Here is a 56,675-nt window from a genome sequence, read left to right as displayed (position 1 = left end):
ACCGGGTACTTCGCCTCGGCCGGTACCGTCCACACGGGACTGACGTCGCAGCCGGGCAGTGTCAGTGCGTCGAAATCGGTGTTCTCCAGTACGAACAGGAACTCGGGCGGGGCCGCGACGTCGAGCACGTCGGCCAGTGCGACGTCCTGCCGGTCGAGCACCGTCCGGCTCACCGCCGCCAGCTGCTCCAGCTGCGTGCGCAGGTCCTGCTCCGGATCGACGGACAGCGGCAGCAGCACGGTGTTCGCGAACATACCCACGCTGTCGCCGAACTCCCGCACGGGCCGGTTCGTGACGGGTGCGCCGACGCCCGGATCGGTCCGCCCCGTGACGGCGTAGAGGCTCCACGCGAACACCGCCAGCAGCAGCTGGAACCGGGTCAGGCCCAGCTCGGCGCACAACTCGTCCACACGCCCACGGGGGAGTGCCCGGTGCAGCAACCGGGCGGGCGGGAAGGTGCGGGACGGCGGCACGGGCTCGCGTTTCGCACCGCCGTGGAAGGCGCGGAGTTCGTCCCGCTGACGGCGGTAGCCGGACGTGGCGAACCACTGCTGCTGCCAGGGAGCGAAATCGAGGGGAGTGTGCGGCGGATCGGGCAGCGTTTCGCCGGCGTACGCGGCGGACAACTCACGCAGCAGCACGTTGACCGACCAGCCGTCGACGGCGATGTGGTGGAGGCGCAGCAGCAGGAACCCACCGTTCTCGTCGGGTAGGAAGCAGGCCGCGAACATCCGCGGCTCGGCCAGGTCGAACGGCTTCGCGAAGAAGTGCTCCGAGGAAGCGCTTTCCTCCCACGGGTCGTACGGCTCGCCCACCACCTGCCGCAGGCCCTCGGGCTTGGCGGCGAAACCGGTGCGCAGGGCGACATGCCGCCCCACGAGCGTGCGTACCGCCTGCCGAAGTGCCGGGACATCGACCTCGCCGTCGAGGCGGAACGTGAACGCCACGTCGTAGGCGCGGGAGCCCCTCTGCTGGAGCAACCACAGCCGTTGCTGCTCGCTGGTCGCGGGCGCGGACAACGCGGCCGAGGGGGCGGGCATGGCGGGGTGTTCCGGCTCGCGGGACCGGGCGGCCGCGATCGCGACAGCCAACCCGGCGAAATCCTGGTCGAGCACGGTGGACAGCGGGACGTCGCAGCCCCAGCGCCGCTGGATCGCGAACCGCAGCGCGAGCGCCTTGAGCGAGTCGCCCCCGGCGGCGACCCACCGGTCGGCGAGCCGCGGCGGTACCCCCAGCACCTCCTCGGCGAGATCGAGCACCTCGCGCTGCCAGTCCGTCGCTTCCTGCCCGCCAGCGGCCGGGCGCCAAGGCTCGCCGTCGTGGCGCAGCAGGGCGGCTTCGTCGATCTTCCCGTTGCGAGTGCGGGGAAAGGTGCCCACCACGTACACGTGGTGCGGCCGCAGGTAGCCGGGCAGCGTCGCGGACAGGTGTTCCTCGAACGCCTCGAAGGACAACGCCTCCCCGAGCACGAGGTACGCCAGCAGTTCGAGCGGACCGTCCTCGGCGGCGCGGTGGGCGACGACGTGTGCCTGCCGGATGGCCGGGTGCGCCAGCAGCCGATGCTCGATCTCGCCGGGCTCGACGCGGAAACCCCGCACCTTCACCTGCCGGTCGGTCCGTCCGATGTAGACGATCGTGCCGTCGCGTTCGGCACGCACGAGGTCGCCGGTCCGGTACAGCCGGTCGTCGCCCCGCCACGGCAGGCGCACGAACTTCGCGGCCGTCTCGTCCGGGAGGTTGCGGTACCCGGCAGCCAGGCCGTCGCCCGCGAGGTACAGCTCGGCCGTCTCCCCGGGCTCGGCGAGCCGGTCCTCACCGGGCGCGACCAAGACCGCTTCCGTGCCGGGCAGCGGGTGCCCGATCGGCACGACGTCCCCGGCGAAGTCGCGGGGGATGGCTTGGCAGACGGCGAAAGTGGTGGTCTCCGTCGGGCCGTAGATGTTGTACAGCTTGGTGGCGCTCGTGGAGTTGTGCCGGTACCAGTGCTGCATCATCCGCGCGCTGAGCTGCTCACCGCCGACGAGAACCTGCCGTGTCGTCGCGAAGCACCCCGGTACCACAGCGGCGACGGCGTTGAACAACGCGGTGGTCACGAACACGGTGTCCACGCGCTGCCGGACGAGTGCCGCCGCGAACGCCCCGGGGTCCCGTGCGGTCGCGGCGTCGAGGACCACGCACGTGCCGCCGGTGAGCAGCGGCACCCACACCTCGAAGCTCACCGCGTCGAACGCGGGGTTGGCCAGGCAGGCGTAGCGTGCGCCGTCCTTGATCTCGATGTAGCCGGGCCGGGCGAGCCGCAGGATGCCGGCCTCTCGGACCTCGACGCCCTTGGGCTGACCTGTCGTGCCCGAGGTGTAGAAGAGGAAGGACACGGCGGCGGGCGGGGCGGGTGGCTCCATGACGGGCGGGGCCGCCAGCAGTTCGTCCGCGCTGAGCGCGGGCCCGGTGTCCGACACGAGCACCACGCTGCCGGAGTCGGCGAGGATGTGCTGTCGCCGGTCGGGCGGGCTGTCGACGTCCAGCGGGACGACCCGTGCGCCGAGCCGGAGGATCCCCAGCATCGTGCAGATCAGCTGCCACGAGCGCGGCAGTGCGACGGCCACCGCCTGCCCCGGCCGGACCCCGGCGCGGAGCAGTCCATTCGCGACGGACGCGGCGGCGTTGTCGAGGGTTCGGTAGTCCAGCTCGCGGTCGCCGTCGACCACGGCGATCGCGGAGGGCGTGCGCTGGGCCCGTTCGTGCACCGCCTGGGCGATCGCCATCACACCTCCACCGCGACGGCCGCGAGCCGGGTCAGCTCGTGCGTGATCGCCCCGGCCACGACGGGCAGCCCGGCGCTTTCCAGCAGGTCCCAGTGCCCGCAGCCGACCGGCACCACCCGCAGCCCGCCGTGTGCGCGCTGCCGCCAGAACGCCTCGCCGGGCGGGGTGTCGTCGGCCGTGGCCTCCACGAACACCAGCGGGGCCGAGGTCGGTGGCGGCTCGTACGCCCCGGCGGTGCGCCGGTTGTGGTTGTAGATCCGGAAGTAGCGCTCCACCTGGTCGTCCTCGATGCCCGGGTACATGCCGTTGAAGCGGATCAGCTTGTCCCGGAACTCCGCCATCGACACCGGTTCGGCCTCCGCTCCCTCATTGGGCCGCGTGTCGAGCAGGACCACACTCACTCGCTCGTGCCCGGACGACGCGAGCCGTCGTCCCATCTCGTGCGCGACGAGACCGCCGTAGGACAGTCCACTCAGGACGATCGTTTCGTCCGGCCGTGGCCCGACGAGCCGCAGGTATTCCTCGGCCATGGCCTCGACCGTGGGAAGCGGCGTCTCACCGGGTTCGATGCCGGGTGCCTGGAGACCCAGCACACCCGCCGACGGCGGCAGCGCGGCGCTGAGGGGCAGGTAGCAGAACGCCGTCCCGCCGGCGGGGTGCACGCACACGACCCGGCTCCGCCCGTCGCCGGGCCGGAACTCGATGAGGCTGCCGGTCCCGCCGGGCGGGACTTCGCGCCGGACCCGGGCAGCGAGTGCTTCGATCGTGCGGTACAGCAGGATGTCGCGGATCGGCAGCGGCACGCCGAACTCCGCGGCCGCCGCGTGAGAGACCTTCACCGCCGAGACCGACGTCCCGCCCAGGTCGAAGAAATCGTCGGTGATGCCGAACGCCGGATGCCGCAGCACGCGGGACCAGATGCGGTGCAGGGTCAGTTCGACGTGGTCACGGGGGCTGGCGGTGTTGACCTGGGACGGCACGGCGTCGCGGGCCGCCGCCAGCAGGGCCGCGCGGTCGAGCTTCCCGTTGGGCGCCAGGGGAAGGCGGGGGAGTTCGACGAAGACCGAGGGCAGCATGTAGCCGGGCAGGTGTCCGGAAAGCGCTTCCCGCCACTGCGCGGCGCTCCACCCGGTGCCGCCCGCGACACCCGCCACCAGCCGCGCGTCACCGTCTTCGCGGTCGGCGAGCACGGCGGCCTCGCGGACGCCGGGCAGCGCCAGCAACGCGGCCTCGACCTCGCCCGGCTCGATGCGGAAACCCCGCACCTTCAGCTGGTCGTCACGGCGGCCCGCGAACTCGGCGTTGCCGTCGGACCGCCACCGGGCGAGGTCACCGGTGCGGTACACGCGCTCACCCGGCACGAACGGGTCGGGCACGAACCGTTCGGCGGTCAGGTCGGGCCTGCCCAGGTAGCCGCTCGCCAGGCACGCCCCGGCGAGGAACACCTCACCGGTGACGCCGGGCGGCACCGGTCGGAGGTGCTCATCGAGCAGGTAGAGGCGCGTGCCGGCAAGCGGCCTGCCGATCGGCGCGGGCCGCTCCACGGCATCGAAGCGGGTGCAGGAGGTCGCGTAGACCGTGGCCTCGGTGGGGCCGTAGCCGAAACAGATCTCCAGCCCCGGCAGGACTTCCCGCATGCGGGCGAGCGCGGACTCCGGAAGGGACTCCACCCCCGTCAACACGCGGCGCAACGACAGCCCGGCCAACCGCACGTGCGGGTCCTCGTCGATCCAGCGGACGAACGACGGCGGCAGGAACGCGTGCACCACGCGGGATTCCCGCATCCAGGCCAGCACCTCGGCGGGGTCGCGCCGGATCTCCTCCGGGACGAGGTGCAGTTCGGCGGCGGTGGTGAGCGGCACCAGCAACTCGTGCACCGACGCGTCGAACCCCGTGTTGGACCACGCCGAAACCGCTTCGCCCGGCGTGGTGCCGAACCGCTCCGCCCAGTCGTCGAGGAGGTTGAGCACCGCCCGGTGCGGTACCGCGACACCCTTGGGGCGGCCGGTGGACCCCGATGTGTAGATGACGTAGGCGATCCGTTCCGGGTCGTCGTCCACGGTCGGCGCGATGTCCACAGTGGACGGCGGGTCCGCCAGGTCCGCCTCGTCCAGCACGAGCGCGGCGTCGGCGGCCATCGCGGCCAGCCGGGCAGGTGGTTGCGCGGGGTCCAGCGGCAGGTACGCGGCCCCCGCCTTGAGCACCCCGAGCAGCCCCACCAGCAGCTCGGGCGACCGGGCGGCGGGCACTGCGACGACCTGACCAGGCCGCACCCCGCGGTCAAGAAGCGTGTGCGCAAGCCGGTTCGCCCGCCGGTCCAGTTCGGCGTAACTGAGCCGGGAACCGCCGCTGACGACCGCGGTCCGGTCGCCGTCCTGCCGGGCGTGGGCCTCGAAGCGGGCGACGAGTCCGCCGGGGCGGGGTTCCGGCGTGGGGCCGGTGCTCCAGGTGGCGAGCAGTTCCCGCCGTTCCGCGTCGTCGAGCAGCTGGATGTCGTCCACGGCTTCCCGCGCGACCAGCCGGGTGAGCACGCGGAGGTAGTAGCGGACGTACCGTTCGGCGGTCGCGCGGTCGAACAACGCCGTGGCGTAGTCGAGGTAGCCGACCAGCTGCTCGCCTTCTTCGGCCAGCGCGAGTGTGAGGTCGCACTTGGCGGGCGCTTCGGTCAGGTCCAGCGGCGTCACGTCGAGGCCGGGCACCTCCAGCACGCCGCGCAACGACGGGATCCAGGCGACCATCGTCTGGTACAGCGGGTTGTACGCGGGGCTGCGTGGTGGGTTGACCAGCTCCACGACACGCTCGAACGGCAGCCCGGAGTGGTCCAGACCGGCACGCACGGTCGCCCTGGTCCGCGCGAGCAGCCCGGCGGTCGTGGGGGAGCCGGACAGGTCTAGGCGCACCGCGAGGGTGTTGACGAGGTGACCCAGCAGGTTCGCCGCCCGGGCATCACGGTTGGCGGTCGGGACGCCGATCACCAGATCGTCCTGTCCGGACAGCCGGGCCAGGAGGACCGCCCAGCCCGCGAGCAGGACTGAGTACGGCGTGACGGCGGTGTCCCGCGCAAGCGCCCGCAGGCCTGCGTTGAGGTTCGCGTTGACGACCACGGGCACGCGTCCGCCGCGGTGGTCCTGTTCTGGCGGACGCGGGCGGTCGGTGGGCAGGTCCAGCACGGGAGGGGCACCGGCGAGCTGCCGGGCCCAGTAGGTGCCCTGGCGGGCCGGTTCGTCCCCGGCCAGCCACTCGTCCTGCCGGCGCGAGTGGTCGGAGTACTGCCACGTCAACGGCGGCAGCGTCTCCCCGCGGTAGCACGCGGCGAGTTCGCGCAGCAGGAGGCTCTGGGACCAGCCGTCGAACACGACGTGGTGCGCGGTCAGGACCAGCACGAATTCGTCGGGACCGAGGATGGTCAGGCAGCCACGGGCGAGCGGCCCGCTTTCGACGTCGAACGGCGCGCTGGCCGTCTCCCGCACCAGTTCTCCGGCGCGCGCCTGAGGTGTGGGGTGGCCCGTCAGGTTCACCACACGCAGCGGGAAACCGCTTCCCGGCGGCTCGATCACCTGTCGCGGCTCGCCGTCGATGGTCAGCAGACGTGTGCGCAGTACCTGGTGGCGCGCGGCGAGTGTGTCCAGTGCCGCCGCGAGTGCGCCGACGTCGAGCGGGCCGCGGAGGCGGAACGGCATCACCTCGTTGTAGGCGGCCTTCGCCGCGTCCAGCTGCGCCAGAGCCCACAACCGCCGCTGCGCCGGGGACAGCGGGGCGGTTTCCTGGGCGGGGACAGGGCTGTGGGACATGCGCGTGAACCGTCCTTCCGGCACCTTCTCGGACCGCCGGAACGTCGTCGGTTCGGCCGCGGTTCGCCGGATGCCTTCGCGTTCGGTGAGAGTTCAACCGGCTGACTGCTGAAGGTAACCGGCCGTGTCGGAAAAGTGGCCCCCGTGCCCGGGATCACTGCCCGATGACCCCGGCACGCCCGCCCGGACACCCCTGGCGCGGGCCGGGGAATTAGGCCGTGCGGGCGATCGCCGCCACGACCGCGCCGGTGAACTCGCGGGTCCCCGCGGAGCCGCCGAGGTCGGCCGTCGCGACGCCCGCGCGGAAGGTCTCCGCCACCGCCGTCTCGATCAGCCGGGCGGCGGCGCGCGGCATGGCGTCGTCGTGCCGCGCGGCGAGCCAGCCGAGCAACATCGCGGCCGAGAGGATCATCGCCGCCGGGTTGGCGGCGTCCGTTCCGGCGAGGTCCGGGGCCGACCCGTGGGTCGCCTGCGCCATCGCGCGCTCGGCGGAGGCGTTGATCGACGGGGCGATGCCCAGCGAGCCCGCGAGCTCCGCGGTGAGGTCGGAAAGGATGTCGCCGAACATGTTCTCCGTGACGAGCACGTCGAACTCCGGGGCGCGGCGCAGCAGGTGCACCGTCATGGCGTCGATGTGCTCGTCGTCCACCGCCACGTCGGGGTACTGCCCGGCGACCTCACGGCACACCCGCAGGAACAGCCCGCTCGTCAGCTGCAGCACGTTGGCCTTGTGGACGATCGTGACGCGGCGCCGGCGGGTCCGCGCCAGCCGGAACGCCTCGTGCGCGATGCGCTCGACGGCCGCACGCGTGAAGATGCCGTGGGCGATCGCCACGTCGGGCGTCGGCATGAACTCGCCCGCGCCCGCGTAGGTGTTGCGGTCGGCGTAGAAGCCTTCGGTGTTCTCCCGGACCACGACGAGGTCGGTGCCCGCGACGCGCGCGTGCGTGCCCTCGAACGCCTTCGCGGGGCGGATGTTGGCGAACAGGCCGAAGTGCTTGCGGATGGTGCCGCTGGGGTTGAGCCGTGAGCGGTGCGGCTCGGGGTACGCGGCGTTGTCGTGCGGCCCGAGCAGCCAGCCGTCGAGCCCGGCCAGCGCCGTCAGCGTGTCCTCGGGCAGCGGCGTGCCGTGCCGTTCGATCGCCGCGAAACCGACCGGCAGCGGCACCCACTCGACGGGCTCACCGCCGGCGGCCGCGACCGCGGCGTCCACGACCCGCACCGCCGCGGGCACGATCTCGGGCCCGATCCCGTCCCCGTCGAGGACTCCCAGCCGGAGCACGTGTCAGAACTCGTCGGAGCCGGCGCCGAGCTCGTGCTCCAGGGCGTCGGCCCTGGCCACGACCGAGCGCAGCGGCCGCCCGAACTCCTCCTCCAGGTGCAGCGACGCCAGCGGCACGGTGTGCTTGACCAGGGCCACCCCGTCGACGACGGCGGCGCCCCCCACCGGCGACGTGCCGGCCAGCTCCAGCAGGCGGCGCAGGTCGATCTTGTCGGCCCAGCCGACCGGGGACGAGATCTCGGCGCACGGCGCGCCCTCGACGTCGGGCAGGTAGTGCACCGCGACCTGCTGCGTCCGGCCGCCCCCGGTGTCGACGCGGAACCGCAGCCAGTGCTCCGTCTCCTCCAGCACCTCGTACCGGACACGCACGTAGTTGATCACGTCGGCCCAGACCGTCACCTTCGCCGCCTTTCGCCTGCCGGTTCGCGGCCGTCAGCTTAACCGCCGCCGGGCGCCCCGGCCGGGACGACGAGGCGCGTCCCCCGCCCGGGGGCCGAGAGCTTCGACTGTGGCTGCCGTCTTCACCTATGGTGAGTGCCATGCCGGACGAGATCCTGATGACCATCGCCACCACGCTCGCCACCAAGGCGGCGACGGGGCTGTACGACCTGGTGAAGAACAGGTTCTCGCGGCACCCGGAGGCCGCCGGCGCGCTCGAGGCGGCCGATCCCGCGGACGAGGGCAGCGTGCGGGCCCTCGCCGAGCGGCTCGACGCGGAAGCGCAGGCCGACCCGGAGTTCGCCGCCGCGCTGCGGGGCCAGTGGCAGCAGACGGCGAACGGCGGGGTGAACAACCAGATCACCGGAACCGTGCACGGCAAGGTCGTGCAGGCCGGGGACATCCACGGCAACATCAGCTTCTGAGCGGTTTCGCGCGTCCAGCCGGGAGAACGGCTCACGCCGACGGTGGCACGGCCGGGCCGGTGCCGACGTTGCGCGTGAACCAGTCCGCCGCGAGGCGGGCCGCCTGGTCGAGCGTGCCCGGTTCCTCGAACAGGTGGCCGGCGCCGGGCACCACTTCCAGGTGCTTGCCCGACCGGAGGCGGTCCAGCGCCTGCCGGTTGAGGTCGAGCACCGTCTCGTCGCGCTCGCCGACGATGAGCAGCGTGGGCGCCTGGACCCGGGTGAGCGCGTCTCCGGCGAGGTCGGGCCGTCCGCCGCGGGACACGACCGCGCGCACGGCGGCGGGCCGCTCGGCGGCGGCGAGCAACGCGGCGCCCGCGCCGGTGCTGGCGCCGAACAGGCCCACCGCGGAATGCGCCGTCGCGGGCTGGTCGGCGAGCCAGTCGACGATCGCCGCCACCCGCCCCGCGAGCACCGGGATGTCGAAGCGCAGCTCGTCGGCGCGTTCCTCCTCGGCGGTCAGCAGGTCGACCAGCAGGGTGCCGAGTCGCGCCTGCCGGAGCACTTCCGCGACCCGCCGGTTGCGCGGGCTGTGCCTGCTGCTGCCGGAGCCGTGGGCGAACACGACCACCCCGCTCTCCCGGCTGGGCAGCGCGAGGTGTGCCTCCAGTTCCAGGTCGCCGAGCGGGAGCCGCACGTCGTCGTCGAAGAACACCGGTCCCTCCTGCCTCCGCGACGGGTCCTACCCGTCGACCTCAATCGTGAAACACACGGGAACCGTTGGTCCTGTCCCGTCAGGACTTCCGGCCCGCGTTCCGGGGCCGGGAGGCCCTGTCGCACGCTGCCCGGCCGGGGCCAGCATCGAAAGAGGTCATCCGGCGGCGGAAGGAGCGCGTCGTGAAGGTGCTGGTGACGGTCGGGAGCAGGCACGGGGCGACGCTGGAGATCGCGGACGAGATCGGCCGCAGGCTGCGCGAGGCGCTGACGCTGCTCGGTGAGCTGCCGGAGGTGGACGTGCGCCCGGCGGTGTTCGTGGCCGAGGTCGACGAGTACCACGCCGTCGTGCTGGGCAGCTCGGTCTACCACGGCCGGTGGGTCGAGTCCGCGCGGGAGCTGGCCGAGCGCGAGCACGAGGCGCTGGTGGCGCGGCCGGTGTGGCTGTTTTCCAGCGGTGCCTGCGGTTCCCCGCCCGCGGTGCGGCTGGACGGCGAAGAGCTGACCAGGCTGCGCGAGCTGACGGGGGCCCACCAGCACCGCGCGTTCATCGGGGCGCTCGACTGGCGCAGGCTCGACCCGGGCGAGCTGTCGGAGGCGTCGGCGGTGGCCTCCAGCGGCGGGTTCGGCGACTACCGCAACTGGCCCGAGTTCCGCCACTGGGCGGACACGATCGCCACGACGCTGTGGGCCGCGACCGCGCTCGACCCGCACCTCGTCGGCTGAAAAAGCGCTGCTTGTTGGCGGCTCGCCAGAAGAGCGACCGGACAAAAAGGTGCATACCGTGTAACGCATGTGGGTGACAAACGATAGGGATGACATGCGTTTGGCGCTCGTGATTCCGTGCTTCAACGAAGAAGGCACACTTCCGCGGTTGCTCGAACGGCTGCGTGCGGTACTGCCCGGGATCACCAGCGAGTTCGAGGTCGTGTTCGTCGACGACGGCAGCACCGACGGCACGCTCGGGGAGCTGCGCGCGATCCACGCCACCGACCCCCGGTTCCGCTACCTGGCGCTGAGCCGCAACTTCGGCAAGGAATCCGCGATGCTGGCGGGGCTCTCCCACGCCAGGGGGGACGCGGTGGCGATACTCGACGCGGATCTGCAGCATCCCCCCGAACTGCTGCGGGACATGATCCAGCTGCTGGAGCAGGGCTACGAACAGGTCGTGGCCCGGCGCCGCAACCGCACCGGCGACCCCGTTCTGCGCAAGGCGTTCACCCGGTTGTTCTACCGCCTGCTCAACCGCATGGTGGACGTGGAGATCCCCGACGGGCTGGGCGACTTCCGGCTGCTGAGCCGCAAAGCGGTCGACGCGCTGCTCGCGCTCGGCGAGTACAACCGGTTTTCGAAGGGGCTGTTCTCCTGGATCGGCTTCGACACCGCGGTCGTCGATTTCGACGTCGCGCGCCGCGAGGGTGGCGGGGGCAGCCGCTGGACCTTCCGGCGCCTGCTCGACTACGGCATCGACGGGGTGGTGTCGTTCAACAACCGGCCGCTGCGGCTGGCGATCCACGTGGGCGCGCTGAGCACGCTGTTCGCGTTCGGTTACGCCGCGTGGGTGCTGATCTCCGCGCTGGTGCAAGGAAATCCGGTACCCGGGTACGTCACGACGGTGTGCGGGGTGCTCGTCTTCGGCGGGCTCCAGCTGCTCGTGCTGGGCGTGATCGGCGAGTACCTCGGCCGCATCTACTACGAGACGAAACGCCGGCCGCACTTCCTCGTCAAGGAGCTGAGCCCGGTGCCCGAGGCCGCCCCCGTCCCCGCCGAAAGCCGGCGCGCCGCCTCATGACCTGGTCACGGCTGGTCCGGTTCGGACTCGTGGGCGTGCTCAACACGGCCACCTACTACGTGCTCTACCTGCTGCTGCACCGTTTCCTGCCCTACCTCGCGGCACACGTGTGCGCGTTCCTGATCAGCATGGTCGGCTCGTACTTCCTCAACTGCGCCTTCACCTTCCGCACGCGGCCGACGCTGCGGAAGTTCCTGCTGTTCCCGCTGTCCAACGTGACGAACCTGGTCGTCAGCTCGGCGGGGCTGTACCTGCTGGTCGACGTCCTGCACTGGAACCAGGTGGTCTCCCCGCTCGTCGCGGCCGCGCTCGCCGTGCCGGTGACGTTCGTCGTCGCCAAGCTCGTGCTGGTCGGGCGTGAGCACGAGGGGAGCGGCCGCGCGCGTCGCGAGCTGGAAGGGAACGCTCCCTGAGCCGACCCCGGCCTCAGGCGTCCCGGCCCGGGACAACTGCCGGTGGCACGTGTCCCTGTCCGGCAAGGTCGTCATAGCCGGTCCCGGGGTGCGGTTGTGCGAACGTGACCCGGTCGCGTTACGCTCGCTCGCCCGGCGGGGCACCCTCGTCGCGGCCCGGTGCCCGAGCTGAGCGGGCGCGCCCACTGGCCCCGGCTGCTCGGCAGCCGGTGAGAGGAGGTCCGGTGCTGGAGCGGATCCGTCATCGCCTGCGTGCGTCCTTGGTGCGCATCGCCGAGGAAGCCGCCGACCGCCACCTGGCGGAGACCGCCGCGCTGGTGGAGCGGCTGCGTGAGGACGTCCGCCGGGAGGCGGACCGCGTCGTGGACAACGTGCGGGACGTCGAGTTCCGGTCCCGGCGGGACATCTTCGCCGCGGCGGAGCGGGCCGCGGTGGCCAGCACCGAGCGCTTCGTCCGGCAGCACCTGCCCGCGGTGCCGACGTTCCCGCACCCCGCGGAGACGCTGCGGCACGTGCTGACCGAGGTGCCCGACGAGGGACTGGTGCTGGAGTTCGGCGTCTACACCGGAAGCACCCTCAAGACCATCGCCACGACGCTGCCCGGGCGCGAGATCTACGGGTTCGACTCGTTCCAGGGCCTGCCGGAGACGTGGCGCACGGGCTTTGCCGAGGGTGCCTTCGGCGAAGCCGAGGTGCCCGACATCGACGGCGCGCGGCTCGTCGTCGGCTGGTTCGCCGACACGCTGCCCGGCTTCGCCGCCGAACACCCCGGCCCGGTCGCGTTCCTGCACCTGGACGCCGACCTGTACTCCTCGACCGCGACCGTGCTGGAGCACCTTGGCGACCGGCTCCGGCCCGGCAGCGTCGTGCTGTTCGACGAGTACTTCAACTACCCGGGCTGGGAGGAGCACGAACACCGCGCGTGGCAGGAGTTCGTCGCCCGGTCCGGCGTGACCTTCGAATACCTCTGCTACACCTCGAACAACGAGCAGCTCGCCGTCCGCATCACCTGAACGTCCGAAGTGGACCCGCCCTGGTCCCTCCGCATCCACCTCCGGGTGGAGGAGATCTCCACCCGGATCTCCACCCTCGGCTCGAAGACGGGGGTCCTCGTCCCGCCGTAGCTTCACCGGAGACGGCAAGCGGAACGGGAAAGGGACCATGAGCGGACCTGTGGAGATCGTGCTCGTCATCGCGGTCATCGGCTACGTGCTGGTGCGCCGCCTGCTCGGTGAACCGGCGGAGGCCAAGCGGCTACTGGTGCTGCCGGCGATACTGGTGGTCGTCGGGATCACCGACCTCGCGAAGGAGGTGCATTCGCCGGCGGTGTGGGCGTTCACCGTCGCGAGCGGACTGCTCAGCGTCGCGATCGGGGTGGCGCGGGGTGCGAGCATCCGGGTGTTCCAACGCGACGGCATCGCCTTCCTGCGCTACACCGCGGTCACCGTCGTCCTGCTCGTGGCCACGGTCGTGGCGAAGTTCGGGGCGAACGTCCTCTTCGGTCTGGTCGACCGGCAGGCCGCCGGTGCCGTGCCCGGCAACTCACTGATGCTGACGCTGGGGCTGAGCCTCCTCGCGGAAGGCGTGATCGTGCTCGCCAAGGCGGTGCGCGGCGAAGGCCGGATCATCTGGCAGCGGGGGCGTAATGGAGCCGGGCACCGCACCGCGCCGTGGCTCGACGACCTCCAGCGCCGGTACTCCGGGCGGGACGCTCGCTAAGCTGAACACCGCCCACCGACCGAGGACCCGAAGGCATGGACGAAGAAGCGCGGCTGTACTGGTACACCGACCGCCTGCTGCGCCCGTTCGCCATCGCCGCACTGGTCCTCGTCGCGGCGCTCCAGTTCGCGGCCCACCCCGTCACCTGGCGGCCGCTCGCGATCGCCTTGCTGGCCTGCTGTGCGGCAGGGGAGGCCGCGGGGCTGGTGCCGGGTGACCGCCTCGCGCCGGGTGGGCGCCTGGCGTTCGGGGTGTCCTACTCGGTGCTCTCGGGCATGCTGCTGCCGCTGGCGCAGTCCACCGTGGCGCCCGCGTTCGCGTTCCTGGCCTCCGCTCAGGCGGGCCAGAAGCTGCCTGCCCGCACAGCGGTGTGCGTCGCCACCGGGGGAGCGGTCACGACAGCCGTGTCCCTGTGGCTCGTCGACAGGCTCGCGCCCGGAAGTATCGATTGGCCGTGGTGGCTGGGGTTGACGGTCGTCACGCCCGTGTTCCTCGGGATCGCCCGGCGGAACGGGCTACGGGCCGCGGAGGCCGAGCGGCGCGAGGCGACGCTCCGGGAGCGGGGCCGCATCGCGCGCGAGATCCACGACGTGCTCGGCCACTCGCTGTCCGGTATCGCGCTGCAGCTCGACCTGGCCGACGCCCTGCACGGCAAGGGCCGCGCGGACGAGGCGAACGAGGCCGTCCGCCGGGCTCGCGCGCTGGCCGTTTCCAGCATCTCCGAGACCCGGCGGGCGATCGAAGCGCTGCATGAGGACGCCCTGCCGCTCGAACAGAGCCTGGAGCTGCTGGCGGGCAGTGAATCGGTGCCGCTGGAGATCACCGGTGAACCCGCGCCCGTGTCGAGCGAGGCGGCGCACGCCCTGCTCCGGGCGGCTCAGGAGGCGCTGACGAACGCCGCGAAACACGCGCCCGGCGCACGGCGTGCTGTGAAGCTCGCGTTCACGCGGGATTCCGTCGCCCTCACGGTGGTCAACGATCGCGCGCCGGGAGGCGCCGTGCGGCGGGACGACGGTGGCGGGATGGGTCTGGTGGGCATGCGTGAGCGCATCGCGTTGCTGCGGGGCACGCTCCGGGCGGGGCCGGACGCGGAGACGGGAGGCTGGCGGGTGGCGGTGGAGGTGCCGAGGTGAGCGTGTCCCTCGTCGTGGTGGACGACCAGGCCGCGGTGCGCGAGGCGCTCGCGGTGATGCTGGACCTCGCCGACGGGATCGACGTGGTCGCCACCGCGGCCGACGGGCGGGAGGCGCTGGAGGTGGTCGCCGCGCACGAGCCCGACGTGGTGCTGATGGACCTGCACATGCCCGTGCTCGACGGGGTGGCGGCGACCGGGCGGATCAAGGCCACCGCGCCCGGCGTGCAGGTGGTGGTGCTGACGACCTTCGGCGACGACGAGTCGATACTGGCGGCCCTGGAGGCGGGGGCGAGCGGCTACCTGACGAAGGAGGCCGAGCGGGCGAGGATCGAGCAGGCGGTGCGGGACGCGGGCGCCGGGGACGTCGTGCTGGCACCCGAGGTGCAGCGCAGGCTCATCGCACTGGCCACGCGGCGCGCCCGTCCAGCGGCGGAACCGGTCGCGTTCACCGCCAGGGAACGGGAAATCCTCGGCCTGATCGGCGAAGGCCTGCGCAACCCGGAGATCGCCCGGCGGCTGGTGATCAGCGAGGCCACCGTCAAGACCCACATCAACAACCTGTTCGCCAAAGCAGGTTTCCGCTCACGCGCCGACGCGGTCCGGTACGCGCTGAGCACCGCCGGACCCCAGCCGTGGCGGCCGGACCGGGGCGCCCCGTGAGGATCAGCGCGCTGGCCGGTTGTGCGGTGGGTTCCGCGGCGGGGAGTTTCGCCTTGAGCGGGAGGCGTGGCAGCCTGGCCGCGGTGCGGCTCGGCGCGCGCCGACCGCGGGGTGGGGTCCCCGGTGGAGAGTTTCGCCTTGGGCAGGTCGGTGGCGGCCTAGCCGCGCTGCGCCAGGCGCGGCTCGGCGCGCGCTGGCCGGTTGCGCTGTGGGTTTCGTGGCAGCGAGCTTCGCCTTGAGTGGGGGCATGGAGGCCTGGTCGCGTTGCGCCAGGCGCGGCTCGGCGCGCGGCCACTGGACTCGCCGTGGATTCGCTGGGGACCAGCTTCGCCTCGGGCCGGGGGCGTGGCGGCTTGGCCGCGCCGCGGCAGGCGCCGCTCAGCGCGGCCACCGGTCGCGCTGTGGGTTTCGTGGCAGCGAGCTTCGCCTTGAGTGGGGGCATGGAGGCCTGGTCGCGTTGCGCCAGGCGCGGCTCGGCGCGCTGGCCGGTCGCGGGGTGGGTTTCCGGCGAGGTTCGCGTTGAGCAGGTCGCGTGGCGGCTTGGCCGCGCCGCGGCAGGCGCCGCTCAGAACGGCCACCGGTCGCGCCGTGGTTTCCTGGCAGCGGGCTCTGCCTTGAGCGGGAGCGGTCCAGCGCCCCGGCCGGGCACGCCTTGGATCCTCGCGACCAGCTTCGCCAGAGCGGGGCCATGTCGGGGCGTGGCCGCCTCGGGCCGGAAGCGACCTACCGAGCGACCACCGGTCGCGCCGCGGATTCCCCGGCGGCGGGCTATGCCTCGCGCGGGTAGCGTGGCCGCCCGGGACCGGGCACGCCGTCAATTCCCGGCGAACAGCGTCGCCTTCAGCTGGGCGTGGCCCGTCCTGTGGCGGGCGCGCGGCTCAGCACCCCGCCCGGGCACGCCCTCGATTCCCCGTGACCAGCCCCGCCTTGAGCAGGTCGCGTGGCCGCCCGGCCCCCTGCCGCAGGCGCGACTCAGCGCACAGCCACCGGCCGCGCCGTCGACTCCCTCGCCACCAGCTTGGCCTTCAGCTGGATGTGTTGCGGGGCGCGCCCGGCGCGCTCGCCCTCGATGTGGTCCAGCAGCTGCCTTCCCGCGCGGGCACCGAGGTCATACGTGGGCTGCTCCACGATCGTCAGTTCCGGGCGGACCAGCGTCGTCCACGGCTCGTCGTCGAAGCCGATCAGGGACAGCTCCTCCGGCATCCGCAGGCCGCGGTCCTGCGCCGCGCGGTAGGCGCCCGACGCGAGGACGTTGTCGGTGCACAGCACGGCCGTCGGCGGGTCGGCCAAATCCAACAGCGACAGCAGGGCGTCGTAGGCGGAACCGCGTTCGTACCGGGCCGGGGCGACCAGCGCCTCGTCGACCTCCACGCCCGCCGCGTCCAGCGCCCGCACGTACCCCCGCAGCCGCACGGCACTCGGGAACAGGCCGCGCCGCCGCGTGCCCGCCCGCAGCCGCGCCAGCTGGTCGCCCGCCTCCGTGATCACGCCGATCCGCCGGTGCCCCAGCTCCAGCAGGTGCGCCACCGCCTCGGCGGCCGCGTGCTCGTTGTCGATCGTGATGCTGTCCGCCTCCGGCACGCCGCTGACCTGCCGGTCGATCAGCACCACCGGCACCCCGGCCTCCATCGCGTGCTTGAGGTGCGTGCCCTCGCCGGGCTGCGCCGCCGCGACGATCATCCCGTCCACACGCTTCTCCGACATCACCGAGACCGCGCGCTGCTCGGCCGCCAGCGCCCCGCCCGTGTTGGCGAGCAGCACCTCGAACCCGGCTGGCTGCGCGACATCCGTGATCCCGCTCAGCGCGGTCGCGAAGAACGGGTTCGCGACGTCGGCGACCACGACGCCGATCGTGTGCGTCGAGCCCGTGATCATGCTGCGGGCCAGGCCGTTGGGCCGGTACCCCAGCTCGGCCGCCGCCGCGAGCACCCGCTCCCTCGTCCGCTCGCTGACCTGCCCGTACCCGCCCAGCGCCCGCCCGGCGGTGGCCGTCGAAACGCCCGCCGCGCGCGCCACGTCGATCAGCGACGGGCTCGCCCCGCCATGGGTCGTCACTGCCGGCCTCCCCAGCTGACACAACGGTTATCTCCCGAAGTCTTGACCGATCGTACTACCGGCTGAGAACCTTCTCATCCAACAGCTACTGAGAAGGTTCTCACTCACGGACTGGCGGAGACCCAAGCACATGACACTTCGGATCGGCGTCGACACCGGTGGCACGTTCACCGACGTCTGCGCCCTCGACGAGCAGACCGGGCGCTTCTACGTCCGCAAGGTTTCGAGCACGCCCGACGACCCCGGCCGCGCGATCGTGACGGGCGTGTCCGAGCTGCTGGCCGAGATCGGCGGGCGCGACCTCGCGGAGGTGGGCTACTTCGCCCACGGCACGACGGTCGGCACGAACGCCCTGCTCACCGGCCGCGGTGCCCGCACCGGCCTGCTCACCACCGCGGGCTTCCGCGACCTGCTCGAACTCGGCCGCGGCCGCCGGCCGTCGCTGTACGACCTGCAGGCTGACAAGCCCGCCGCGCTCGTCCCGCGTGACCTGCGGCTGGAGGTGGACGAGCGGGTGCGCCACGACGGCCGCGTAGAGCAGGCCGTGGACCCCGAGCAGGTCCGCGCGCTGGCGCGGCGGCTGCGCGAGCAGGACGTCGAGGCCGTCGCCGTCTGCTTCCTCTACAGCTTCGTGCACCCCGAGCACGAACGCGTCGTCGAGCGCATCCTCGCCGAGGAGCTGCCCGGCGTGCACGTGTCGGTGTCCTCGGCCGTGCTGCCCGAGTTCCGCGAGTACGAGCGACTGTCCACAGTGGTTGTGAACGCCTACATCGGACCGGTCGTGGCGCGGTACCTGGCGCGGCTGCGGACACGGCTCGGCGAACTCGGCCTGCGGGCGACGCCGCACGTCACGCAGTCCAACGGCGGCATCATCCCGTTCGAGGCGGCCGAGCGGATGCCTTCGCGCATGGTGCTTTCCGGCCCCAGCACGGGGGTCGTCGGCGCCGCGGAGATCGCCCGCGCGGCGGGTTACCCGGACATCATCACGTTCGACGTCGGCGGCACGTCCTCGGACGTCTCGCTCGTGCAGGACGGCGTGCCGAAGGTCGCCAACGGCACCGAGATCGACGGCAGGCCGGTGCGGGCGCCGATGCTCGACATCCACACCGTGGGCGCGGGCGGCGGCTCGATCGCGTGGATCGACGCGGGTGGTGCGCTCAAGGTCGGCCCGGGCAGCGCAGGGGCTGACCCCGGTCCAGCCTGCTACGGGCGCGGCACCGAGCCGACGGTCACCGACGCGAACGTGGTGCTGCAGGTGCTCAACCCCGAGTACCTGCTCGACGGGCAGATGAAGATCGACGCCGGTGCCGCACGGGCGGCGGTGTCCACAGTGGCCGGTCCACTGGGCATGGACGTGCTGGACGCGGCGCAGGGCATCGTGCGCGTGATCACCGCGAACATGGCCCGCGCGATCCGCGTCATCTCCGTGCAACGCGGCTACGACCCGCGTGACTACGTGCTCGTGCCCTTCGGCGGGGCGGGCCCGCTGCACGCCGTGCGCCTCGCGCGGGAGCTGGGCATGCGGACGGTGCTGGTGCCGGAGACGCCGGGCGCGCAGTGCGCCGCCGGGCTGCTGATGACCGACATCCGCGCGGACTTCCTGCGCACCCACATCGTGCGGCCCGAGGAATCCGTCGTCTCGGCGGTGTTCGCCGAACTGGAGTCGTCGGCGACGGCGTGGCTCGCGGAGGAGGGCGTGCCGGCAGAGCGTCGCCGCACCGAGCGGTGGGCCGAGATGCGCTACGCGGGCCAGAACTACGAACTGCCCGTGCAACTGCCCGAAGGCGAGATCACCGCGGACACCATCAGCCAGCTCGCCAAGCGGTTCGCGGCCGAGCACGAGCGGATGTACGGCTACTCCGCCGAGGAGGAGGTGCAGATCGTCACCTTCCGGCTGCGTGCCGTCGGTGAGGTCGCCCGCGCCGAACTGCACCGCGCCCCGCTCGGCGACGCGGACCCCTCCGCCGCCGTGCGCGCGACCCGCGAGGTGTACCTGCCCGAAAGCGGCGGGTTCACCGAATGCCCGGTGTACGACCGCAGGCTGCTGACGCCGGGTAACCGGATCGAAGGGCCCGCGATCGTCGAGCAGATGGACACCACGACGCTGCTGCTGCCCGGGGACGTGGCCGTGGTGGACGAGCTGCGCAACCTGGTCGTGACGGTGGGCGCATGACCGATACAGGAAGGAAAACGATGCAGGACCCCGTGCTGGTCGAGGTGATCGGCTCCGCGCTGTCGTCCATCGTGGAGGAAATGGGCGAGACGCTGGTGCGGGCGGCCTACTCCACCAACATCAAGGAGCGCCGGGACTGCACCGCGTCGGTGTTCGACGCCCGCGGCCGGATGCTGGCCCAGGACGAGGGCGGCTCGCCGCTGCACCTCGGTTCGCTGATGGGCATCGTCGACGAGATCACCCGGCGGTACCCGGCCGGCACGATCGAAGAGGGCGACACGTTCATCGGCAACGACCCGTTCACCGGCGGCGGTTCGCACCTGCCCGACATCGTGCTCGTGTCGCCGGTGTTCCTGGACGGCGAGATCAGCGCGTGGGTGGCGAACCTGGCCCACCACGCGGACTTCGGCGACCGCGGGCACGCGCACATCTTCCAGGAGGGCCTGCGCATCCCGCCGGTGCGGCTGATGCGCCGCGGTGAGCTGCAGAACGACCTGTTCGAGCTGATCCTGCTCAACTGCCAGGTGCCGCACGAGCGCCGGGCGGACCTGCGGGCGCAGCTGGCGGCGAACCGGCTCGCCGTCACCCGCTTCACCGAGCTGGCCGGCCGCTACGGCCGCGAGACGCTGGTGGCGGCGGGGGAGGCGCTGCTGGACTACACCGAACGCCGGACGCGCGCGGCGATCGCCAAGGTGCCCGACGGCACGTACACCTTCACCGACAAGTTCGACTGCCCTGAGCTGGACGACGAACTGGACCTCGGCGTGACGTTGACCGTGCGCGGCGAGGAGGTGTCCTTCGACTTCACCGCCCCGGCGCAGGTCAGGGCGAGCGTGAACGTCGTGTGGACGGCGCTGCACGCGGCCGTCTACTACTCGCTGAAGACGCTGGTGGACCCGGACATCATCCCGAACGCGGGGCTGCACCGGCCGGTCACGATCAACGCCCCGCGCGGTTCGGTGCTCAACTGCGTCGAGCCCGCCGCGGTCAACGGCCGCAGCGAGACCTGCCAGCGCGTGGTGGACCTGATCCACGGCGCGCTCGCGGCCGCCGTGCCGGAGACCGTCACCGCGGCGAGCAACGGCGCGAACACCGGTGTGCACTTCTCCGGCACGGACTCGCGCAGCGGCCGCTACTTCGTCTACCTGGAGACGATCGGCGGCGGCTGCGGGGCCCGGCTGGGCAAGGACGGCATGGACGGCGTCCAGGTGCACATGACCAACACCAGCAACCTACCGGTGGAGGCGCTGGAAACCGAGTACCCGCTGATGGTCGAGGAGTACGCGCTCGTCGACGACTCGGGCGGCGACGGGCGCACGCGTGGTGGCATGGGCATCCGGCGCACGGTCCGCGTCGAGGAGGCCGACGTGCACTTCTGGCTCGACACGTCGCGGCAGCGTTCGAAGCCGTGGGGTCTGTTCGGCGGCGGCCCGGGCGCGAGTGCGGCGGTCGAGCTTTCCGAAGGGGCGCAACCGATTTCGCACGGCTACACGCGGCTGCAGCCGGGCGACCGGGTGTCCGTCGTGACGGCGGGCGCGGGTGGCTACGGGCTGCCGGAGGAGCGTGACCCGGAGCAGGTGCGCCGGGACGTGGCCGAGGGGCGGATCTCCGCCGAGCGCGCCCGCGAGGTGTACGGGGTGGAGCCGTGATCCGGACCGCCGTGCTCGGGTTCGGGGTGTCGGGGCGGATCTTCCACGCCCCGTTCCTCGAACACGACGAGCACTACTCGCTGGACTTCATCGTCACCGGAAACCCGCAGCGCGCCGAGCAAGCCGCGGCGGAGTATCCGAAAGCGACAGTCCTTTCCGGACCAGGCGAGTTGTTCGAGCACGCCGGGGAGGTCGACCTCGTGGTGCTCGGCACCCCACCGGGCACACACGCCGAGCTGGCCTCGACGGCACTGGACCACGGACTGCACGTCGTGGTGGACAAGCCGTTCGTGCCCTCCAGCGAGCAGGGGACCGTGTTGATCGAGCGGGCCCGTCAGGCCGGCCGCGTGCTGACGGTGTTCCAGAACCGGCGCTGGGACGGCGATTTCCTGACCCTGCGGCGGCTGGTCGACAACGGCGAGCTGGGCGAGGTGTACACGTTCGAGTCCCGGTTCGAGTGGTGGAAGCCGCAGGGGCCGCGTGACTGGAAGGCCCGCACCCCGGTGGCCGAGGGCGGCGGCATCCTGTTCGACCTCGGCACGCACCTGATCGACCAGGCCGTCCAGCTGTTCGGGCCGGTCGAGCGGCTGTGGGCCGACCTGGCCCACCGCGGCGCGGGGGAGGCGGACGACGACAGCGTCGTCGTGCTCACCCACGCGGGCGGGACGCGCTCGCGGCTGGTCATGTCCGGTCTCGCCGCGCTGCCCGCGCCCCGGTTCCACGTGCTCGGCTCGAAGGCCGGGTACACGAAATGGGGCCTGGACCCGCAGGAACCGGCGCTCATCGGCGGTGCTCGGCCCGGCGATCCCGGCTTCGGGCAGGAGCCTCGCGACAACTGGGGCACGCTCGGCGTGCGCGGCGAGACGCACGTGGTCGAGCCGGAACCGGGGGACTACGGCGCGTTCTACCGGCTGCTCGTTCCGGCCCTGCGTGGCGAAGCCGCCCCGCCGGTGGACCCGGCCGACGCGGTCGAGGTCCTGAAGCTCATCGAGCGGGCACACGAATCGTCCCCGCTGTGACGAACCGACACGAAGAAGAAGGTGGATTCTTTCCGATGACCGCAGGCAACGCACGGGCCGAGCACGTGGTCGTGGTGGGCGGGGGCATCCTCGGCGTCTCCACGGCGACGCACCTGCAGCGCGACGGCGCGCGGGTGGTGCTGGTGACCGAGGGCGAACTGGCCGACGGGGCCTCGGGGCGGTCGCTGGCGTGGCTGAACTCCGCGGGGTCCCGCTCGGCGGCCTACCACGCGCTGCGGGTCGCCGGTATCGACCGGTACCGCACGTTGTTCGCCGCCGATCCCGCGCGGGAGTGGCTGCGTTTCGACGGGGCGCTGTTCTGGTCCGCCGACCCGGCGAAGGCGCGGGAGCGGCACGGGGCCGAGGTCGAGCACGGCTACGACTCGAAGCTGCTCACCCCCGCCGAGGCCGCCGAGGCGGTGCCCGGCGTGGACGCCGCCGCGATTCCAGAAGCGGCGGTGCACAACCCCGGCGAGGGCTGGGTTTCCCTGCCGCACCTGATCGACCACCTCGTGGCCGAGTTCACCAGCCTCGGCGGCGAGGTCGTCACCGGTGCGGGCCGCGCGAGTGTCACGACGGCCGACGGCGTGGCTACCGGGGTCACCACCACCGGCGGGCAGCGGTTCGAGGCCGACGCCGTCGTCGTGGCGTGCGGCGCGGCGACCCCGGCGGTCGTCGCCGAGCTCGGAGTGTCCATTCCGGACGGTTCGCCGTTGTCGATGCTCGTGGTGACCGAACCGGTCGAGACGGAGATGCGGGCGGTGCTCAACACGCCCCGCGCCGCGCTGCGTCCCAACCCGGGCAACACTTTCGCGCTCGACCAGGACTGGTACTCCGACCGCATCACCGAGGCCGAGGACGGCACGTGCACCATCGACGAGTCGGTGGTGAAGGAACTCGTCGCCGAGGGCTCGGCCCTGCTCGACGGCGACGTCGAGCTGACCGCGACGTCCTGGCGCCTCGGCCGCAAGCCCATCCCCGGCGACGGCGAGCCCGTGTTCGGCGAGCTGTCCGCCGTGCCGCGCTGCTTCGTCGCCTTCACCCACTCCGGCGCCACGCTCGGCCTCATCGCCGGTGAGCTGCTCGCCGGTGAGATCCGCACCGGCACCCCCCACCCCATGCTCGAACCGTTCCGCCCGGAACGCTTCCAGCGCTGACTTGTGCGAGGAGATCCGTTGACCGACAACGACATCCGGGAGACCACGCGGGAGCCCGCCGGGGACGTCCGCTCACGGCGGAAGGTGCTCCTGTCCGCGATGCTCGGCAACGTCGTCGAGTACTACGACTTCGGCCTCTACGGCACGCTGGCGGTCATCATCTCCCGCCAGTTCTTCCCGACCGGCAACTCGGTGGCGGCGCTGCTGTCCACCTACGCCGGGCTGGTGCTGTCCTACGCGCTGCGGCCGGTCGCGGCGATGGTGCTCGGCCCGCTGGCCGACATCAAGGGCCGCCGGTGGGTGCTGCTGTTCACGATCGCGGTGATGAGCGTGGGCACGGCGGGCATCGGCCTGCTGCCCACCTACGCCGCGATCGGCATCGCCGCGCCGGTGATCCTGCTGCTGTGCCGGATGCTGCAGGGCGTCGGCGCGAGCGTGGAGTACACCACGGCCGCGAACTTCATCTTCGAGCACGAGCGCGGCAACCGGCGCAACTACCTGGCCGGGCTGTCGGTGGCGTCCACCTCGGTCGGCCCGCTGCTCGCGACGCTGGTGTCCTACCTGGTGATCTCGCTGATGCCGGCGCAGGCGTTCAACGACTGGGGCTGGCGCATCCCGTTCCTGCTGGCGATCCCGATGGCGCTGATCGGCATCTACATCCGCCGCCACGTCGAGGAGACCCCGCAGTTCCAGGAGCTGGCCGCGGCAGCCGAGCGCACCAAGGTCAAGCAGACGCCGTTCCGCACCGCGGTGCGGGACCACTGGGGCGCGATGCTGCGGGCCATCGGCCTGGGTGCCGGGCAGCGCATCGGCTCGTTCGTGATCCAGGCCTACTTCGTCACCGCGATGGTCAAGGCCGGGTTCGCCGAGAACAACGCGCTGCTGGCCTCGCTGCTCACCTACGCGATCGGGCCGATCCCGGCGATCTGGGGCGGCAAGCTCGCCGACCGCTACGGTGCGCGGATCCCGCTGGTCGTCGGGTACGGGCTGTTCGTCGTGCTCACCGTGCCGACGTTCCTGGCGATCGGCTCGGGCTCGCTCGCGCTGGCGGTGGTCGCGGTCGTGGCGTTCACGTTCATCAACAACTTCGTCGGCGCCCCGCTGACGACGGCGTACGTGATGAGCTTCCCGGCCGAGGTGCGGGCGAGCGCGTCCGCGCTGAACTACAACATCGGCACCACCGCGCTCGGCTCGACCGCCGGCCTGGTGGCGGTGTGGCTGTTCGACCTGACCGGTACCAACGCCACGTTCGGCTGGTACATGACCGGGTTCTGCGTGCTGTCGATCCTGGTGGCCCTGTTCGCGATGCCCGCCGCGGTGGACGAGCAGCGCCGCAAGGCGCGGACGGCGTGATGGACAGGGCGACCGCCGACGATCTCGCCCGCCGGGCCTCGTACGGGCGCAAGGAGCCCGTCGAGGCCCGGCGGGGGATGGTCGTGACCTCGCACCCGCTCGCGGTGCGCGCCGGGGTGGACGTGCTGCGCGACGGCGGCACGGCGGCGGACGCGGCGCTCGCCGCGGCCGCCACCCAGCTGGTCGTCGAACCCCACATGACCGCGCTGACCGGCGGGCTGGAGATGCTGTACTGGGACGCGCGCAGTGGTAGCGCGAGCTACCTGAACGGCAACGTGGCGGCGCCGCTCGCGCCGCTGCCCGGGTTCACCGGCGCCGATCTGACCACCGGCCGGGGCGTGCCCGTCCCCGGCTGGTGGCCGGCGTTCCGCGCCGCGCACGAACGCTTCGGCGTGCTGCCGAAGGCGCGCCTGCTGCGGGACGGGATCGAGCTGGCCCGCGACGGGTTCGCGGTGAACCCGTACCTGTTCGGCGAGATGTACGCGCACCGCGCCGAACTCGGCTGCCACGAGCAGGCGCGTGAGGCGTTCCTGCCCGGTGGGAGCCTCGTCGGCCCGGGGGAGACGCTGCGGCAGGAACGCGTGGCGTGCACGCTGGAACGGTTGCGGGACGAGGACTCCGGCTACTACCTCGGCGAGTTCGCGCGGGCGTTCAGCGCGGAGTGTCAGCGGGGCGGCGGGGTCATCACCCCCGACGACTTCGCGGCGTACGAGGCGCAGTGGCACACGCCTTTGCGGGGCGCGTACCGCGACGTGGAGATCGTCGCGTCCGCACCGCCGGACGATGGGGGCTGCCAGCTCATCGAGGCGCTGAACATGCTGGACCTGGTGGACCTGCCGGGCCCGGCGCAGTCCTCGGTGGAGACGCTGGACCTGCTGACGGCCGTGCACAACGAGGTGTACTACGCCCCGCCGCGCACGGCCGCCACCGACGTGGAAACGTTGCTGTCCAAGGACTACGCGGCGCGGCGGATGGCGCGGCTCGGCGCGGCGCCGTCACCGGCGGCGGTCCCGTCGCCCGGCACGATCCACGTCACCGTGGTGGACGAGCAGCGCAACATCGCGTCGGTGACGCACTCGCACATGGCGTCCCCGTGGGTCAACGGCCTGTTCGCCGAGGGCTTCCAGCTGTCGGGCGGCGGTTCGTTCTTCCAGCGCGGCATGCCGTGGCCGGGGGAGCGGGCGACCGTGTACCTGGCCCCGAACCTCGTGCTCCGCGACGGGGTTCCGGTGCTGGCGTCGGGTTCGCCGTCGGTGTCGCTCGTGGCTTGCGTGCTGCAGAACCTGGTGAACATCGTCGACTTCGGACTGTCCATTGAGGAATCGGTGGCGGCGCCGCGGTTCGGGGTCCGGCCGCACGAGCCCGCGGCGGGCTGGCTGCCCGGGGTGACGCTGGAGCACGGGTTCGAGCCCGCCGTGGAGCGGGAGTTCCGCCGCCGCTGCGCCGAACGGGGTCTGTGGTTGCGGGACCTGGGGCCGTGGCACTCGCTGACCGGCAACTTCGAGGGCGTGACGCTCGAGGGCGGCACGCTGCGCTCGTGTGCCGATCCCCGCCGGAACGGAGCCGTGGAAGGGTACTGAAAGCCCCGTTGACTTGTGACCCAAGTCGCATTACGGTCCGAAGATGTTCGCATATCTGAACTAGAGCCTGACAGGGATCAGCGTTCAGATATGTGAATAGAACCGGTACCACTGCGACAGAGCGGACACTTTCGATGGTGCTGTCCCGGACCGAGCTCGACGGCCTGCTCGCTTTCCCCCTCACCGCGTTCGCCGAGGACCTCTCGCTGAACGTCGACGCCTTCGCCGAGCACGTCGAAGCACGCGTCGCGGCCGGGGCGGGTGCGGTGTTCGTCGCGTGCGGTACCGGGGAGTTCAGCTCGCTTTCGCCCGACGAGCACGCCGTTCTCCTGCGCACCGCGCGGGAGGTGGTCGCCGGGCGCGTCCCCGTGTGGACCGGGGTGGGCGGCGGTGCGGCGGCGGCGCGACTGGGGGTTGCGGCGGCGGAGGAGGGCGGCGCGGACGGCGTCCTCCTCCTGCCGCCGTACCTCGTGTCCGGCCCGCCCGGCGGGCTCGTCGACCACGTGCGCTACGCCATCGGCGGCACGTCCGTCCCCGTGATCGTCTACCACCGCCCGCCCGGCGTCTTCACCGCTGCCGCGGCCCGTGCGCTGCTGGACATCCCGTCCGTGGTCGGCCTCAAGGACGGGTTCGGCGACGTCGACCTGATGACCCGCATCGTCACGACGATCCGTTCCGCCGGCACGCTGCGTGCCGAGGATTTCCTGTTCTTCAACGGTTTGCCCACCGCCGAGGTCTCCGCGCAGGCGTACGCCGCGATCGGCGTGGCCCGGTACTCCTCGGCCGTGCACTGCTTCGCGCCCGAGATCGCGCACCGGTTCCACCGCGCGCTGGCCGACGGGGACACGGCGGTGATGCGCGCGCTGCTGGAGGGCTTCTACCTGCCGTTCGTGGCCCTGCGCGACGAGACCCCCGGCTTCGCGGTGTCGCTCGTGAAGGCCGCGGCCAGGCTGCGCGGCGACAAGGTCGGCCCCGTGCGACCGCCGCTGGGGGAGCCGTCCCCAGCCCAGCTCGACCGGCTCGCGGAGATCGTGGACGCCGGGTTCGCCGTGCTCCGATCGATGACCTAACTCCATCCCCATCGGTACAGCAGGAAAGAGGCGAGTCAGGCAATGACGCGGACAGCCCCGCCCCGGCGGACCATCGGCAGGGTCACGTTGTACTTCTTCGGCGCGCTCGGGGGCATCCTCTTCGGTTACGACCTCGGGGTGATCTCCGGGGTGCTGCCGTTCATCGGCAAGCTGTGGTCGCTGTCCAGCTGGGACAAGGGCGTGATCACGGCCAGCATCTCGGTCGGCGCGGTGGTCGGGGCGCTTTGCTCGCCCCGCGTCAACGAGTGGCTCGGCAGGCGGCGCACGATCATGGCGGCCGCGGTGGTCGTCGTGGCGGGCACCCTCGCCGCCACGTTTTCCCCGACGTTCACGCTGCTGGTGGTCTCGCGGCTGGTGATCGGCGTCGGCATCGGGTTCTCGTCGTCCACGGTGCCGACGTACCTGTCGGAGCTGGCGCCCGCGAGGGTGCGCGGCGCGATGGGCGCGCTGAACCAGATCTTCATCGTGCTGGGCATCCTGATCGCGTTCCTGGTCAGCTACGGGCTGGGCAGCTCGGGCAACTGGCGGCTGATGTTCGCGGGCGCGATCGTGCCCGCCGTGGTGCTGTTCGCCGGACTCACCCTGCTGCCGGAAACCCCGCGGTGGCTGCTGAAGAACGGCCGCGAGGACGAGGCGCGCTCGGTGCTGGTCAGCTCGCACGGCGGGAGCGCGGACATCGACCGGGAGGTCGCCGCGATCCGTGAGGTGATCCGGCTCGACACCGAGCAGAAGGGGCGCATCCGCGATCTGTGGGCGCCGTGGGTGCGGCCGATGCTCGTCGTGGCGTTGCTGCTGGCGGTGGGGCAGCAGTTCAGCGGCGTGAACGCGGTGAACGCCTACTTCCCGACGATGCTGATCAGCCTCGGGTTCGCCACGCAGGCCGCGCTGCTGTCGGGTGTGCTGCTCGGGGTGACGAAGTTCCTGTTCACCGCGTGGGTCGTGTTCGTCGTGGACCGGTGGGGCCGCAAGCCGCTGCTGCTGATCGGCAACGTGATCATGGTGCTGACCCTGCTCGGCGCGGGACTGGTGGTGCTGAACGTGCACGGCACCGGGCTCGTCGGCGTGCTGATGCTGATCATGATGGTGCTCTACCTGGTGGGCTACGAGCTGGGCTGGGGCGCCGTCGTGTGGGTCATGATGTCGGAGGTGTTCCCGCTGCGGGAGCGCGCGGCGGGCATGGGCGTGGCGAGCGTCGTGCTGTGGGCCGCGACCGGTGTCGTGAGCGCGGTGTTCCCGCTGATGTCGGACCCGAAGGCACTGGGCATCGGCGGGTCGATGTTCGTCTTCGCGGGCGTCAACGTGGTGCTGTTCGTGCTCACGAAGTGGCTCGTGCCGGAGACCAAGGGCCGCAGCCTGGAGGAGATCGAGCTGGACCTGCGGGCCCGCACGCACCTGCGCGCGAAGGTGTGAGGCCCGCGATGTCGAAAACGCGCGGGCGGTTTCGTCTCCTCGTCGAGCGCGCCGAGAAGGGCGTGCCGGAGCGGAGGAGAAGGACATGAAGCGCGAAGACGTCACCGAGGTGCTGGCCAAGCCGATCTCGCGGGAACTGCTGCACTCGCCGATCCCCGCTCGGCTGGCCTACACCGGGACCGACGGCGCCCCCAGGGTGATCCCGATCGCGTACCTGTGGGACGGCGAGCGGGTGCTGATGGCGACGGTTCCGAAGGCGGCGAAGGTTCGTGCGCTCCGGCGGGACCCCCGGGTGGCGATCACCGTGGACACGCAGGACCAGTGGCCGCCCAGGGCGCTGCTGATCCGCGGCACCGCGCGGGTGGAGGAGGTCGACGGGGTGCCGGAGGCGTACGTCGAGGCGTGCCGGAAGGGCATTCCGGCGGAGCACTTCGCAGAGTGGGAGCAGGGGGTGCGGGCGCTCTACGACCGCATGGTCCTGATCACCGTCGAGCCGGAGTGGGCCAAGCTCCTGGACTTCGAGACCACGATCCCGCAGGCGGTCGAGGACCTGGTCCGGGAGCGCCAGGGCTCCTGAGCCCGCGCTACCGCCGTCGCGCCTGGGCGGGGGAGATGCCGTAGCGGCGGCGGTAGGCGGCGGCGAACCGGCTGGCGCTGGAGAAACCCCAGTGCGCCGCCACCTCGCTGACCGTCCGATGTGGATTCTCCGCCAGATCCGCCGCGGCGCGCTGCAGCCGGACACCGAGCAGGTACTCGCTCGGCGTGCAGCCCACCCACTCGCGGAAGCCCTCCTGCAGCCGCCGGACGCTGGTGCCCGCCACGGCCGCCATGTCACCCGCCGTCCAGCCGCGCGCCGGGTCGTCGTGCAGCTGGTCCACCACGCGGGCGATCGCCTTCGGGCGCGGCAGCGGGCCCGCGCCGGCGTCCGGGCAGCCCGCCAGCAGGAAGCTCGCGGCGAGCGCCCCGGCGAGCTGGTGCCGCACGGGTTCGCAGTCCCCGAACAGCTCCGGGTCGTGCAGGTGGGCGGCGAGGCTGCCGACGAGCTGCCGCCACGCGCGGCCCCGGCCCTCGGCCAGGTCCAGCTGGTCGGGCAGCGCGCCCCGCAGCGTCACCCGGTCCCCGCCGAGCACGCGCTCCGCCTCGCACTCGAGCCACGTGCGGTCGAACTTCACGCCGAGCACCGTGCAGGTGGCGTCCCAGTGCGTGATGAGGGACGGGGTGTCGGCGCGGAACACGGTCGCCTGCCCCGGCACCGACACGAGACCGCCGTGCCGTGCCCGGCTTTCCAGGTGCCCCGTCAGCGGCATGTTGACCTCGTACGCGCCCGGGTAGTCACACGCGACGCGCACGTCGGCGCCCCAGCCGACGTGGCCGACGAGGACCGGGCCGAGGTCGAGCGTGCGCAGCGTCAGCCGCGGGTCGCGGCCGCCGCCGAGGAGCCTGAGCTCGTGCGGGAAGTACGCCTCCGCCACCCGCCGGGACGCCTGGTCCCAGTCCCGGGGCGGTGCACTACGCCGTGCGGGCATGCGGCTGAGATTACCAGAGACCCAGGTCACAAACCCGCCGCGCGATCCGTGCCGTGACCGCGCGAAACGTGTCGCCGGGCCCGCCGCGTGCTTCCTAGCATCCCGTCCCGTCCCTGACGACGAGGTGGGAGGACACCGCGAAATGACGACGACCGAACGGCCCGACCTGTCGTGGCTGCACGACGTCACGATGAGCGAGCTGGAGCGCAACCCTTACCGCACCTACGAAAGGCTGCGCAGGGAGGCGCCGCTGGCCTACGTGCCCGTGCTGGGCTCCTACGTGGCGTCCACTGTGGACGTCTGCCGCGAAGTGGCGACGAGCCCGGACTTCGAGGCCGTCATCACCCCCGCGGGTGGGCGCACCTTCGGGCACCCGGCGATCATCGGGGTCAACGGCGACATCCACGCCGACCTGCGGTCCATGGTGGAGCCCGCGCTGCAGCCCGCCGAGGTGGACCGGTGGATCGACGACCTCGTGCGCCCCATCGCCGGCCGCTACCTGGAGTCCTTCGAGAACGACGGGCACGCCGAGCTGGTCTCGCAGTACTGCGAACCGGTCAGCGTGCGCTCCCTGGGCGACCTGCTGGGCCTGCAGAGCGTGGACTCGGACAAGCTGCGTGAGTGGTTCGCGAAGCTGAACCGCTCCTTCACCAACGCCGCCGTCGACGAGAACGGCGAGTTCGCCAACCCGGAGGGCTTCGCGGAGGGCGACCAGGCGAAGGCCGAGATCCGCGCGATCGTCGACCCCCTGATCGACCGGTGGATCACCGAACCCGACGACAGCGCGATCTCGCACTGGCTGCACGACGGCATGCCGCCGGGGCAGACCCGCGACCGCGAGTACATCTACCCGACGATCTACGTCTACCTGCTCGGCGCGATGCAGGAACCCGGGCACGGCATGGCCTCCACGCTCGTCGGGTTGTTCAGCAGGCCCGAGCAGCTGGAGGAGGTCATCGACGACCCGGCGCTGATCCCGCGGGCGATCTCGGAGGGGCTGCGCTGGACGTCGCCGATCTGGTCGGCCACCGCCCGGATCTCCACGAAACCCGTCACGATCGCGGGCGTCGACCTGCCCGCGGGCACGCCGGTGATGCTGTCCTACGGCTCCGCCAACCACGACACCGGCCAGTACGAGGCGCCCTCGGTCTACGACCTGCACCGCCCGCCGCTGCCGCACCTGGCCTTCGGTGCGGGCAACCACGCGTGCGCCGGCATCTACTTCGCCAACCACGTCATGCGCATCGCGCTGGAGGAGCTGTTCGAGGCCATCCCGAACCTGGAGCGCGACACGCGTGAGGGCGTGGAGTTCTGGGGCTGGGGCTTCCGCGGGCCGACGAGCCTGCACGTCACCTGGGAGGTCTGAGATGGCCTTCTCGGTGAGCGCCGGCGAGCGCCGGGTCGAGTGCGCGCCGGAGATGACCCTGCTCCAGGCCTTCCTCCGGGCCGGGGTGTGGCTGCCCAACTCGTGCAACCAGGGCACGTGCGGCACGTGCAAGCTCCAGGTGGTCTCCGGCGAGGTCGACCACGGCGCCTCGCCCGCCGACACCCTCACCGAGGAGGAACGGGCCGCGGGCCTGGCACTCGCCTGCCAGGCCCGGCCCCGCACCGACACCGAGGTGAGCGGCCTCGGCGACGGCGCGCGCACGACGCACGCCCTGCGGGACCTGACGGCGACGGTCCTCGCCATCGAGGACGTCGCGCGGGACACCCGGCGCATCCTGCTGGGCCTGGCCGAACCGCTGGCGTTCGAGGCGGGGCAGTACGTCGAGCTCATCGTGCCGGGTTCCGGTGCGCGCCGGCAGTACTCGCTGGCGAACACGGCGGAGGAGGACAAGGTCCTGGAGCTGCACGTCCGCCGCGTGCCCGGCGGGGTCGCCACCGACGGCTGGCTGTTCGGCGGGCTCACGGTGGGCGACGTCGTCGAAGCAGCGGGCCCGCTCGGGGACTTCCACCTGCCGCCCGAGGCGGAGGACGACGGCGGGCCCATGGTGCTCATCGGCGGCGGCACGGGACTCGCGCCGCTCGTCGGCATCGCCCGCACCGCGCTCGCCCGGCACCCGGACCGCGGAGTGCTGCTGTACCACGGTGTCCGGGGCGCGGCGGACCTGTACGACCTCGACCGGTTCGCGGAGATCGCGCGGGAGTACCCCGCTTTCCGGTTCGTGCCGGTGCTGTCCGACGAGCCGGATCCCGCCTACCGCAGCGGGTTCCCCACCGACGCCTTCGTCGAGGACGTCGCCAGCGGGCGCGGCTGGTCCGGCTGGCTGTGCGGGCCGCCGCCGATGGTGGAGGCGGGTGTGCGGGCGTTCAAGCGGCGGCGGATGTCGCCGCGGCACATCCACCGGGAGAAGTTCACCCCGGCCTCGGCGTGATCATCGGCACACCGCACGCGGCACATCCTGCCCCGACGGGCAGGATGTGCCGTCCTGACGTATCCGATGCGGTGCGGGCCGAACTTTCCGGCGGTAGCGCGCGTCCTACAAGAGGTGACGAAGAGATCGAGGCGGCGGTTCGCGTGGCACTGCGCGCTGGCCGTCGCCGTCATGCTCGGAGCGGGGGGCGCCTACACCTACTCCTCCCGTCAGGTGACGAACGCGGCCGACCGGCCGGTGCAGCAGCACCCCACCCCGCGTGTGGAGGGCGTGGGCGCCACGTCGCCCACCACGTCGGAGGCGCCGCCGCCACCCTCCGTCGTGCTGCCGTTCAACGCCAAGCTCACCTCGCAGGACATCCCGGTCGAAGGCGGTGGCGTGCGCAGCGGCGGCTGCAGCGGCTCGCTGATCGACCCGCTGTGGGTCATCACCGCGGGGCACTGCTTCCACGACATCAAGGGCAACCGGGTCGGGGGCCCGTCGCCGTACCGGATGACCGTGACGGTCGGGAAGAACAAGGACAGCGATCCCGGCGGGCAGCAGGCGGACGTGGTGGACGTCCGGCAGTCGCCGCGCAACGACATGGCGCTGGTGAAGCTGAGCGCCCCCATCACCGGTATCCAGCCGCTGACGCTGGTCGAGGAGCGGCCCCAGGTGGGGCAGCGGCTGCGGTTCGCGGGCTGGGGCTCGCTGTCGGCCACGGTCGTCACGCCCTCGGACCACCTGAAGCAGGGCGAGTTCACGATCTCGAAGGTCAACTCGACGACGATCGAGGCTGTCCCGGTCGTGCCGCGCACGGTGGAGAACAGCCCCTGCAAGGACGACTCGGGCGCGCCGTTCTTCACCAGCACCGACGAGCAGACGGGCCGGCTGTTCGCCACGGAGATCTCCGGCCCGGAGTGCCCGCAGGCGGGTACCGAGGTCCTGTCGCGCCTGGACATCCTCGTGGACTGGATCCACCAGCAGCTGGGGCACTGAGCACCGGGCCGGCCGGAGCGCCCGGCCCGGCCGGCCCCGTGCGCGTCAGGCGAGTGCGGCGTCCAGCTTGATCGTGGTGCCCGCGAGCGCCTTGCTGACCGGGCAGGTGCGCTCGGCGGTGGCGGCCAGCTCCGCGAAGCGGTCCGGGTCCACACCGTCGACCGAGGCGCGCAGCGTGATCTCGATGCCGCTGATCTCGAAGCCGCCGCCCTTGGCCGGGCCGAGCGTCACTTCGGCGCTCACGTCGATCGAGTCCGCGACCAGGTTCTCCGACGCGAGCACGCCGGAGAGGTTCATCGCGAGGCACGACGAGTGCGCGGCGGCGATGAGTTCCTCGGGGCTGGTCTGCCCGTCGGGGTTGCCGGCGCGGGTGGGGAAGGAGACCTCGAACTGGCCGGCGTTCGAGGAATCGAGCGTCACGTGCCCCTTGCCCGACTGCAGGTCGCCCACCCAGTGGGTGGTGGCGTCACGGCTCGGCATGGCTGTCCTCCTGGTGGTCGTGGTGATCTCGCCGCGTGCACCCTCTCACGGTTCGCCTGGGTGTGGCGCACCCAGGCGAAGCGCACCCTGCCACCGGGCCGCGCCGCCGCGAAGACTCGGGCCCATGGAGACGAAGGACGTGGACGTCGTCGGCATGTGGGTCACCGCCGACGGCTACATCAGGCAGGAACTGCGTGCCGACGGGCGCTACGACGAGGCACGCGGAAACCGGCGCAGCGCCTACACCGGCCGCTACACCGTCACCGGGAACCACCTCGACTACGTGGACGACACGGGCTTCACCGCCACCGGCGACATCCGCGACGGCGTGCTCTACCACGAGCACCTGGTCCTCTACCGCGAGGAGCGCTCGTGACCGGCCGCCTCGACGGGAAGGTCGCGCTGGTCACCGGTGCCACCGGCGGGCTCGGGCGCGCGACCGCCGAGTTGTTCGCCCGTGAGGGCGCCCGCCTGGTCCTCACCGACGTCGACGGGGAAGCGGTGCACGAGCTGGCCACGCGGCTCGGCGCGCTGCCCGCCCGTCTCGACGTGTCCTCGGCCGCGCAGTGGGACGAGGTCGCCGGACTGGTCCGCGACCGCTTCGGCAGGCTCGACGTGCTGGTCAACGTCGCGGGGATCGTGGACTGGCCGGGGATCGAGGACACCACCCCGGAGGCCTGGGACCGGGTGATCGCCGTCAACCAGACCGGGACGTGGCTCGGCATGCGGGCCACGCTGCCGCTGCTGCGGGCCTCGGGCGCCGCGTCGGTGATCAACACCTCGTCCGTGCTGGGCCTCGTGGGCAGCGGGGCCGCCGCGGCGTACCAGGCCAGCAAGGGCGCGGTGCGGCTGCTCACCAAGACCGCCGCCGTCGAGTACGCCACCCGCGGCGTGCGCGTGAACTCCGTGCACCCGGGCGTGATCGCGACCCCGATGATCCAGGACCTGCTCGACGAGCAGGGGGACAGCCAGCCCGACATCGTGCGCACCCCGATGCGCCGCGCGGGACGCCCGGAGGAGGTGGCGCCGGTGATGGTGTACCTGGCCTCCGACGAGTCCTCGTTCGTCACCGGGGCCGAGTTCGTCGTGGACGGGGGCCTCACTGCGCACTGACCGGCCGCCGTTTGGCACGCTGCGCACATGATCGTGGTCGCGGGGGTGGCGTTGCTGGCGTGGTTGTGGCTGGCTCTGGCGCAGGGCGGGTTCTGGCGCACCGACCAGCGGCTGCCACCCCGCGGCACACCTCCGGTCTGGCCGTCGGTCGCCGTCGTCGTGCCCGCGCGCGACGAGGCGGACATCCTGCCGCACACGCTGCCGGGCCTGCTCGCCCAGCGGTATCCCGGTCAGGCGCGGGTGGTCCTGGTCGACGACGGCAGCGGCGACGGCACGGCGGACGTGGCGCGGCGGCTCGCCGGGAACGGCGGGCTGCCGCTGACGGTCACGTCGCCGGGCCCGATGCCGCCCGGCTGGACGGGCAAACTGTGGGCCGTCGCGCACGGCGTGGCGGCCGCGGGTGACGCGGACTGGCTCCTGCTCACCGACGCGGACATCGCCCACGACCCCGGGTCGCTGACGGCTCTCGTCGAGTCGGCGGGGGAGCACGACCTTGTCTCGCAGATGGCCGTCCTGCGCACGCGAACCCGGTGGGAACGCCTGATCGTGCCCGCTTTCGTGTACTTCTTCGCGATGCTCTACCCGTTCCGGCGGGTCAACCGCCCGGGCTCGCGGACCGCGGCGGCCGCGGGCGGCTGCTGCCTGGTGCGGCGCGAGGCGCTGGAGCGGGCCGGGGGAGTGGCCGCGATCCGCGGTGCCGTGATCGACGACGTCGCGCTCGGCACCGCGATCAAGCGCAGCGGCGGCCGGATCTGGCTCGGGCTGGCCGAGCACGCCCGCAGCGTCCGGCCGTACCCCACGCTGGGATCGTTGTGGCGCATGGTTTCCCGCAGTGCCTACACGCAACTCCGATATTCGCCGCTTTTGCTCGCCGGGACCGTGCTCGGCCTCGGGCTGGTGTTCCTCGCCCCGCCGGTGCTGACCGTGATCGGGGCGCTGCTGGGTGATCCGGTCACGAGTGGCGTCGCGGTGCTGGCGTGGCTGGTGATGGCGTTGACGTTCGTGCCGATGCTGCGCCACTACGGCCAGCCCTGGCCCGCCGCCCTGCTCCTGCCGGTCACCGCGACGCTCTACCTGCTGATGACCGTGGACTCCGCGGTCCAGCACTGGCGCGGGCGGGGTGCGGCCTGGAAGGGGCGCACCTATTTGCGGACCGGCGAGGAGTGAGTGTACAGTCACTCACATGACGAAACGCGGTGCCACGCTCTCCACCTCCGACGCCCGGCGTGAGGCGGTCGTCGACGCGGCCATCGCGGAGTTCGCCAAGTCCGGGTACCACAACACGCCCATCACGGCCGTCGCCGCGCGGGCGGAGATCTCCCCGGCGTACGTGTTCAAGCTGTTCCCCGGCAAGGTGGCGTTGTTCGTGGCGGCGCTGGACCGCTGCTACGAGCTGGTGGTGCAGGCGCTGGGGAAGGGCGCCGCGCGCACGGACGCCGCCGATCCGGAGCAGGTGCTGTACGAGATGGGCGGCGCGTACGCGGAGCTGATCACGGACAAGGACCTGCTGATGCTGCAGGTGCACGCCCAGTCGGCGTGCGACGTGCCGGAGATCGCCGAGGCCGTCCGGCAGGGCCTGGCCCGCGTGACCGAGTACGTCCGGTCGCGTTCGGGGGCGAAGGACGAGTCGGTGCAGCGGTTCATCGCCTACGGGCAGCTGTGCCACCTGATCACGACACTCGAACTCGACGGCCACCGCGGCGGCTGGGCCGCGGTGCTCACCGCCGGTATCCGGCACCCGAAGGCCCATGACACCGGGCCTCGGGGCTGAACGACCAGCCCGGGTCGCCGGGCCTTTTTTCGGACCGTGCAGTGACTGACCAATCACTCACTACCAAGGAGCAGACCATGACCACCATCACCGAAATCGTCCTGCCGGGCCGGGTCGAGCCACGGGGCCTCGTGCTCAACCGCCGCGAACTGCCGCCGGCCGGGGCGGGACAGGCGCTGGTCGCCGTCGAGGCCACCGGGGTCTCGTTCGCCGAGCAGCAGATGCGCCGCGGCAAGTACTTCGACCAGCCCCCGTTCCCGTTCGTGCCCGGCTACGACCTGGTGGGCACCGTCGTCGAGACCGGCGAAGGGGTCGACGAGGCGTTGCGGGGACGGCGCGTCGCCGCGATGACCAAGATCGGCGGCTGGAGCAGCCACGTGGTGCTCGACGCGGCGGATCTCGTGCCGGTGCCGGACGGACTGGACCCGGCCGAGGCGGAGACGTTCGTCGTCAACGGCATCACGGCCTGGCAGATGCTGCACCGGACCGCGAAGGTCCGTGCCGGGCAGACGATCCTGGTGCACGGGGCGAACGGCGGCGTCGGTTCGACGCTCGTGCAGCTCGCGCGCGCCGCCGGGGTGCGCGTGCTCGGCACGGCGTCGGCCCGCAACTTCGAGGCCGTCTGCGCGCTGGGCGCGCTGCCGGTCGACTACCGCGGCGACGTGCCCGGCCAGGTGCGTGCCGTGGCGCCCGGGGGAGTGGACGCCGTGTTCGACCACGTCGGCGGGCCCGGGATCGTGGACTCCTTCCGCCTGCTGGCCCCCGGCGGCACGCTCGTCGCCTACGGCACGGCGTCCACAAAGGTCCATGAGGGGAACTCGCGGCTCCCGGTGCTGAAGTTGTTCGCGCGGCTGCTGTGGTGGCGGCTGCTGCCCAACCGGCGCCGCGCGCACTTCTACAACATCTGGGCGGGCAAGCGGAACCTCGCGCGCTTCCGGGCGCGGCTCGCCGAAGACCTCGGCGCCGTGTTCGCCCTCGCCGCACGCGGTGAACTGCGGGCACAGGTGGCGGCGCGCTTCCCGCTCGCGGAGGCGGGCAAGGCACTGGAGCTGGCCGAGTCGCACACCGTCACCGGCAAGGTCGTGCTGGTCCCCTGACGCAGGTCGGCCTGACTTTCGAGCCCAAGGCCGCCGGTCAGGGCCGATCGAGCGGCGGCGCCCGGTCTCCCCGCCGCTTGATCGGCCCTTCCCGCCGGGTTACTGTACAGGTATGGACAGGACTGGACAGGTTCGCTTCGGGAAGCGGGACCGGCTCGTGGCCGACCTCGAGCGGCAGATCCACTCCGGCAGGCTCGCCCGTGGCGACCAGCTGCCGGGGGAGCACGAGCTGGCCGAGCGGTACCGGGTCAGCCGCGGCACCGTCCGCAGTGCGCTGTCCGAGCTGCAGCGCCGGGACCTCATCGCCACGCAGAGCGGCGTCGGCTCGTTCGTCACGTTCGACGGGGTCCAGCTCGACCAGTCGCTCGGCTGGGCCACCGCGCTCGCGGGCTCCGGGTTCGACATCGCGACGGAACTGCTCGGCATCGAGCGGACCACCGCCGCCGCGCTGACGGAGCGGTTCGAGATCCCCGAATTCGTTGCTGTGCGGCGACTTCGCCGGGACCGCGAGGCGGGGCCGGTCTCGTACGAGGTCGCGCTCGTGCCCGCCACGGGGGAACTCGCCGAACTGCCCGAGCGCGGCCTGCTTCGCAACTCCCTCACCGCCACGCTCGCCTCCGCCGGGCTGCACGCCGCCGGAGGCGAGCAGTGGATCGGCACGCAGGCCCTCACCGAGGACACCGCCGCCCTGCTCGAACGGCCTGTCGGCGAGCTGTTCCTGCACGCCACCCGCACCAGCACCGATCCGTCGGGCGGGCTCGTCGAGCACGTCGTCAGCCTGCTCGACCCCGCCCGGTTCCGGTTCCACCTGACCTTCGGAGCACGATGAACACCCGCGAGCGCGCGCTCGGCGCCTTCACCGGACTGGCACTCGGCGACGCGCTGGGCATGCCCACGCAGTCGATGTCCCGCGAGCAGATCGCCGCGCACTACGGCCCGGTCCGCACGCTGCTGGACGCCGTGCCCGAGCAGCCCATCGCCCCGAGCCTGCCCGCGGGCTCGGTCACCGACGACACCGAGCAGGCCGTGCTGGTGGCGCGCCTGCTGATCGAGGGCGGGGGCCGGATCGACCCGATGGTCTTCGCGAAGGCGCTGCTGGACTGGGAGGCCGACATGGTGCGGCGCAACCTCTCCGACCTGCTGGGCCCGTCCACCAAACGCGCGCTGCAGCTGCTGGAGTCGGGCACCCCGCCTGAGGAGGCGGGCCGGTACGGCACCACGAACGGCGCCGCGATGCGGATCACCCCGGTCGCGATCGCCACGCCACCGGGGCTGGACGTCCTGCTCGACGCCGTCGTCGCCGCCAGCGGGCTCACCCACAACACGAGCCTGGGCATCGCCGGCGCCGCGGCCGTCGCCGCCGCCGTGTCCGCCGGGATCGAGGGCGCGGACCTGCCCGCCGCGCTCGACCACGCCGAACAGGCGGCCGCCGCCGGGGCGCGGCGCGGGCACTGGAGCGCGGGCGGGGACATCGCGGCGCGCCTCCGCTGGGTCCGCGGCTGGGTGCGGGGTATGGACGTGCCCGAGCTCGCCGACGCCGTGGCGGAGGTGGTCGGAACGTCCGTCGCCGCACAGGAATCCGTGGTCGCCGCGTTCGCGCTCGCCGAAGCGCTCGGCGACCGGCCTGTGGAAGCGCTGGCGCTCGCCGCGGAACTGGGCGGCGACACCGACACGATCGCCGCGATGTGCGGCGCCGTCCTCGGCGCGCAGCACGGGCTGTCCGGCCTGCCCGCCGACCTCGTCGCCACCGTGCGCCGGGTCAGCCACCTCGACCTCGGACCCGTCGTCGACGGGTTGCTCGACCTTCGTTCTTCGGCCCAAAGGAGCGCCCGATGACTACCGAGACCACCGACACGAGCGTCCGCGCCGAGGGCGCGCTGGAGACCCGCGGCATCGAACCGGTGCCCGAGAACGAGCGCACGGGCCACCCGATGCAGCTGTTCTGGGTGTGGTTCGCCGCCAACATCTCGATCCTCGGCCTGCCGCTGGGCGCGACGCTCGTCGCCATCCAGCACCTGGCCTTCTGGCAGGCCGCGATCGTCGCGCTGCTCGGGTCGGTCGGCTCGTTCGCCATCGTCGGCGCGGTCTCGATCGCCGGGCGCCGCGGGGGTGCGCCCGGACTGACGTTGTCCCGCGCGGTGTTCGGCGTGCGCGGCAACGCCGGGCCCACGCTCGTCTCGCTGGTTTCGCGGCTGGGCTGGGAGACGGTCAACACCACGACCGCCGCGTTCGCGCTGTTGTCGTTGTGCGCCATCCTGTTCGGCACGGGTTCGGACGCGAAGTCGGTGCCCGTGCTGACGATCGTGTGCATCGCGGTGTTCGTCGTGTGCACGGTGATCGTGTCCGGGCTGGGGCACCGCGTGCTCGTGGCCGTGCAGCGCTGGGCGACGTGGATCTTCGGCGCGCTGAACATCGTCGTCGCGGTGAGCCTGGTGTCCACTGTGGACTGGAACGCGGTCGGTTCGGCGCCGCCCGCGTCGGTCGGCGCGATGATCGCGGGGATCGGCACGATCGCGGCGGGCACCGGCATCGGCTGGGCCAACGCGTCGGCGGACATGTCCCGCTACCAGCACCCGGCGGTGCGCGCCGGGTCGCTCGTCGCCTCGGCGGCCGTCGGCGCGGGCATCCCGCTGGTGCTGCTCATCTCGCTGGGCAGCCTGCTGTCGGCGGGCGACCCGACGCTGGCGCAGGCGGGGGACCCGGTCGCCGCGATCCGCGGGATGCTGCCGGCGTGGATGGCGGTGCCGTACCTGATCGCCGCGTTCGGCGGGCTGCTGCTGTCCAACCACCTGTCGGTGTACTCGGCGGGCCTGACCACGCTGACGCTGGGGATCCGCATCAAGCGCGTCTACGCCGTGGTCGTCGACGTCGTGGTGACCACGCTCGGCGCGATCTACTTCATGCTCGTCGCCGACAACTTCTACGACCCGTTCATCGCGTTCATCAGCCTGCTCGCGGTGCCGATCACGGCGTGGGTCGGCGTGTTCGCGACGGACATGCTGCGCCGGAAGACCTACGACCCCGCCGCGTTGATGGACCTGCGCCGCACCAGCCGGTACTTCTACCGCGGCGGGGTCGAGCCGAGGGCGGTCGCGGCGTGGGCGCTGGCGATCGTCGTGGGCTACCAGTTCACGACCGCGGGTTCCGGGGACGACGTGTGGTTCACCGGGGTCTTCGCCGGCAGCTGGCCGGGGCGGAACGGGCTGGGCTGGGTGATCACGTTCGTCGTGGCGGCGGGGCTGTACGCGCTGCTCGGCGGTGCCCGTCGCGTGGAGGCCCGGTGACCGGCCGGCTGGTGCACACCGGCCAGGTGATCGTGGACCTGGTCATGCGGGTGCCCGCACTGCCCGCGCCCGGCGGCGACGTGCTGGCGTCGGAAACCGGGCTGCACGCGGGCGGCGGCTTCAACGTGATGTCCGCGGCCGCCCGGTCGGGGGCGCGCGTCGTCTACGCCGGGGCGCACGGCACCGGCCGCTTCGGCGACCAGGTCCGCGCGGCGCTCGCCGTCGAGGGCATCGAGGTGGCGCAACCGCCTGCGGACTCCGGGGACACGGGCGTGTGCGTGGTGCTGGTGGACGCGACCGGCGAGCGCACTTTCGTCACCGGCACGGGCGCGGAGGGCCGGTTGCTGCCGGACCAGCTCGCCGGGGTCGGGGTGACGCGCGAGGACCTGGTGTACGTCAGCGGCTACAGCCTGCTGCACGAGTCGAACCGGGCGGCGTTGCGGGCGTGGCTGCCCGGCCTGGACGGGGCTCGCGTGCTGTTCGACCCGGGACCGCTGGTCGGGGAGATCGATCCCGCGACGCTGGCGGAGGTGCTGTCCACTGTGGACATCGTGTCGGCGAACGCGGCCGAGGCTCGTGTTCTCGGCACTCTGATCGAGCAGCTGCCGAAACCGGGTGCGGTGGCGGTCGTGCGGGACGGTGCCGACGGCTGCCGGATCATCGCTGAGGGCCGGACCGTTGCCGTGCCGGGCTTTCCGGTGGTCCCGATCGACACGAACGGCGCCGGGGACACCCACTGCGGTGTCCTCGCCGCGGCCCTGCTCGCCGGTACCGACCTCGAAACGGCAGCGGTCCGCGCGAACGCGGCGGCCGCGCTGTCGGTGCTCCAACGGGGCCCGGCGACGGCGCCGTCCCGCGAGCAGATCGACCGCTTCCTCGCCACGCGGTGATCGGTGGAGTCGCGGCCCCTCGCGGCGTGAAGCCCGGCGCGACCGGTGGCGGCCGCGCCACAGGTCCCCGCCGCGCGATGATCAGCGGAGCCTGGCGGCCACCGGTGGCGGTCCGGTGGTGCCGCGCACCACGAGCTCCGGCTGCAGCACCACTTCCCGCGGCTGAGCATCCGGGTCCTCCAGCCGCGTCACAACCGCCTGCACCGCGAGCCGCCCCTGCCGTGCGTCCTGGCTGACCGACGTCAGGTCGATGTGCGACAGGCGGGCCAGGTGGCTGTCGTCGTAGCCCACCACCGACACGTCGCGCGGCACCTCCAGCCCCGCCCGCCACACGGCGTCGAGGAACCCGAGCGCGCACCGGTCGTTCCCGGCGAAGACGGCGGTCGGCAGGTGCGCGCGGTCCGCGAGCAGCGCGCGGGCGGCACGGGCACCGGAATCCTCGGTGTGGTCGCCCGGCAGGACGCGGATCTCCGCCGCCAGCCCGTGCCTGCGCATCGCGGCGAGGTAACCGCGACGCCGTTCCGCCGCGCCCGCGCCGTTGCCGCCGTCGATGTGCGCGATCGACTGGTGGCCGAGACCGACCAGGTGGTCCACGATCTGCCGCACCCCCTTGGTCTCCGCGACGTGCACCGCGTCCACCCGCGCGCCGGGGAACCGGCGGCCGACCACCACCGCCGGGATCCGTTCGCCCAGTTCACGCACGTAGTCCGCGTCCAGCTCACCGCCGAGCAGGATCAGGCCCTCGCAACGGTGCGACAGCAACGCCTCCACCGCACGCCGCTCGCCGCACTCGGGCAGCGCGGCCGACAGCAGGATCTCGTAGCCACGCCGTTCCGCCTCCGGGTGGATCGCCTCGACGAGGTCGGCGTGGAACAGGTTGCGCACGGTCAGCATCACGCCCAGCACGCGGCTGCGGGAGCGCGCGAGCAGGCGTGCGGCGCTGTCGGGCCGGTACCCCAGCTCCCGCGCGGCGGCGAAGACCCGCGCCCGGGTTTCCTCGCCGGCACCGGGTTCGCCCCGGAACACCAGTGACACCAACGCCCGTGACACGCCTACACGCGCGGCGACGTCCGCCATCGTGGGGCGGCGCCGCGGAAAGTCGTCTGCCATGGTTCCCGCCTGTCCCGGCGCAGGGAGGGCTTGACAAGGGGTGTGACGGGCACCATAGTACGTCGCACTAGAGCGCGCTAGTAGCGCGCGACAGGCTCCGTTCCCCTCCGTGCACGAAGAGGTGCAGGTATGCAGAAGAGGAACCGCAGGCTCGCCTGGCTCGCCACGCTCGCCGCCGTCGCGCTGGTGCTGGCCGGCTGCAGCAGCTCCGGTGGCAAGCAGGCCGAGCAGCAGGCGGCGGGCGCTGCGGCCGGTACCGCGAACACCGCCCGGATCAGGATCGCCATGATCACGCACGAGACGCCGGGTGACACGTTCTGGGACATCGTGCGCAAGGGGGCGGAGGCCGCGGCGGCCAAGGACAACGTCGACCTGGTCTACTCCAACGACCCGGCGGGCCCGAACCAGGCGAACCTCGTGCAGAACGCCATCGACCAGAAGGTCGACGGCATCGCGCTCACCCTCGCCCACCCCGACGCGATGAGCGGCGCGCTCGCCAAGGCGAAGGCGGCAGGCATCCCCGTGGTGGGCTTCAACTCCGGTCTGGACCAGTGGTCGCAGCTGGGCCTCCTGGAGTACTTCGGTTCCGACGAAACCCTGGCGGGACAGGCGTTCGGCAACCGGCTCAACGACGTCGGCGCGCGGCACGCGTTGTGCGTCATCCACGAACAGGGGCAGGTCGCGCTCGAAGCGCGGTGCGCGGGTCTCAAGCAGACCTTCCGCGGGCAGACCGAACTGCTCTACGTCAACGGCCAGGACCAGACCGCGGCGCAGTCGACGATGCAGGCGAAACTCCAGCAGGACAGGGGTATCGACTACGTCGCGACGCTCGGCGCGCCGATGGCGCTGCTCGCCGTGCAGTCGGTGAGCGGGGCGGGCAGCTCCGCCAAGGTCGCCACGTTCGACACGAACAAGGCGCTCGTCCAGGCCATCAAGAGCGGTTCCGTGCAGTGGGCGGTCGACCAGCAGCCGTACCTGCAGGGCTACCTCGCCGTCGACGCGTTGTGGCTGTACAAGTACAACGGCAACGTGCTCGGCGGCGGCAAGAGCACGCTGACCGGCCCGGCGTTCATCACCAAGGACAACATCGACGCCGTAGCCCGCTTCGCCGACAACGGAACCCGGTGAGGCGCATGACCCACGTCAGCACTCCCGTGCCGGCGGCGGGCACGCCGTCGGCACAGGCCCGCCCCCGGTCGTTCGGGCGGCGTGTCGTCGCGCGGCCGGAGCTGAGCTCCCTGCTCGGCGCGGTGGCGGTGTTCGTGTTGTTCTTCGTGGTGGCACCGCCCTTCCGCGAACCGGCGTCACTGTCCACTGTGCTCTATTCGAGTTCGACGATCGGGATCGTGGCCGTCGCGGTCGCGCTGCTGATGATCGGCGGCGAGTTCGACCTCTCCGCGGGGGTCGCGGTCACCACGGCCTCCCTCACCGCGTCGATGGTCGCCTACGAGCTGAGCCTCAACGTGTGGGCAGGCGTCGGCGCGTCGCTGGTGCTGGCGCTGGGGATCGGGTTCCTCAACGGCTACCTCGTGATGCGCACGAAACTGCCCAGCTTCCTCATCACGCTGTCGACGTTTCTGATGCTGCAGGGGCTGAACCTGGCCGTGACGAAACTGGTCAGCGGCACCGTCGCGACCGACTCGATAGCCGACATGGACGGGTTCGCCTCGGCGAAGGCCGTGTTCTCGGCGGACATCGTGATCGGCGGGGTCGCGGTCAAGGTCACGGTGTTCTGGTGGCTGGCGTTCGTCGCGCTCGCGACGTGGCTGCTGCTGCGCACGCGCGCGGGCAACTGGATCCAGGCGGTGGGCGGGCAGGCCGACTCCGCGAGGGCGGTCGGCGTGCCGGTGAAACGGACCAAGATCGGGCTGTTCGTCACGGTCGGTTTCGGCGCCTGGTTCGTGGGCATGCACCAGCTGTTCGCGTTCGACTCGGTGCAGTCCGGCATCGGGATCGGCAACGAGCTGCTCTACATCGCCGCCGCGGTGATCGGCGGCTGCCTGCTCACCGGGGGTTACGGTTCGGCGGTCGGCTCGGCCATCGGTGCGCTGATCTACGGCATGACCACCCAGGGCATCGTCTACGCCGGGTGGAACCCGGACTGGCTGAAGTTCTTCGTCGGCGCGACGCTCCTGCTCGCCACGCTGCTCAACATGTGGGTGCGGCTGCGCACCTCGCGGAGGTGAAACCGTTGGCGGGCAAGGCCTTTGTGGAGCTTCGCGACGTGGGCAAGAGCTACGGCAACATCACCGCGCTGCGCGGCGTGAGCGTGACCGTGCGGCAGGCCGAGGTGACGTGCGTGCTCGGGGACAACGGCGCGGGCAAGTCCACCCTGATCAAGATCATCTCCGGGCTGCACCGGCACGACACGGGGGAGTACCTCGTGGACGGCGCGCCGGTGAGCTTCGGTTCCCCGCGCGAGGCGCTCGACCGCGGCATCGCGACGGTGTACCAGGACCTCGCCGTCGTGCCGTTGATGCCGGTGTGGCGGAACTTCTTCCTCGGCTCGGAGCCGACGCGCGGCTGGGGCCCCGTCCGCAGGCTCGACGTGGAGGGCATGCGCCGCACGACCGACTCGGAACTGCGGAAGCTGGGCATCGAGCTGCCCGACGTGGACCAGCCGATCGGCAGCCTGTCCGGCGGGCAGCGGCAGTGCGTGGCGATCGCGCGTGCCATCCACTTCGGGGCGCGGGTGCTGATCCTCGACGAGCCGACGGCGGCGCCGGGGGTCAAGCAGTCCGGCGTCGTGCTCAAGTACGTCGCCGCGGCGCGTGACGCCGGGCTGGGCGTCGTGTTCATCACCCACAACCCGCACCACGCCTTCCTCGTCGGCGACCACTTCGTCGTGCTGCGGCAGGGCGAGGTCGAGCTGAACGCGCCCCGCGCCGAGCTGACGCTCGACCAGCTGACGCACCACATGGCGGGCGGGTCGGAGCTGGAAACGCTGCGGCACGAACTGGAGGCGCAGCCGTGAACCCGCTCGCCGTGCACTGCTGAAAGGGGCCGGATGACGAGCATCGGCGTCGCCGTGATCGGGGCGGGCATGGCGGGACGGGCGCACGCCGCCGGGTACCGGTCCGCGGGCACGGTGTTCGGCCTCGACCGGCCGGACGTCCGGCTGGTGGCGATCGCCGACGTCACCACCTCGCTCGCCGAGGACGCTCGCCGCCGGTACGGCTTCGAACGTGCCGAAGCCGACTGGCGCGCCCTGCTGGACGCCGGCGACGTGGACGCGGTGAGCGTCGTGGTGGCGAACCAGTTGCACCGCGAGATGGCGGAAGCGTTGCTGGCGGCCGGAAAGCACGTGCTGTGCGAGAAACCACTGGCGCACACCGTGGCGGACGGCGAGGCGATGGCCGCGGCGGCCGTCCGCACCGATCGCGTCGCCGCCGTCGGCTTCACCTACCGGTGGTCGCCCGCAGTCAGCGCCATCCGCGGGGAGCTGACCGCCGGAAACCTCGGCGATGTCGTGCATTTCAACGGCCACGGCTGGTACGACTACGCCGCCGACCCGCGCACGCCGTGGACGTGGCGCTACCGCGGCGGCCCGGGCACGGGGGTGCTGGCCGACACCGGCAGCCACCTGCTCGACCTGGCCGAGTACCTGTGCGGACCGATGGTCTCGATCAGCGGTGGCGCGTTCACGACGGTCATCGACCGGCGCCCCGTGCCCGCCGGACCGACGACCGGGCACACGCGCGGCGAGCTGACGGGGGAGTACGCGGTGGTCGAGAACGAGGACGTCGCGACGTTCACCGCCCGGTTCGCCGGTGGCGCGCTCGGCACGTTCTCGCTGTCGCGGGTGGCGCACGGGCTGCCCAACGGACTGGCGTTCGAGGTGTTCGGCACCGGCGGGTCGGCCGCGTTCGACCTGCAGCGCCCCGGGGAGTTCACGTTCTCCGATCCGGCCCCGCGCGCGGCGGTCAACGGGCACCGGCGCGTGTTCGTGGGGCCCGCGCACCTCGCGGGCGGGTTGCCGATGGACGCGCCCGGGCAGGGACACGGCGTCGCGGACCTGTTCACCTACCAGGCACGGTCCTTTGTGGACCAGATCGCGGGCGTCAAGGAGCTGCCGCCGTGCGCGACGTTCGAAGAGGGCGTGCGGGTGCTGAAGCTCGTCGAAGCGGTGATCGCCTCGGCTCGTGCCGGCTGACGATCAGGACCTGCGGCGTGGCCTGCCGCGGCGTGGCACGGGTTTGCGGGCCGGCGGCTGCTTGCGCTTCTTCGGCTGCGGGGGAGTCGGCGGGCGGCCGCGGGTGCTGTTGACGGTGCGGCCGCGGACGATGCCGATGAACTGCTCCATCAGGTCGGTGGTCTCGTCCTCGAGCCAGGACAGCGCGACGCGGGACTGCGGGGTGTCCGTGACCGGCCGGTAGGTCAGGTCCCTGCGGTGGTGCAGGCGTGCGAGCGACTGGGGGACGACGAGCAGCCCCACCCCGGCGGCGACCAGTTCGATCGCGTCGGCCGTGGTGGCGGGGCGCTCCAGGGCCGGGCGGCCGGGTGGGCGCTCCCAGTCGAGGGTGTCGTCGAGCGGGTGCAGGAGGATCTCGTCGGCGAGGTCGTCCGGCGTGACCTCGTCGGCGGCCGCGACGAAGTGGTCCTTCGGCACCACGACGACGGTGGTCTCGGTGTAGAGCGGGATGGCGTGCAGGCCCGTGCGGTCGGTGGGCAGGCGCAGGAGCACGGCGTCGGCGGCGCGCTCGCGAACCAGGTCCGCCGCGTCGGCCGGTGTCACGCCGACGAGTGACAGCGGGACGGCGGGCACCCGCTCCTCCCACTTCCGCACCCACTTGCCCGGCTGCACACCGGGGACGTAGGCGAGGGTGAAGGAGGGGGCGGGGCTGGTCACGCGGGCCAGGTTACCGGGCGTGGTCGGCCCCGCGGCGGGCGCTCGTTACCCTGGACGGCATGACCTCGCGCAAGACCACCCAGACGATGAAGCCCGCCACGGCGGCGAAGAAGCTGGGTGTGTACCTCGAAGCCACTCCCGCGGAGTTCCGGGAGGGCGTCGTCTCGCGCGACGAGCTGAACGCCCTGCAGGCCGATCCGCCGGAGTGGCTGCGGGAGCTGCGGCGCAACGGGCCGCACCCGCGCCCCGTCGTCGCGGCGAAGCTCGGGGTGTCGATCAGCGGGCTGGCACGCGGCGGGATCACGGAGCCGCTGACGACGGAGCAGATCGACGCGCTGAAAGCGGAGCAGCCGGAGTGGCTCGTGCGGGAGCGCGCGGTTCAGGCGGAGGTCCGCCAGGAAGCGGCGCGGCTGAAGGGCCAGGACCGGGGCTGACCCAGGGCTGCCGGTGGTGGTCGGGCGGTGGCTGGCTGCCGTGGTGGCCGGGCCTGGGGCGCTGCGCTGCCGCTGAACGGACGGCAGTGGGGCTGACCGTGGCCGTCGGCGGTGGCTGGCTGCGGTGGTGGCTGGCTGCGGTGGTGGCTGGTGGCGCCGGGCGCGATGCGCTGCCGCTGAACGGACGGCATCGGGGCTGACCGTGGCCGCCGGTGGCGGCTGGGCGCGGCGGCCGGGGGCGATGCGCGCCGCTGCCCGCCTGAAGGCACAGGATCCCGCCGCCGGTAGCCGGCTGCGGCGGAGGCCGGGCGATGCGCGCCGCAGCCCGGCCGAAGCAGCAGGACCCCGGCCACCAGCAGCAGGCTCCCGGTCGCCGTTGGCAGCCCCGGGCCGCCGGCAGCGGCCAGCGCCACCCGTCACCCCTGCCCGCCTGCCGTGCGGCCTCCCCGCGCCGCTCAGCCCATGCTCTTCGCGCCGTCCAGGGACTCCCTGATGATGTCGGCGTGGCCGGCGTGCTGGGCGGTTTCCGCGATGATGTGCAGCACCACGCGGCGGGCCGACCACCGGCCGCCGGGCTCGAACCACGGGGCCTCGGGCAGCGGGTGGTCCACGTCGAGGTTCGGCAGGCCCGCGACCAGCTCGTCGGTCTCCCGCGCCACCTCGGCGTAATCCGCCAGCACCCCGGTCAGCGTCTCGCCGGGCAGCAGCCGGAACTCGTCCGCGCGCCGGGCGTAGTCCTCCTCCGTCATCTCCGCGAAGTTCGGCATCGCCGCCGGGCCGCGCCGGATGAACTCCGCCCAGCCCTTCTCCACCGACGTCACGTGCTTGATCAGGCCACCGAGGCACAGCTCGCTCGCGGTGGTGCGCTGCCGCGCCTGGTCGTCGGTGAGGTCGCGCGTGGTGAAGCGCAGGAAGTGCCGCTGCTTCGCCAGCCCGGCCAGCAGGTCCGCCTTCTCGCCGGTGATCGTCGCCTGGGTCATGGCCGCCGCCTTTCGTCTCGGTTTCGCCGTCGAAACCCAAGCTAACCGGCATTGCGGCCAGTTTCCGGCCGCAATGCGCGGCAGAATCGGAAACATGGCGAACACGAGCACGCGCACCCTGCGGCTGCTGTCCCTGCTGCAGAGCCACCGCTACTGGCCCGGCGCCGAACTGGCGGAGCGGCTCGGCGTTTCGCCCCGCACGCTCCGGCGGGACGTGGACCGGCTGCGCGAGCTGGGCTATCCGGTCGAGGCGCAACGCGGGGTCGACGGCGGGTACCAGCTCGCGGCCGGCGCGGCGCTGCCCCCGCTGGTGGTCGACGACGATGAGGCCGTCGCGCTCGTGGTGGGGTTGCAGACCGCGGCGCAGGGCCCCGTGGACGGGATCGCCGAGTCCTCCGTCCGCGTCCTGGCCAAGGTGGTGCAGGTGCTGCCGCGACGGCTGCGGCACCGGGTCGACGCGCTGCGGGCGATGACCGTGCCCGCGAGCTGGCGCGGCGGGGGAGTGGACCCCGGCGTGCTCACGACGGTCGCGCTGGCGTGCCGGGACGCCGAACGCGTCCGCTTCACCTACACCGCCGCGAACGGCACCCGCACCGACCGGCACGCCGAGCCGCACCGGCTGGTGTCGCTCGGGAACCGGTGGTACCTGGTGGCCTACGACCTCGTCCGGCACGACTGGCGCAGCTTCCGCGTCGACCGGCTCACCTCGCCCGCGGTCACCGGCGAGCGGTTCCGGCCCCGCGAGCTGCCCGCCGCGGACGCCGCCGAGTTCGTGCGCCGCAACCTCGACAACCTCTACCGCGCCTACGACGTCGAGGTGCTCGTGCACGCCCCGGCGGCGACGGTGCGGGAACGGATCGGCCGGTGGTGCACGGTCGAGGAGGCGGGCGAGTCGTGCCGCGTGCGGATGACCGCGGAGTCGCTGGACTGGCCGACGATGGCGCTCGGCGTCGTCGGCGCCGACTTCGAGGTGGTGTCCCCGCCCGAGCTCGCCGAGCAGGTGCGGGACTGGGGCGCGCGCTTCAGCCGCGCGTAGCCCGGTTGCCCCAGTCGATGCTCAGCCGCACGGCGTGCCGCCAGTTCGCGTACTCGGCCTCGCGGCGGGCGGCGGGCATCTGCGGCAGCCACTGCGCGGCGCGGTGCCAGTTGCGGCGCAGCCCGCGGAGGTCCGGCCACAACCCGACGGCCAGCCCCGCGGCGTAGGCGGCGCCGACGGACACGGTCTCGGCGAGCATCGGGCGCATCACCGGCACGTCCAGCACGTCCGCGATGAGCTGCATCAGCAGGTGGTCCGGCGTCATCCCACCGTCCACTTTGAGCGCTTTCGTGGTCAGCCCGGAATCGGCGTTCATGGCCTCGACGACCTCACGGGTCTGCCACGCCGTCGCTTCCAGCACCGCGCGGGCGAGGTGGCCCTTCGTGACGTAGGAGGTCAGCCCGACGACGATGCCGCGTGCCTCGCTGCGCCAGTGCGGGGCGAACAACCCCGCGAAGGCGGGCACGATGTAGCAGCCGCCGTTGTCGTCCACGGTCCTGGCGAGGGTTTCGATCTCCGGCGCGGTGCGGATGAGCCCTAGCGCGTCGCGGAACCACTGCACGAGCGAGCCGGTGACCGCGATCGAGCCTTCCAGCGCGTAGTGGGCGGGCTCGGCGTCGAGCTGGAACGCGACCGTGGTCAGCAGGCCGTGCCGCGAGGACACCGGTTCCGTGCCGGTGTTCATGAGCAGGAAGCTGCCCGTGCCGTAGGTGCACTTCGCCTCGCCCGCGTCGAAGCACGTCTGGCCGAACAACGCCGCCTGCTGGTCGCCGAGCGCCGCGGCGATGCGCAGCCCCGGCACGACGCGGCGGGTGACGCCGTGTTCCCGCGCGGACGGCTGGATCTCCGGCAGCATCGCCCGCGGGATGCCGAAGAACGCCAGCAGGTCGTCGTCCCAGTCCAGAGTGGACAGGTTCATCAGCAGCGTGCGGCTGGCGTTGGTGACGTCGGTGACGTGGCTGCCGCCGTCGGCGCCGCCGGTGAGGTTCCAGATCAGCCAGCTTTCCATGGTGCCGAACAGGACGTCGCCGCGTTCGGCGCGCTCACGCAGGCCCGGGGTGTGGTCGAGCAGCCAGCGCACCTTGGGCGCGGAGAAGTACGTCGCGAGCGGCAGCCCGCTGCGTTCCCGCACCCGCTCCGCGCCGGGCAGCGCCGACAGCTCGCGGACGAGGTCCTCGGTGCGGGTGTCCTGCCACACCACGGCACGGCCGACGGGAACGCCGGTGTGGCGGTCCCACAGCACGGTGGTCTCCCGCTGGTTCGCGATGCCCAGTCCCGCCACCTGGCTCGCGTCGATCCCGGCCTCGCGCAGCGCCTGCGGCACGATCCGGTCGACGTTGCGCCAGATCTCGGTGGCGTCGTGCTCGACCCAGCCGGGGCGCGGGAAGTGCTGCCGGTGCTCGCGCTGCACGACGGAGACGAGCCGCGCCCGCTGGTCGAACACCAGGCAGCGGGTGGAGGTCGTGCCCTGGTCGATCGCCATCACGTGGTGCGCGGGCCGATTCATGACCCCGAGGTTATCGGTCGGTACCGCACCGGTTTTGGACGACCGGCGGGCGCCGGTGCTGTGCTGGCGGACCAGTCGGACGGCGCCTTGACGGTCGAGGAGGACGTCGACATCACCGTGCCCGCTCAACTGGCCGCACTGCACGGGCGCCTGGCCGCCACGGAGTTCGACCTGCTGTCGCCGAGGTGCCGACCGAGACCTTCACCGAGGTGATGGTGACCAACGCGCTGAGCCCGGTGCGCGTCGTGGAGGCGTTCCAGGACCTCGTCCCGCCGACGGGCACGATCGGTGTCATGTCGTCGCGCCAGGGCAGCATCTCGTTGAACACCAACTACGCACCGCTGGCCGACCACTGGGCCGCGGGTGGGTTCGTCGTCGTGCAGCCCACCCACCTGGACTCCAAGCGGTTCGCCCTCGCCGCGGACGACCCGCGCTGGCCGCAACTGTGGCGGCACCGCGTCAACGACATGCGCCGCGTGCTGGACGAGTTCGGCACGCTGGAGGCGGCCGTACCGGGGCTGGGGGGGGCCGGGTGAACCGCGGTCGTGTCGTCGCGGCCGGCCACTCCTTCGGCGGCCAGACGGCAGGCATCCTGGTGGGCCAGCGGGTCACAGACCCGCAGACCGGGATCATCGAGGATCTGTCCGACCCCCGCGTCACGGCCAGCATTCAGCTGGCCACCACCGGAAGCGGCGGCGACGATCTGTCTCCCGAGGCGTACCGGAACTTCCCGTGGCTGCGTGGTGAAGACTTCTCCCAGATCACCGCACCCGGCCTCGTCGTCGCCGGGGACAAGGACAACCTGCTGCTCTCCACCCGGGGGCCGAGCTGGATGACCGACGCCTACACCCTCGCCCACGGCACCAAGAGCCTGCTCACCGTATACGGCGGCGAACACTTCCTTGGCTGGATCTCTGGCTACGAGTCGAGTGAGACAACCGACGAGGATCCCGACCATGTAGCTCTCGTCCAGCAAGTCACCCTGGCCTACCTGCGCCACGTGACCGGCGTCGACCACGACGACTGGGACCGGGCGCAGACGGCTGTCGCGGAAGATCACCCGCTGGGCCGCCTCGAATCCAAGTGACGCCTCCCGCCGCGACTACCTGGGTGCGAAGCTGCCGGGTCGGAGCAGGCCCGCGACAGAGATGCCGTCCGACCGTTGCGCCGAATTGCTCAAGTACGTGCTCGGTGGTCATGCTCACCTCCGCCGGCCCGGCGCGAGGTGGATCGAGGCGTCAGGAGGCGTTGGCGAGCCGGGGGAACAGGCGTTCGGCCGCCACGCGGTCTACGTCGGGGAACCGGTCGGCACCCGGGCCCGCGTACGTGGTGAGGTTCCGGTCGAACCCCGCGCGCCATTCCGCGGGGGCGAACGGGAAGTCGCTGCCGTAGAGGACGTGGCCGGGTTCGGCGAACGCGTACAGGGAAGGCAACGCGGTCGGGGTGGCGGACAGTGCTGTGTCGAAGTAGAACTTCCGCAGCCCGGCAAGGATGCCGTCCGGGGTGGTGCCGGGGTTGAACATCGCCGCGCCTGTGAAGCGGTGCGCGGCGAAGGGCAGGAACCCGCCGGCGTGGGAAAGGATGATGCGCAGGTCGGGGTACCGGTCGAACACGCCGTGGGCCACCAGGTCGAGTGCGGTGCGCGTGGTGTCGAACGGGAAGTCGAGCAGGGGGCTCGGCAGGCCGTCGAGGCGCGTGATCGGCGGCTCTGCCGGGTGCACGAAGACCACCGCACGGCGGGTGGCCAGTTCCGTCCACAGTGTCTCGTAGGCCGGGTCGCCGAGGTAGTGACCGCGGGCGTTGGACAGCAGGACAACGCCGTCGGCGTGCAGGTCGTCCAACGCGCGCACGGCTTCGGTCACCGCACCGTCGAAATCTGGCAGTGGCAACACCGCGAAGTGCCCGAACCGATCGGGAACGTCCTTGACCAGTTCCGCCTGGAAGTCGTTGATCTCGCGGGCCAGGTCGCGGGCCGCGGCGTCGTCGCCGAAGTGGACGCCGGGCGCGCTGATCGACAGCATCCCGGTGGCGATGCCTGCCGCGTCCATCATCGTGGTCGCGGCGCCGGGGCTCCACGAGGGCGTCGGCCAACCGCCCGCAGTCACGCCGTTGTCCTCGAGCGCCTTCGTGTAGCGGGCAGGGAGCAGATGCTGGTGTACGTCGATCCGGCCGGGCATGATATCTAGCCTCCTAATAGATAGGTTGCTAACTATTGTCCTGTTAACATAGCTCGTATGACGACGACGGGCAACCATCCGCCCACGGCCGAGGAGGTCGACGACCTCGTGCAGGCGGCTGACGCGGTGTTCTTCGCCATGCGGAAGGCCCGCTCGGCGGGCGCCGATCGGGACGGTGGGCTGTCGCTGCCGCAGGTCACGATGCTCGAGCCGCTGGTCGCCGAGCCCGAGCTGCCTGTGGGCAGGCTCGCCGCGGCCGCGGACGTCTCCATCCCGACGGCGACCCGGATGCTCCAGCAGCTGGAGTCCGCCGGGGTGGTGGTGCGCCGGCGCTCGGCCGAGGACGAGCGCAAGGTGCTGGTCGCGTTGACGGCGGACGGCAGTGAGCGGCTGACTCGGCTGCTCACCCGTCGCCGGGAACGTCAGGCGGAAGCATTCGCCGTGTTCACGTCCGCGGAGCGCGCTCAGCTCGTCGCACTGCTCCGGAGGCTCGCGCCGGTCATAGACATCGACCTCGGTGCTCGGGACTGAGTCTGTGGGCGAGGCTTCGCTTCGAAGTCCGGCGGCCGGTCAAGGCACCTCGAGTTCGAGGTAGTTGGCGACGTCCTCGGCGACGTGGTGCCGTGCAGGTGCCTGATGAGCGCCGTGGTCATGTCCATTGCCGCGGCCACGCCGGAGGAGGTCTACCGGTTTCGGTCCCCGACCCATCGGCCCTGCCGAATCCAGTCGACGTTCTCGCTTCGGGTGGTGACCCAGTCGAACGCCCGCTTGTTCGAGGTCGCGCGGTAGCCGTCGAGCAGGCCCGCGGCTGCCAGCACCGCCGAACCGGTGCAGACGGAGGTGGCGAGCGAAGCACTGCTCGCGTAGCCGGCCAGCCAGGCGAGGAACGGATCATCCCGCATCAGCGGGCGCGTGCCGCGGCCTCCGGGAACCAGCACGACGTCCGGCTCCGGCGCTGCGTCCCGTCCGGTCGGTCACCGACACGGCGAACCCGGGTGAGCTGGCGACTGGCTCGTCGCCCGGCCCCGACCAACCGGACGTCGAACAGCTCCACCAAGTTACTCAGCAGGTCGACCGGCCGACACGCCGGCCGTGCCCCGGCGAACGACACGGCAAGATCATTTTGCTGCCCTCGGTGGAGCATCCGATCACCTTAGATCGCCTCTTGTGGTGGTCCAACCGGGCGGGGCGGTAGCCGCGCTCCGCGTCAGCGACCAACCTTTCGCGCGTGCCGGGCACGCACGAGATGAGGAACTCGTCGTTGCGCAATCCCTCCAAGAGCCTGCGGGCGATGTCCTCGGGCTGCCGCATCGCGCCTAGTGTCCTGAGTCGTTAATTCGTCGGCAGTAGGCGGCGAGGGAGTCGAGGATCTGGTCGGCGGTGCGGGTCCACACGTAGGGCCTGGGGTTGGTGTTCCATTGGTGGATCCAGTCGCGGATGTCGCGTTCGAGGGCGGTAGCGGAGCGGTGGACGCCGCGGCGGAGCAGTTTGACGGTGATCTCGGCGAAGAATCGTTCGACGAGGGTTGAGCCAGCTGGAACCGGTCGGGGTGAAGTGCAGGTGGAACCGCGGATGCTTGAGCAGCCAGGTTTTTACCGCCGGTGTCTTGTGGGTGGCCAGGTTGTCCAGCACCACGTGCACGTCCAGCTCGGTGGGCACATTCTTGTCGATGGTGCGCAGGAACCCGAGGAATTCCTGATGCCGATGCCGGCGCTTGACCGCGCTGATGACCTGCCGGTAGCGACTTCGAGGGCGGCGAAGAGGCTGGTGGTTCCGTGGCGGACGTAGTCGAAACTCTGCCGTTCGGGCACGCCGGGCAGCATCGGCAACACGGGAGCCGAGCGGTCCAGTGCCTGAATCTGAGACTTCTCGTCCACGCACAGCACCACCGCCTTCGCGGGCGGATCCAGATACAGCCCGACCACGTCGCGGACCTTGTCCACGAACAAGGGATCCTTGCTGATTTTGAACGTGTCCACCTGGTGAGGTTTGAGGCCGAACGTCCGCCAGATCCGTGAGACCGCCGACTGTGTCATCCCGGTCCGCGCCGCCAGCGACCGCGTTGACCAGTGCGTCGCGTTCGCCGGCGTGGTTTCCAGGGTGGTCACGACAACCGGCTCGACCTGCTCATCGGAGATCGTGCGCGGTCGGCCCGGGCGCGCTTCGTCGCCCAGGCCGTCCAGCCGGTCGGCGACGAACCGCGCCCTCCATCTGGTCACCGTGTGACGGTCCAGGCTCAATCGCCCGGCCACTTCGGTGTTCGATCCACCCTCCGCGCAGGCCAGCACGATCCGGGCCCGCAACGCCAGCGCCTGCGCGGTCGTCCTACGCCCGGGTCCAACCCTCCAGTACTCGACGTTCATCATCGGACAGAATCAGTGGCGCCAGTTTCGGACTCGGCATCGCCACAACCTAAGGGATGTCTCGTAACCCGGTGGGCGGCTGGCCGGTCCGGTAGTTGATCATGTTGT

General features: G+C 72.1%; 52 protein-coding genes and 1 pseudogene (1 of these 53 running past the window's edge). 38 read left to right on the top strand and 15 right to left on the bottom strand.

The window, feature by feature from the left end; all coding sequences use genetic code 11:
• The 4 genes from ABFX51_RS23425 to ABFX51_RS23410 form a co-directional block, all read right to left on the bottom strand.
• Positions 1–2,762, bottom strand: the 5' portion of a protein-coding gene (locus tag ABFX51_RS23425) for an amino acid adenylation domain-containing protein (RefSeq protein ID WP_346054930.1). Its footprint begins 5,914 nt before the window's first position; the window shows 2,762 of its 8,676 coding nt (coding positions 1–2,762); the start codon lies at positions 2,760–2,762; the stop codon falls past the left edge of the window.
• Positions 2,762–6,553: a non-ribosomal peptide synthetase gene (locus ABFX51_RS23420; protein ID WP_346054929.1), complete on the bottom strand. Its 3,792-nt coding sequence runs from the start codon at positions 6,551–6,553 to the stop codon at positions 2,762–2,764. The genes ABFX51_RS23425 and ABFX51_RS23420 overlap by 1 nt, the downstream gene beginning before the upstream one ends.
• 211 nt (positions 6,554–6,764) lie before the next feature.
• Entirely contained in the window at positions 6,765–7,835 is a 1,071-nt protein-coding gene (locus ABFX51_RS23415) for an isocitrate/isopropylmalate dehydrogenase family protein (protein ID WP_091503739.1), read from the bottom strand.
• Between the two features lie 3 nt (positions 7,836–7,838).
• Entirely contained in the window at positions 7,839–8,234 is a 396-nt protein-coding gene (locus tag ABFX51_RS23410) for a hypothetical protein (protein WP_091503741.1), read from the bottom strand.
• Positions 8,235–8,374: 140 nt separating this feature from the next.
• On the opposite strand from ABFX51_RS23410, the gene ABFX51_RS23405 reads away from it, so the two are divergent.
• The gene (locus ABFX51_RS23405; RefSeq protein WP_091503742.1) at positions 8,375–8,698 is read left to right on the top strand and encodes a hypothetical protein; all 324 of its coding nucleotides are present in this window, start codon (positions 8,375–8,377) and stop codon (positions 8,696–8,698) included.
• A gap of 31 nt (positions 8,699–8,729) precedes the next feature.
• Here the strand turns inward: ABFX51_RS23405 and ABFX51_RS23400 are convergent, their stop codons facing one another.
• The gene (locus ABFX51_RS23400; protein WP_091503744.1) at positions 8,730–9,392 is read right to left on the bottom strand and encodes a dienelactone hydrolase family protein; all 663 of its coding nucleotides are present in this window, start codon (positions 9,390–9,392) and stop codon (positions 8,730–8,732) included.
• 182 nt (positions 9,393–9,574) lie between these two features.
• On the opposite strand from ABFX51_RS23400, the gene ABFX51_RS23395 reads away from it, so the two are divergent.
• The 7 genes from ABFX51_RS23395 to ABFX51_RS23365 all read left to right on the top strand — a co-directional run bounded on the left by ABFX51_RS23395 (position 9,575) and on the right by ABFX51_RS23365 (position 15,110).
• Positions 9,575–10,117, top strand: a complete 543-nt coding sequence (locus ABFX51_RS23395; RefSeq protein ID WP_177228492.1) for a flavodoxin domain-containing protein — start codon at positions 9,575–9,577, stop codon at positions 10,115–10,117.
• A 67-nt stretch (positions 10,118–10,184) separates the two neighbouring features.
• Entirely contained in the window at positions 10,185–11,183 is a 999-nt protein-coding gene (locus ABFX51_RS23390; RefSeq protein WP_428832496.1) for a glycosyltransferase family 2 protein, read from the top strand.
• Complete coding sequence (locus tag ABFX51_RS23385) at positions 11,180–11,596, top strand: GtrA family protein (RefSeq protein WP_091503749.1); 417 nt, start codon at positions 11,180–11,182, stop codon at positions 11,594–11,596. The genes ABFX51_RS23390 and ABFX51_RS23385 overlap by 4 nt, the downstream gene beginning before the upstream one ends.
• Before the next feature lie 224 nt (positions 11,597–11,820).
• Positions 11,821–12,609: a TylF/MycF/NovP-related O-methyltransferase gene (locus ABFX51_RS23380; protein WP_091503751.1), complete on the top strand. Its 789-nt coding sequence runs from the start codon at positions 11,821–11,823 to the stop codon at positions 12,607–12,609.
• Between the two features lie 148 nt (positions 12,610–12,757).
• Positions 12,758–13,315, top strand: a complete 558-nt coding sequence (locus tag ABFX51_RS23375) for a DUF1453 domain-containing protein (protein WP_091503752.1) — start codon at positions 12,758–12,760, stop codon at positions 13,313–13,315.
• 35 nt (positions 13,316–13,350) lie between these two features.
• On the top strand, positions 13,351–14,448 hold the full coding sequence (locus ABFX51_RS23370; RefSeq protein ID WP_091503754.1) for a sensor histidine kinase: 1,098 nt from the start codon (positions 13,351–13,353) through the stop codon (positions 14,446–14,448).
• Positions 14,445–15,110 (top strand): response regulator, encoded by a 666-nt coding sequence (locus ABFX51_RS23365; protein ID WP_346054928.1) that lies wholly within the window; start codon positions 14,445–14,447, stop codon positions 15,108–15,110. Before ABFX51_RS23370 ends, ABFX51_RS23365 begins: the two co-directional genes overlap by 4 nt.
• Positions 15,111–16,082: 972 nt before the next feature.
• Here the strand turns inward: ABFX51_RS23365 and ABFX51_RS23360 are convergent.
• Complete coding sequence (locus tag ABFX51_RS23360) at positions 16,083–17,165, bottom strand: LacI family DNA-binding transcriptional regulator (RefSeq protein WP_091503757.1); 1,083 nt, start codon at positions 17,163–17,165, stop codon at positions 16,083–16,085.
• A 130-nt stretch (positions 17,166–17,295) separates the two neighbouring features.
• Between ABFX51_RS23360 and ABFX51_RS23355 the strand changes: the two genes are divergently transcribed.
• The 9 genes from ABFX51_RS23355 to ABFX51_RS23315 all read left to right on the top strand — a co-directional run bounded on the left by ABFX51_RS23355 (position 17,296) and on the right by ABFX51_RS23315 (position 29,174).
• Complete coding sequence (locus ABFX51_RS23355; protein ID WP_346054927.1) at positions 17,296–19,338, top strand: hydantoinase/oxoprolinase family protein; 2,043 nt, start codon at positions 17,296–17,298, stop codon at positions 19,336–19,338.
• Positions 19,335–20,987, top strand: coding sequence for a hydantoinase B/oxoprolinase family protein (locus tag ABFX51_RS23350; RefSeq protein ID WP_091503760.1), 1,653 nt, complete (start codon positions 19,335–19,337; stop codon positions 20,985–20,987). The genes ABFX51_RS23355 and ABFX51_RS23350 overlap by 4 nt, the downstream gene beginning before the upstream one ends.
• Positions 20,984–22,006: a Gfo/Idh/MocA family protein gene (locus tag ABFX51_RS23345; protein WP_091503761.1), complete on the top strand. Its 1,023-nt coding sequence runs from the start codon at positions 20,984–20,986 to the stop codon at positions 22,004–22,006. Before ABFX51_RS23350 ends, ABFX51_RS23345 begins: the two co-directional genes overlap by 4 nt.
• A gap of 35 nt (positions 22,007–22,041) precedes the next feature.
• Positions 22,042–23,163 carry an NAD(P)/FAD-dependent oxidoreductase gene (locus ABFX51_RS23340; RefSeq protein WP_091503763.1) on the top strand — a complete coding sequence of 374 codons (1,122 nt, stop codon included), beginning with the start codon at positions 22,042–22,044 and terminating at the stop codon, positions 23,161–23,163.
• A gap of 18 nt (positions 23,164–23,181) precedes the next feature.
• Complete coding sequence (locus tag ABFX51_RS23335; RefSeq protein WP_346054926.1) at positions 23,182–24,516, top strand: MFS transporter; 1,335 nt, start codon at positions 23,182–23,184, stop codon at positions 24,514–24,516.
• Positions 24,516–26,096, top strand: a complete 1,581-nt coding sequence (locus ABFX51_RS23330) for a gamma-glutamyltransferase (protein ID WP_346054925.1) — start codon at positions 24,516–24,518, stop codon at positions 26,094–26,096. Before ABFX51_RS23335 ends, ABFX51_RS23330 begins: the two co-directional genes overlap by 1 nt.
• A 134-nt stretch (positions 26,097–26,230) precedes the next feature.
• Positions 26,231–27,166, top strand: coding sequence for a 5-dehydro-4-deoxyglucarate dehydratase (locus ABFX51_RS23325; RefSeq protein WP_346054924.1), 936 nt, complete (start codon positions 26,231–26,233; stop codon positions 27,164–27,166).
• Between the two features lie 42 nt (positions 27,167–27,208).
• The gene (locus ABFX51_RS23320; RefSeq protein WP_346054923.1) at positions 27,209–28,597 is read left to right on the top strand and encodes a sugar porter family MFS transporter; all 1,389 of its coding nucleotides are present in this window, start codon (positions 27,209–27,211) and stop codon (positions 28,595–28,597) included.
• A gap of 85 nt (positions 28,598–28,682) precedes the next feature.
• Positions 28,683–29,174 (top strand): pyridoxamine 5'-phosphate oxidase family protein, encoded by a 492-nt coding sequence (locus ABFX51_RS23315; RefSeq protein ID WP_346054922.1) that lies wholly within the window; start codon positions 28,683–28,685, stop codon positions 29,172–29,174.
• Between the two features lie 7 nt (positions 29,175–29,181).
• Here ABFX51_RS23315 and ABFX51_RS23310 read toward each other — a convergent pair whose 3' ends face one another.
• Positions 29,182–30,123: a helix-turn-helix transcriptional regulator gene (locus ABFX51_RS23310; RefSeq protein WP_346054921.1), complete on the bottom strand. Its 942-nt coding sequence runs from the start codon at positions 30,121–30,123 to the stop codon at positions 29,182–29,184.
• 142 nt (positions 30,124–30,265) lie between these two features.
• On the opposite strand from ABFX51_RS23310, the gene ABFX51_RS23305 reads away from it, so the two are divergent.
• The 3 genes from ABFX51_RS23305 (at position 30,266) to ABFX51_RS23295 (ending at position 33,476) form a co-directional block, all read left to right on the top strand.
• Complete coding sequence (locus ABFX51_RS23305) at positions 30,266–31,489, top strand: cytochrome P450 (protein ID WP_346054920.1); 1,224 nt, start codon at positions 30,266–30,268, stop codon at positions 31,487–31,489.
• A 1-nt stretch (position 31,490) separates the two neighbouring features.
• Positions 31,491–32,498 (top strand): 2Fe-2S iron-sulfur cluster-binding protein, encoded by a 1,008-nt coding sequence (locus tag ABFX51_RS23300; protein WP_346054919.1) that lies wholly within the window; start codon positions 31,491–31,493, stop codon positions 32,496–32,498.
• 114 nt (positions 32,499–32,612) lie between these two features.
• The gene (locus ABFX51_RS23295) at positions 32,613–33,476 is read left to right on the top strand and encodes a S1 family peptidase (protein ID WP_346054918.1); all 864 of its coding nucleotides are present in this window, start codon (positions 32,613–32,615) and stop codon (positions 33,474–33,476) included.
• A 45-nt stretch (positions 33,477–33,521) separates the two neighbouring features.
• Here the strand turns inward: ABFX51_RS23295 and ABFX51_RS23290 are convergent, their stop codons facing one another.
• Positions 33,522–33,956 carry an OsmC family peroxiredoxin gene (locus ABFX51_RS23290; protein ID WP_346054917.1) on the bottom strand — a complete coding sequence of 145 codons (435 nt, stop codon included), beginning with the start codon at positions 33,954–33,956 and terminating at the stop codon, positions 33,522–33,524.
• 124 nt (positions 33,957–34,080) lie between these two features.
• Between ABFX51_RS23290 and ABFX51_RS23285 the strand changes: the two genes are divergently transcribed.
• The 9 genes from ABFX51_RS23285 (at position 34,081) to ABFX51_RS23245 (ending at position 42,111) form a co-directional block, all read left to right on the top strand.
• Positions 34,081–34,332, top strand: a complete 252-nt coding sequence (locus ABFX51_RS23285; RefSeq protein ID WP_091503780.1) for an Atu4866 domain-containing protein — start codon at positions 34,081–34,083, stop codon at positions 34,330–34,332.
• Positions 34,329–35,069, top strand: coding sequence for an SDR family NAD(P)-dependent oxidoreductase (locus tag ABFX51_RS23280; protein ID WP_346054916.1), 741 nt, complete (start codon positions 34,329–34,331; stop codon positions 35,067–35,069). Before ABFX51_RS23285 ends, ABFX51_RS23280 begins: the two co-directional genes overlap by 4 nt.
• 27 nt (positions 35,070–35,096) lie before the next feature.
• Positions 35,097–36,236 carry a glycosyltransferase gene (locus ABFX51_RS23275; protein WP_346054915.1) on the top strand — a complete coding sequence of 380 codons (1,140 nt, stop codon included), beginning with the start codon at positions 35,097–35,099 and terminating at the stop codon, positions 36,234–36,236.
• Positions 36,237–36,252: 16 nt separating this feature from the next.
• The gene (locus ABFX51_RS23270; protein ID WP_346054914.1) at positions 36,253–36,840 is read left to right on the top strand and encodes a TetR/AcrR family transcriptional regulator; all 588 of its coding nucleotides are present in this window, start codon (positions 36,253–36,255) and stop codon (positions 36,838–36,840) included.
• 77 nt (positions 36,841–36,917) lie between these two features.
• Complete coding sequence (locus ABFX51_RS23265; RefSeq protein ID WP_346054913.1) at positions 36,918–37,937, top strand: medium chain dehydrogenase/reductase family protein; 1,020 nt, start codon at positions 36,918–36,920, stop codon at positions 37,935–37,937.
• A gap of 112 nt (positions 37,938–38,049) precedes the next feature.
• The gene (locus tag ABFX51_RS23260) at positions 38,050–38,766 is read left to right on the top strand and encodes a GntR family transcriptional regulator (RefSeq protein ID WP_091503788.1); all 717 of its coding nucleotides are present in this window, start codon (positions 38,050–38,052) and stop codon (positions 38,764–38,766) included.
• Complete coding sequence (locus ABFX51_RS23255; protein ID WP_091503789.1) at positions 38,763–39,773, top strand: ADP-ribosylglycohydrolase family protein; 1,011 nt, start codon at positions 38,763–38,765, stop codon at positions 39,771–39,773. Before ABFX51_RS23260 ends, ABFX51_RS23255 begins: the two co-directional genes overlap by 4 nt.
• Positions 39,770–41,221 carry a purine-cytosine permease family protein gene (locus ABFX51_RS23250; RefSeq protein ID WP_091503791.1) on the top strand — a complete coding sequence of 484 codons (1,452 nt, stop codon included), beginning with the start codon at positions 39,770–39,772 and terminating at the stop codon, positions 41,219–41,221. Before ABFX51_RS23255 ends, ABFX51_RS23250 begins: the two co-directional genes overlap by 4 nt.
• Positions 41,218–42,111, top strand: coding sequence for a PfkB family carbohydrate kinase (locus ABFX51_RS23245; protein ID WP_346054912.1), 894 nt, complete (start codon positions 41,218–41,220; stop codon positions 42,109–42,111). The genes ABFX51_RS23250 and ABFX51_RS23245 overlap by 4 nt, the downstream gene beginning before the upstream one ends.
• A gap of 81 nt (positions 42,112–42,192) precedes the next feature.
• On the opposite strand, the gene ABFX51_RS23240 is transcribed toward ABFX51_RS23245, so the two are convergent.
• On the bottom strand, positions 42,193–43,221 hold the full coding sequence (locus tag ABFX51_RS23240) for a LacI family DNA-binding transcriptional regulator (RefSeq protein WP_346054911.1): 1,029 nt from the start codon (positions 43,219–43,221) through the stop codon (positions 42,193–42,195).
• A 129-nt stretch (positions 43,222–43,350) separates the two neighbouring features.
• Between ABFX51_RS23240 and ABFX51_RS23235 the strand changes: the two genes are divergently transcribed.
• The 4 genes from ABFX51_RS23235 to ABFX51_RS23220 are packed head-to-tail and all read left to right on the top strand — an operon-like array spanning position 43,351 to position 47,374.
• On the top strand, positions 43,351–44,349 hold the full coding sequence (locus ABFX51_RS23235; RefSeq protein ID WP_346054910.1) for a substrate-binding domain-containing protein: 999 nt from the start codon (positions 43,351–43,353) through the stop codon (positions 44,347–44,349).
• Positions 44,350–44,354: 5 nt separating this feature from the next.
• Positions 44,355–45,407, top strand: a complete 1,053-nt coding sequence (locus ABFX51_RS23230) for an ABC transporter permease (protein ID WP_091503797.1) — start codon at positions 44,355–44,357, stop codon at positions 45,405–45,407.
• Positions 45,408–45,412: 5 nt separating this feature from the next.
• Complete coding sequence (locus tag ABFX51_RS23225; protein ID WP_218153367.1) at positions 45,413–46,195, top strand: ATP-binding cassette domain-containing protein; 783 nt, start codon at positions 45,413–45,415, stop codon at positions 46,193–46,195.
• A gap of 33 nt (positions 46,196–46,228) precedes the next feature.
• Positions 46,229–47,374, top strand: a complete 1,146-nt coding sequence (locus ABFX51_RS23220) for a Gfo/Idh/MocA family protein (RefSeq protein ID WP_091503799.1) — start codon at positions 46,229–46,231, stop codon at positions 47,372–47,374.
• Between the two features lie 3 nt (positions 47,375–47,377).
• On the opposite strand, the gene ABFX51_RS23215 is transcribed toward ABFX51_RS23220, so the two are convergent.
• The gene (locus ABFX51_RS23215) at positions 47,378–48,070 is read right to left on the bottom strand and encodes a LysR family transcriptional regulator substrate-binding protein (protein ID WP_091503800.1); all 693 of its coding nucleotides are present in this window, start codon (positions 48,068–48,070) and stop codon (positions 47,378–47,380) included.
• A gap of 59 nt (positions 48,071–48,129) precedes the next feature.
• On the opposite strand from ABFX51_RS23215, the gene ABFX51_RS23210 reads away from it, so the two are divergent.
• Positions 48,130–48,504 (top strand): DUF5997 family protein, encoded by a 375-nt coding sequence (locus ABFX51_RS23210; protein ID WP_091503802.1) that lies wholly within the window; start codon positions 48,130–48,132, stop codon positions 48,502–48,504.
• A gap of 455 nt (positions 48,505–48,959) precedes the next feature.
• Here ABFX51_RS23210 and ABFX51_RS23205 read toward each other — a convergent pair whose 3' ends face one another.
• Positions 48,960–49,484 carry a DinB family protein gene (locus ABFX51_RS23205; protein ID WP_091503803.1) on the bottom strand — a complete coding sequence of 175 codons (525 nt, stop codon included), beginning with the start codon at positions 49,482–49,484 and terminating at the stop codon, positions 48,960–48,962.
• A gap of 94 nt (positions 49,485–49,578) precedes the next feature.
• On the opposite strand from ABFX51_RS23205, the gene ABFX51_RS23200 reads away from it, so the two are divergent.
• Positions 49,579–50,520, top strand: a complete 942-nt coding sequence (locus tag ABFX51_RS23200) for a helix-turn-helix transcriptional regulator (protein ID WP_091503805.1) — start codon at positions 49,579–49,581, stop codon at positions 50,518–50,520.
• Here ABFX51_RS23200 and glpK read toward each other — a convergent pair.
• On the bottom strand, positions 50,507–52,027 hold the full coding sequence (glpK, locus tag ABFX51_RS23195) for a glycerol kinase GlpK (protein ID WP_346054909.1): 1,521 nt from the start codon (positions 52,025–52,027) through the stop codon (positions 50,507–50,509). The two genes, ABFX51_RS23200 and glpK, sit on opposite strands and share 14 nt — an antisense overlap.
• A gap of 185 nt (positions 52,028–52,212) precedes the next feature.
• Here glpK and ABFX51_RS23190 point away from each other — a divergent pair, with 185 nt between their 5' ends.
• Positions 52,213–52,563, top strand: coding sequence for a hypothetical protein (locus tag ABFX51_RS23190; RefSeq protein ID WP_346054908.1), 351 nt, complete (start codon positions 52,213–52,215; stop codon positions 52,561–52,563).
• Positions 52,560–53,114: an alpha/beta hydrolase family protein gene (locus ABFX51_RS23185; protein WP_346054907.1), complete on the top strand. Its 555-nt coding sequence runs from the start codon at positions 52,560–52,562 to the stop codon at positions 53,112–53,114. The genes ABFX51_RS23190 and ABFX51_RS23185 overlap by 4 nt, the downstream gene beginning before the upstream one ends.
• Positions 53,115–53,265: 151 nt before the next feature.
• On the opposite strand, the gene ABFX51_RS23180 is transcribed toward ABFX51_RS23185, so the two are convergent.
• Complete coding sequence (locus ABFX51_RS23180; protein ID WP_346054906.1) at positions 53,266–54,204, bottom strand: amidohydrolase family protein; 939 nt, start codon at positions 54,202–54,204, stop codon at positions 53,266–53,268.
• 57 nt (positions 54,205–54,261) lie between these two features.
• On the opposite strand from ABFX51_RS23180, the gene ABFX51_RS23175 reads away from it, so the two are divergent.
• Entirely contained in the window at positions 54,262–54,735 is a 474-nt protein-coding gene (locus tag ABFX51_RS23175; protein WP_346054905.1) for a MarR family winged helix-turn-helix transcriptional regulator, read from the top strand.
• Between the two features lie 152 nt (positions 54,736–54,887).
• Here ABFX51_RS23175 and ABFX51_RS23170 read toward each other — a convergent pair whose 3' ends face one another.
• Complete coding sequence (locus ABFX51_RS23170; RefSeq protein WP_346054904.1) at positions 54,888–55,142, bottom strand: DJ-1/PfpI family protein; 255 nt, start codon at positions 55,140–55,142, stop codon at positions 54,888–54,890.
• Positions 55,143–55,520: 378 nt separating this feature from the next.
• Positions 55,521–56,607 (bottom strand): annotated as a pseudogene (locus tag ABFX51_RS23165) (IS630 family transposase).
• Positions 56,608–56,675: the final 68 nt, after the last annotated feature.

Origin of the sequence: Amycolatopsis dongchuanensis (genome assembly GCF_039542405.1) — a bacterium.
GTDB lineage: Bacteria > Actinomycetota > Actinomycetes > Mycobacteriales > Pseudonocardiaceae > Amycolatopsis_E > Amycolatopsis_E sacchari.
Note: the sequence above shows the minus strand (reverse complement) of the source record. Positions and strands in the feature narration are given on the sequence as shown.

Coding starts and splice junctions, on each gene's coding strand:
- ABFX51_RS23350 (WP_091503760.1), top strand. CDS start 19,335: ATGACCGATACAGGAAGGAAAACGATGCAGGACCCCGTGCTGGTCGAG.
- ABFX51_RS23315 (WP_346054922.1), top strand. CDS start 28,683: ATGAAGCGCGAAGACGTCACCGAGGTGCTGGCCAAGCCGATCTCGCGG.
- ABFX51_RS23235 (WP_346054910.1), top strand. CDS start 43,351: ATGCAGAAGAGGAACCGCAGGCTCGCCTGGCTCGCCACGCTCGCCGCC.
- ABFX51_RS23390 (WP_428832496.1), top strand. CDS start 10,185: ATGTGGGTGACAAACGATAGGGATGACATGCGTTTGGCGCTCGTGATT.
- ABFX51_RS23330 (WP_346054925.1), top strand. CDS start 24,516: ATGGACAGGGCGACCGCCGACGATCTCGCCCGCCGGGCCTCGTACGGG.
- ABFX51_RS23200 (WP_091503805.1), top strand. CDS start 49,579: ATGGCGAACACGAGCACGCGCACCCTGCGGCTGCTGTCCCTGCTGCAG.
- ABFX51_RS23265 (WP_346054913.1), top strand. CDS start 36,918: ATGACCACCATCACCGAAATCGTCCTGCCGGGCCGGGTCGAGCCACGG.
- ABFX51_RS23175 (WP_346054905.1), top strand. CDS start 54,262: ATGACGACGACGGGCAACCATCCGCCCACGGCCGAGGAGGTCGACGAC.
- ABFX51_RS23340 (WP_091503763.1), top strand. CDS start 22,042: ATGACCGCAGGCAACGCACGGGCCGAGCACGTGGTCGTGGTGGGCGGG.
- ABFX51_RS23305 (WP_346054920.1), top strand. CDS start 30,266: ATGACGACGACCGAACGGCCCGACCTGTCGTGGCTGCACGACGTCACG.
- ABFX51_RS23220 (WP_091503799.1), top strand. CDS start 46,229: ATGACGAGCATCGGCGTCGCCGTGATCGGGGCGGGCATGGCGGGACGG.
- ABFX51_RS23300 (WP_346054919.1), top strand. CDS start 31,491: ATGGCCTTCTCGGTGAGCGCCGGCGAGCGCCGGGTCGAGTGCGCGCCG.
- ABFX51_RS23230 (WP_091503797.1), top strand. CDS start 44,355: ATGACCCACGTCAGCACTCCCGTGCCGGCGGCGGGCACGCCGTCGGCA.
- ABFX51_RS23385 (WP_091503749.1), top strand. CDS start 11,180: ATGACCTGGTCACGGCTGGTCCGGTTCGGACTCGTGGGCGTGCTCAAC.
- ABFX51_RS23275 (WP_346054915.1), top strand. CDS start 35,097: ATGATCGTGGTCGCGGGGGTGGCGTTGCTGGCGTGGTTGTGGCTGGCT.
- ABFX51_RS23240 (WP_346054911.1), bottom strand. CDS start 43,221: ATGGCAGACGACTTTCCGCGGCGCCGCCCCACGATGGCGGACGTCGCC.
- ABFX51_RS23375 (WP_091503752.1), top strand. CDS start 12,758: ATGAGCGGACCTGTGGAGATCGTGCTCGTCATCGCGGTCATCGGCTAC.
- ABFX51_RS23290 (WP_346054917.1), bottom strand. CDS start 33,956: ATGCCGAGCCGTGACGCCACCACCCACTGGGTGGGCGACCTGCAGTCG.
- ABFX51_RS23210 (WP_091503802.1), top strand. CDS start 48,130: ATGACCTCGCGCAAGACCACCCAGACGATGAAGCCCGCCACGGCGGCG.
- ABFX51_RS23420 (WP_346054929.1), bottom strand. CDS start 6,553: ATGTCCCACAGCCCTGTCCCCGCCCAGGAAACCGCCCCGCTGTCCCCG.
- ABFX51_RS23180 (WP_346054906.1), bottom strand. CDS start 54,204: ATGCCCGGCCGGATCGACGTACACCAGCATCTGCTCCCTGCCCGCTAC.
- ABFX51_RS23370 (WP_091503754.1), top strand. CDS start 13,351: ATGGACGAAGAAGCGCGGCTGTACTGGTACACCGACCGCCTGCTGCGC.
- ABFX51_RS23250 (WP_091503791.1), top strand. CDS start 39,770: ATGACTACCGAGACCACCGACACGAGCGTCCGCGCCGAGGGCGCGCTG.
- glpK (WP_346054909.1), bottom strand. CDS start 52,027: ATGAATCGGCCCGCGCACCACGTGATGGCGATCGACCAGGGCACGACC.
- ABFX51_RS23320 (WP_346054923.1), top strand. CDS start 27,209: ATGACGCGGACAGCCCCGCCCCGGCGGACCATCGGCAGGGTCACGTTG.
- ABFX51_RS23325 (WP_346054924.1), top strand. CDS start 26,231: ATGGTGCTGTCCCGGACCGAGCTCGACGGCCTGCTCGCTTTCCCCCTC.
- ABFX51_RS23310 (WP_346054921.1), bottom strand. CDS start 30,123: ATGCCCGCACGGCGTAGTGCACCGCCCCGGGACTGGGACCAGGCGTCC.
- ABFX51_RS23405 (WP_091503742.1), top strand. CDS start 8,375: ATGCCGGACGAGATCCTGATGACCATCGCCACCACGCTCGCCACCAAG.
- ABFX51_RS23270 (WP_346054914.1), top strand. CDS start 36,253: ATGACGAAACGCGGTGCCACGCTCTCCACCTCCGACGCCCGGCGTGAG.
- ABFX51_RS23260 (WP_091503788.1), top strand. CDS start 38,050: ATGGACAGGACTGGACAGGTTCGCTTCGGGAAGCGGGACCGGCTCGTG.
- ABFX51_RS23355 (WP_346054927.1), top strand. CDS start 17,296: ATGACACTTCGGATCGGCGTCGACACCGGTGGCACGTTCACCGACGTC.
- ABFX51_RS23285 (WP_091503780.1), top strand. CDS start 34,081: ATGGAGACGAAGGACGTGGACGTCGTCGGCATGTGGGTCACCGCCGAC.
- ABFX51_RS23205 (WP_091503803.1), bottom strand. CDS start 49,484: ATGACCCAGGCGACGATCACCGGCGAGAAGGCGGACCTGCTGGCCGGG.
- ABFX51_RS23255 (WP_091503789.1), top strand. CDS start 38,763: ATGAACACCCGCGAGCGCGCGCTCGGCGCCTTCACCGGACTGGCACTC.